The organism is Zongyangia sp. (assembly GCF_965361945.1).
In genome coordinates this window covers 1-49713 of sequence record NZ_CBDTOK010000062.1, presented here as the reverse complement: position 1 = coordinate 49713, position 49713 = coordinate 1, and the positions used below count along the sequence as shown (strand labels likewise).

45 protein-coding genes, 1 tRNA gene and 1 pseudogene are annotated in these 49713 nt (G+C 50.4%); 19 read left to right on the top strand and 28 right to left on the bottom strand.

What is annotated here, in order from left to right; translation table 11 throughout:
• The 3 genes and pseudogenes from ACZ25G_RS03995 to ACZ25G_RS03985 form a co-directional block, all read left to right on the top strand.
• Positions 1 to 529 (top strand): HD domain-containing protein (locus tag ACZ25G_RS03995; protein ID WP_463681620.1); only part of this gene is annotated, 529 nt, incomplete at its 5' end.
• A 54-nt stretch (positions 530 to 583) separates the two neighbouring features.
• On the top strand, positions 584 to 1771 hold the full coding sequence (locus ACZ25G_RS03990; protein ID WP_463681619.1) for a hypothetical protein: 1188 nt from the start codon (positions 584 to 586) through the stop codon (positions 1769 to 1771).
• A gap of 149 nt (positions 1772 to 1920) precedes the next feature.
• Positions 1921 to 2091 (top strand): annotated as a pseudogene (locus ACZ25G_RS03985) (helix-turn-helix domain-containing protein); the annotation flags it as partial.
• A 28-nt stretch (positions 2092 to 2119) separates the two neighbouring features.
• On the opposite strand, the gene ACZ25G_RS03980 reads toward ACZ25G_RS03985, so the two are convergent.
• Together ACZ25G_RS03980 and rsmA are read right to left on the bottom strand one after the other, a co-directional pair.
• Positions 2120 to 2536 (bottom strand): nuclear transport factor 2 family protein, encoded by a 417-nt coding sequence (locus tag ACZ25G_RS03980; RefSeq protein WP_191509621.1) that lies wholly within the window; start codon positions 2534 to 2536, stop codon positions 2120 to 2122.
• A 28-nt stretch (positions 2537 to 2564) separates the two neighbouring features.
• The gene (gene rsmA, locus ACZ25G_RS03975; protein WP_463681618.1) at positions 2565 to 3440 is read right to left on the bottom strand and encodes a 16S rRNA (adenine(1518)-N(6)/adenine(1519)-N(6))-dimethyltransferase RsmA; all 876 of its coding nucleotides are present in this window, start codon (positions 3438 to 3440) and stop codon (positions 2565 to 2567) included.
• Between the two features lie 177 nt (positions 3441 to 3617).
• Between rsmA and ACZ25G_RS03970 the strand changes: the two genes are divergently transcribed.
• Positions 3618 to 4109: a deaminase gene (locus ACZ25G_RS03970; protein WP_191482892.1), complete on the top strand. Its 492-nt coding sequence runs from the start codon at positions 3618 to 3620 to the stop codon at positions 4107 to 4109.
• Positions 4110 to 4220: 111 nt separating this feature from the next.
• Here the strand turns inward: ACZ25G_RS03970 and ACZ25G_RS03965 are convergent, their stop codons facing one another.
• Both ACZ25G_RS03965 and ACZ25G_RS03960 read right to left on the bottom strand, forming a co-directional pair.
• Positions 4221 to 5138, bottom strand: coding sequence for a polysaccharide deacetylase family protein (locus tag ACZ25G_RS03965; protein WP_463681617.1), 918 nt, complete (start codon positions 5136 to 5138; stop codon positions 4221 to 4223).
• A 166-nt stretch (positions 5139 to 5304) separates the two neighbouring features.
• A complete protein-coding gene (locus tag ACZ25G_RS03960; protein WP_191482894.1) occupies positions 5305 to 5517 on the bottom strand; it encodes a helix-turn-helix domain-containing protein in 213 nt (70 codons plus the stop codon).
• Between the two features lie 233 nt (positions 5518 to 5750).
• Here ACZ25G_RS03960 and ACZ25G_RS03955 point away from each other — a divergent pair, with 233 nt between their 5' ends.
• The 4 genes from ACZ25G_RS03955 (at position 5751) to ACZ25G_RS03940 (ending at position 8373) form a co-directional block, all read left to right on the top strand.
• A complete protein-coding gene (locus tag ACZ25G_RS03955) occupies positions 5751 to 6110 on the top strand; it encodes a hypothetical protein (RefSeq protein WP_463681616.1) in 360 nt (119 codons plus the stop codon).
• A gap of 34 nt (positions 6111 to 6144) precedes the next feature.
• Positions 6145 to 7125: a lipid II:glycine glycyltransferase FemX gene (locus ACZ25G_RS03950; RefSeq protein ID WP_463681615.1), complete on the top strand. Its 981-nt coding sequence runs from the start codon at positions 6145 to 6147 to the stop codon at positions 7123 to 7125.
• Positions 7126 to 7222: 97 nt separating this feature from the next.
• Positions 7223 to 7313, top strand: a tRNA-Ser gene (locus tag ACZ25G_RS03945).
• 424 nt (positions 7314 to 7737) lie between these two features.
• Positions 7738 to 8373 carry a GNAT family N-acetyltransferase gene (locus ACZ25G_RS03940; protein ID WP_463681614.1) on the top strand — a complete coding sequence of 212 codons (636 nt, stop codon included), beginning with the start codon at positions 7738 to 7740 and terminating at the stop codon, positions 8371 to 8373.
• A gap of 83 nt (positions 8374 to 8456) precedes the next feature.
• On the opposite strand, the gene ACZ25G_RS03935 is transcribed toward ACZ25G_RS03940, so the two are convergent.
• From ACZ25G_RS03935 to ACZ25G_RS03920, 4 genes are all read right to left on the bottom strand, one after another.
• Complete coding sequence (locus tag ACZ25G_RS03935; protein WP_463681613.1) at positions 8457 to 9020, bottom strand: DUF1349 domain-containing protein; 564 nt, start codon at positions 9018 to 9020, stop codon at positions 8457 to 8459.
• 109 nt (positions 9021 to 9129) lie between these two features.
• Positions 9130 to 9585, bottom strand: coding sequence for an RpiB/LacA/LacB family sugar-phosphate isomerase (locus ACZ25G_RS03930; RefSeq protein ID WP_191482898.1), 456 nt, complete (start codon positions 9583 to 9585; stop codon positions 9130 to 9132).
• A 12-nt stretch (positions 9586 to 9597) separates the two neighbouring features.
• Positions 9598 to 10242 carry a dihydroxyacetone kinase subunit DhaL gene (gene dhaL, locus ACZ25G_RS03925; RefSeq protein WP_191482899.1) on the bottom strand — a complete coding sequence of 215 codons (645 nt, stop codon included), beginning with the start codon at positions 10240 to 10242 and terminating at the stop codon, positions 9598 to 9600.
• A gap of 81 nt (positions 10243 to 10323) precedes the next feature.
• A complete protein-coding gene (locus ACZ25G_RS03920) occupies positions 10324 to 11328 on the bottom strand; it encodes a dihydroxyacetone kinase subunit DhaK (protein ID WP_463681612.1) in 1005 nt (334 codons plus the stop codon).
• Positions 11329 to 11693: 365 nt separating this feature from the next.
• Here ACZ25G_RS03920 and ACZ25G_RS03915 point away from each other — a divergent pair, with 365 nt between their 5' ends.
• Positions 11694 to 13106, top strand: a complete 1413-nt coding sequence (locus ACZ25G_RS03915) for an L-fucose/L-arabinose isomerase family protein (protein ID WP_342681091.1) — start codon at positions 11694 to 11696, stop codon at positions 13104 to 13106.
• A gap of 53 nt (positions 13107 to 13159) precedes the next feature.
• Here the strand turns inward: ACZ25G_RS03915 and ACZ25G_RS03910 are convergent, their stop codons facing one another.
• Positions 13160 to 14167 (bottom strand): Yip1 family protein, encoded by a 1008-nt coding sequence (locus tag ACZ25G_RS03910; protein WP_463681611.1) that lies wholly within the window; start codon positions 14165 to 14167, stop codon positions 13160 to 13162.
• A gap of 278 nt (positions 14168 to 14445) precedes the next feature.
• Between ACZ25G_RS03910 and ACZ25G_RS03905 the strand changes: the two genes are divergently transcribed.
• Entirely contained in the window at positions 14446 to 15672 is a 1227-nt protein-coding gene (locus tag ACZ25G_RS03905; protein ID WP_342681092.1) for an ROK family protein, read from the top strand.
• A 102-nt stretch (positions 15673 to 15774) separates the two neighbouring features.
• The gene (locus tag ACZ25G_RS03900; RefSeq protein ID WP_191482828.1) at positions 15775 to 17205 is read left to right on the top strand and encodes a tetratricopeptide repeat protein; all 1431 of its coding nucleotides are present in this window, start codon (positions 15775 to 15777) and stop codon (positions 17203 to 17205) included.
• Positions 17206 to 17265: 60 nt separating this feature from the next.
• On the opposite strand, the gene ACZ25G_RS03895 is transcribed toward ACZ25G_RS03900, so the two are convergent.
• The 5 genes from ACZ25G_RS03895 to ACZ25G_RS03875 all read right to left on the bottom strand — a co-directional run bounded on the left by ACZ25G_RS03895 (position 17266) and on the right by ACZ25G_RS03875 (position 24409).
• On the bottom strand, positions 17266 to 18009 hold the full coding sequence (locus ACZ25G_RS03895) for a putative ABC transporter permease (RefSeq protein WP_463681610.1): 744 nt from the start codon (positions 18007 to 18009) through the stop codon (positions 17266 to 17268).
• Positions 18010 to 18245: 236 nt separating this feature from the next.
• A complete protein-coding gene (locus ACZ25G_RS03890; protein WP_463681609.1) occupies positions 18246 to 20318 on the bottom strand; it encodes an elongation factor G in 2073 nt (690 codons plus the stop codon).
• Positions 20319 to 20658: 340 nt separating this feature from the next.
• On the bottom strand, positions 20659 to 23103 hold the full coding sequence (locus tag ACZ25G_RS03885) for a hypothetical protein (RefSeq protein ID WP_463681608.1): 2445 nt from the start codon (positions 23101 to 23103) through the stop codon (positions 20659 to 20661).
• Between the two features lie 39 nt (positions 23104 to 23142).
• Positions 23143 to 23916, bottom strand: coding sequence for a 23S rRNA (guanosine(2251)-2'-O)-methyltransferase RlmB (rlmB, locus tag ACZ25G_RS03880; RefSeq protein ID WP_463681607.1), 774 nt, complete (start codon positions 23914 to 23916; stop codon positions 23143 to 23145).
• A 193-nt stretch (positions 23917 to 24109) separates the two neighbouring features.
• The gene (locus ACZ25G_RS03875) at positions 24110 to 24409 is read right to left on the bottom strand and encodes a hypothetical protein (protein WP_191482833.1); all 300 of its coding nucleotides are present in this window, start codon (positions 24407 to 24409) and stop codon (positions 24110 to 24112) included.
• A gap of 404 nt (positions 24410 to 24813) precedes the next feature.
• Between ACZ25G_RS03875 and ACZ25G_RS03870 the strand changes: the two genes are divergently transcribed.
• The gene (locus ACZ25G_RS03870; RefSeq protein ID WP_463681606.1) at positions 24814 to 25647 is read left to right on the top strand and encodes a DNA-3-methyladenine glycosylase family protein; all 834 of its coding nucleotides are present in this window, start codon (positions 24814 to 24816) and stop codon (positions 25645 to 25647) included.
• Positions 25648 to 25781: 134 nt separating this feature from the next.
• Positions 25782 to 26720 carry a class II fructose-1,6-bisphosphate aldolase gene (fba, locus tag ACZ25G_RS03865; protein ID WP_191482835.1) on the top strand — a complete coding sequence of 313 codons (939 nt, stop codon included), beginning with the start codon at positions 25782 to 25784 and terminating at the stop codon, positions 26718 to 26720.
• Positions 26721 to 26905: 185 nt separating this feature from the next.
• On the opposite strand, the gene ACZ25G_RS03860 is transcribed toward fba, so the two are convergent.
• Positions 26906 to 29233, bottom strand: a complete 2328-nt coding sequence (locus ACZ25G_RS03860; protein WP_463681605.1) for a SpoIIE family protein phosphatase — start codon at positions 29231 to 29233, stop codon at positions 26906 to 26908.
• Positions 29234 to 29530: 297 nt separating this feature from the next.
• Here ACZ25G_RS03860 and ACZ25G_RS03855 point away from each other — a divergent pair, with 297 nt between their 5' ends.
• Both ACZ25G_RS03855 and trpS read left to right on the top strand, forming a co-directional pair.
• The gene (locus ACZ25G_RS03855) at positions 29531 to 30718 is read left to right on the top strand and encodes an aminotransferase-like domain-containing protein (protein ID WP_463681604.1); all 1188 of its coding nucleotides are present in this window, start codon (positions 29531 to 29533) and stop codon (positions 30716 to 30718) included.
• Between the two features lie 14 nt (positions 30719 to 30732).
• On the top strand, positions 30733 to 31761 hold the full coding sequence (gene trpS / locus ACZ25G_RS03850; protein WP_463681603.1) for a tryptophan--tRNA ligase: 1029 nt from the start codon (positions 30733 to 30735) through the stop codon (positions 31759 to 31761).
• A gap of 44 nt (positions 31762 to 31805) precedes the next feature.
• On the opposite strand, the gene ACZ25G_RS03845 is transcribed toward trpS, so the two are convergent.
• Together ACZ25G_RS03845 and ACZ25G_RS03840 are read right to left on the bottom strand one after the other, a co-directional pair.
• Positions 31806 to 32318, bottom strand: a complete 513-nt coding sequence (locus tag ACZ25G_RS03845; protein ID WP_463681602.1) for a spore maturation protein — start codon at positions 32316 to 32318, stop codon at positions 31806 to 31808.
• A gap of 11 nt (positions 32319 to 32329) precedes the next feature.
• Complete coding sequence (locus ACZ25G_RS03840) at positions 32330 to 32959, bottom strand: nucleoside recognition domain-containing protein (protein WP_463681601.1); 630 nt, start codon at positions 32957 to 32959, stop codon at positions 32330 to 32332.
• A gap of 228 nt (positions 32960 to 33187) precedes the next feature.
• Here ACZ25G_RS03840 and ACZ25G_RS03835 point away from each other — a divergent pair, with 228 nt between their 5' ends.
• Positions 33188 to 33427, top strand: a complete 240-nt coding sequence (locus tag ACZ25G_RS03835) for an AbrB/MazE/SpoVT family DNA-binding domain-containing protein (RefSeq protein ID WP_191482841.1) — start codon at positions 33188 to 33190, stop codon at positions 33425 to 33427.
• A gap of 96 nt (positions 33428 to 33523) precedes the next feature.
• Here ACZ25G_RS03835 and ACZ25G_RS03830 read toward each other — a convergent pair whose 3' ends face one another.
• The 3 genes from ACZ25G_RS03830 to ACZ25G_RS03820 form a co-directional block, all read right to left on the bottom strand.
• Positions 33524 to 34423 (bottom strand): DUF975 family protein, encoded by a 900-nt coding sequence (locus tag ACZ25G_RS03830; protein ID WP_342681102.1) that lies wholly within the window; start codon positions 34421 to 34423, stop codon positions 33524 to 33526.
• 61 nt (positions 34424 to 34484) lie between these two features.
• Positions 34485 to 35030: a cob(I)yrinic acid a,c-diamide adenosyltransferase gene (locus tag ACZ25G_RS03825; RefSeq protein WP_463681600.1), complete on the bottom strand. Its 546-nt coding sequence runs from the start codon at positions 35028 to 35030 to the stop codon at positions 34485 to 34487.
• Positions 35031 to 35033: 3 nt separating this feature from the next.
• The gene (locus ACZ25G_RS03820) at positions 35034 to 35705 is read right to left on the bottom strand and encodes a histidine phosphatase family protein (protein WP_463681599.1); all 672 of its coding nucleotides are present in this window, start codon (positions 35703 to 35705) and stop codon (positions 35034 to 35036) included.
• Positions 35706 to 35831: 126 nt separating this feature from the next.
• Here ACZ25G_RS03820 and ACZ25G_RS03815 point away from each other — a divergent pair, with 126 nt between their 5' ends.
• A complete protein-coding gene (locus ACZ25G_RS03815; protein ID WP_463681598.1) occupies positions 35832 to 36530 on the top strand; it encodes a helix-turn-helix domain-containing protein in 699 nt (232 codons plus the stop codon).
• A gap of 128 nt (positions 36531 to 36658) precedes the next feature.
• On the opposite strand, the gene ACZ25G_RS03810 is transcribed toward ACZ25G_RS03815, so the two are convergent.
• The 6 genes from ACZ25G_RS03810 to gap form a co-directional block, all read right to left on the bottom strand.
• Complete coding sequence (locus ACZ25G_RS03810) at positions 36659 to 37060, bottom strand: hypothetical protein (protein WP_463681597.1); 402 nt, start codon at positions 37058 to 37060, stop codon at positions 36659 to 36661.
• Positions 37061 to 37121: 61 nt separating this feature from the next.
• A complete protein-coding gene (gene glgA / locus ACZ25G_RS03805) occupies positions 37122 to 38549 on the bottom strand; it encodes a glycogen synthase GlgA (protein WP_342681106.1) in 1428 nt (475 codons plus the stop codon).
• A gap of 73 nt (positions 38550 to 38622) precedes the next feature.
• Positions 38623 to 39744, bottom strand: a complete 1122-nt coding sequence (gene glgD / locus ACZ25G_RS03800; protein ID WP_342681107.1) for a glucose-1-phosphate adenylyltransferase subunit GlgD — start codon at positions 39742 to 39744, stop codon at positions 38623 to 38625.
• A 3-nt stretch (positions 39745 to 39747) separates the two neighbouring features.
• On the bottom strand, positions 39748 to 40959 hold the full coding sequence (locus ACZ25G_RS03795; RefSeq protein WP_191482848.1) for a glucose-1-phosphate adenylyltransferase: 1212 nt from the start codon (positions 40957 to 40959) through the stop codon (positions 39748 to 39750).
• Between the two features lie 27 nt (positions 40960 to 40986).
• A complete protein-coding gene (gene glgB, locus ACZ25G_RS03790) occupies positions 40987 to 42990 on the bottom strand; it encodes a 1,4-alpha-glucan branching protein GlgB (protein WP_191482849.1) in 2004 nt (667 codons plus the stop codon).
• 334 nt (positions 42991 to 43324) lie between these two features.
• The gene (gene gap, locus ACZ25G_RS03785) at positions 43325 to 44344 is read right to left on the bottom strand and encodes a type I glyceraldehyde-3-phosphate dehydrogenase (protein WP_191482850.1); all 1020 of its coding nucleotides are present in this window, start codon (positions 44342 to 44344) and stop codon (positions 43325 to 43327) included.
• A gap of 427 nt (positions 44345 to 44771) precedes the next feature.
• Here gap and ACZ25G_RS03780 point away from each other — a divergent pair, with 427 nt between their 5' ends.
• Positions 44772 to 45953: a sensor histidine kinase gene (locus ACZ25G_RS03780; protein ID WP_463681596.1), complete on the top strand. Its 1182-nt coding sequence runs from the start codon at positions 44772 to 44774 to the stop codon at positions 45951 to 45953.
• A gap of 125 nt (positions 45954 to 46078) precedes the next feature.
• On the opposite strand, the gene ACZ25G_RS03775 is transcribed toward ACZ25G_RS03780, so the two are convergent.
• Together ACZ25G_RS03775 and ACZ25G_RS03770 are read right to left on the bottom strand one after the other, a co-directional pair.
• The gene (locus ACZ25G_RS03775) at positions 46079 to 46969 is read right to left on the bottom strand and encodes a hypothetical protein (RefSeq protein ID WP_463681595.1); all 891 of its coding nucleotides are present in this window, start codon (positions 46967 to 46969) and stop codon (positions 46079 to 46081) included.
• Positions 46970 to 46988: 19 nt separating this feature from the next.
• Positions 46989 to 48371: a citrate/2-methylcitrate synthase gene (locus ACZ25G_RS03770; RefSeq protein ID WP_224771829.1), complete on the bottom strand. Its 1383-nt coding sequence runs from the start codon at positions 48369 to 48371 to the stop codon at positions 46989 to 46991.
• A 323-nt stretch (positions 48372 to 48694) separates the two neighbouring features.
• Here ACZ25G_RS03770 and spoIID point away from each other — a divergent pair.
• On the top strand, positions 48695 to 49713 hold a 1019-nt coding region (spoIID, locus tag ACZ25G_RS03765), incomplete at its 3' end, for a stage II sporulation protein D (protein WP_463681594.1).

Genomic DNA, 49713 nt, shown 5'->3' with positions numbered 1-49713 from the left:
CAGGGATATCCTTCTGGCTCTGGGTGACGAAAAACGCATGGCAGAGCTTGCGGAAATCGCCGGCTATATGCACGATATTGGGAATCTCATCAATCGGGTGGATCATGCCCAGAGCGGCGCCGTTATGGCCTTCCGGATCCTGGATCACATGGAGATGCCCCCGGAAGAAATCGCCACCATCATCACCGCCATCGGCAACCATGACGAGGGAACGGCGGTTCCAGTGAACGCCGTAGCCGCGGCGCTGATCCTAGCCGATAAGACCGATGTGCGCCGCTCTCGGGTCCGCAACCGGGATATGCTGACCTTCGATATCCACGACAGGGTCAACTACGCCGTAGAGGATTCCAGCTTTACCATTGACGGCGCCCGAAAGACCGTCAGCCTGGATATTAGCATTGACACCTCTATCTGCGCGGTGATGGACTATTTTGAGATTTTCCTGAACCGGATGCTTTTATGCAAAAAGGCGGCGGAATTTCTGAAGGTAACCTTTGAGCTTTCCATCAACGGTGTGCGGCTGCTCTGACCGAAATGAAAAAAGCGGGAATTCCCCGCGCAAGACAACATGGATGGATGACAGATGAAGAAAAGATTGGGAACACTCGCCGCCGCGGCGTTGCTCGCCCTGGCGACGAGTCTTTTTGCAGCGGCATCTTCGACATTTTTCGACGATTGTGTAAGCGCCGAAAACACAGAATTTATCACCTACCAAAATTGGAGCATTACAAATCCCGACTTTGGGGAGGAAGTTGGATGGCCTGATGCGCCGGACAAAACTGTGCTCACTGCCGATTTTACCGGTGGCGCGCCCAGCGCAGTCTATCACATTTCCGGCGTGGACCGGCTGACCGTCTCTTTTTATACCCCTACCTGTCCGCTGGCTGTAAAGAATGAAGACGGCAATTATGTGCTGGCCTCCTCCGCTTCTGATGAGGAGGGACATATCGACTTGGACGGTACCCTCCCCGTTTCCTACAGCCCTGTGGATGGGAACCTCTACCTCAACACGCCGGATCAAGGATATCTGCTCTACATGGCGGTGGATGGAGCCGGGGTATTTTGTCCTCTGCCCGATGAGGACGCCTTTCTCTCCCAGATCAAAGACACCTTGACCAACAGCTTTCTGGAGGTTTTAGTCTCTGATGACGACGAGAGCTACCATCCCATCGATTACGACTTTACCTTCTGCCAGATGTCCCTAAAAGCTGAATCTGCCCTGACCTATTATTACTGCACCCTTTATCTTCCCATCCCCAGCGGTACCCGGTACATCGGGCTGCAGATGAACTACGCCGAGGAAATCCCTACCGGTGACGGCGGCAGCATTGCCAACCGGCACAGAAATCGGCTGCGGCTGGCCCGGGTAGATTTCGAAGGGGAATACCTCAACTGGGGCGATCCCCTCCCTGAAGAGGAAAAGGAAAAGGATCCCATCTACAATGTGGAAGGCATTTATCTGACCAATCAGTCCTCCGCCTCCAGCCGGACCACCTCCGGCGACAGGGTAACCCAGTATTTCACCATCACCAACAATTACTATAATGGCAACGGCTCCCAAAGTTCTTCCTCTCAGGTTCTGACCAGCGGCAGCGGTGAAAACCAGATGAAGCTCATCCTCTCCGACGAGGCGGCTCTGCCTGCGGCCCAGGCGGAGGGAGAACAAAAGTCCAACAACTTCCTGTTCATCCTGTGCAGCGTCATCTATATCGTCCTTGCCTCGGCGGCTGTGGTGGTGCTGATTTTCAAATACCGCTCCTCTGCGTCATAACACATAAAATTCGATAAGTGTGAGGGCGCAGATCATCTCCGTTATCAAATCACTTCCTATACATATTAAACTATTAAATATGGGGGGAGACTAGCATGGAAATCGAAGAGATGATCCGGCAAATCGGATGAAATGTTGCGTATTATCGTAAATTGAAGGGGCTTTCTCAAGAAAAATTAGCGGAAAAGGTTCCCATAAGCAGGACCCATTTAATCCATATCGAAGCTTATGACATGGGGATAAAATTTTCTCTGCACACCCTGCCGGCCATTGCCAAAGCGTTGGAAATTGACCCCAAACTTTTATTGAAATTTCATTAAAAAAGCCACCGTTTAAGCGGTGGCTTTTTTAAGTCCACATATCCTCATTTTGCAGCTGGGCCTTTTCTCCCGTTTCATAGGGGTCATAGTGTGGGAGTTTACAGCCAAATTCCTTCAACGCCCCGATCTTCCCGTCCTTCTCCCATCGGATCAGGGAGACTCCGTCAAAATTCTCGGCCCGTCCGTCCTCCATCTGGTCCTGAAAGTACCATTCCACCACCGTCTGATCCCCTTGGTGGAAAAACTGCCGGATCTCCCAGGTCACAACCTTGCCCCGGGTATTCCACTCGGAAAACCAGTGCTCCACCGCCTGCACACCGTGGTAGATAGGGCCCCAGCTCTCCACATAGACGCAGTCCTCCGCGAAAATCTCCCGAATTCCCTGATCTTTTCCCTCCAGCCACATGGCAAACCAGCGCCGGATGATCTCTTCCCGTCCTTCCATCTGTTTTCTCCTTTGCCGGATTAAAGTATTATAACTCCTTTTCGGAAAGCTCAGCCCGCAGGCAGTCCGCCAGCCGGCCAAACTCCTCCAGGGTCAGCTTTTCCGCCCGGGCCTGGGGGCTGACTTTGGCTTCTTCCAAGGCCTGAGCCGCTTTCTCCTTGGATATCCCCAGCCCCGAAGCCAAGCAGTTGCAGATGGTTTTTCTCCGCTGGGAAAACCCGGCCCGGATGACCCGGAACAGAACATCCTCACTCTTCACCTGGATGGGAGGCTCCTTCCGCACATCCAGCCGGATGACAGCGGAGTCCACTTCCGGGGCGGGCATAAAGCTGCCTCGGGAGACAGAAAACAGCTGCTTCGGCTCACTGTAATAGGACACCGCCAGGCTCAGCGCCCCACATTCCCGGCTGCCGGGTTTGGCGCAGATGCGCACCGCCGCCTCCTTCTGTACCATAACGGTGATCGAGGAGATGGGAAGGCGCTGCTCCAGCAGGGACATGATGATGGGGGAGGTGATGTAATAGGGGAGGTTGGCGCAGACAGCCACCTCCATACCGGCAAATTCGTCGGCGATGAGCTTTCGGAGATCCACCTTGAGGACGTCCTCATTGATGATCTTGATGTTGCGATACCCGGCCAGGGTCTCATCCAGCACCGGCATCAACCGGCTATCCAGCTCGATGCAGACCACCTTATCCGCCCGCTGTGCCAACTCTTCGGTGAGCACCCCAATGCCGGAGCCAATCTCAATGACGCCGGCGCCTGGCCTAGCTCCCCCCAGCTCGGCAATCCTAGGGCAGACAGAGGGATTGATGAGGAAGTTCTGCCCCAGGGCCTTGGAAAAGGTAAAACCATAACGGTTGAGAATGTCCTTGATGGTGCCGATATTGGAAAGCTTGCTCATAAAGTGCGGTCCCCCATAGTCGCCGGGCTGATGCCCTGATTTCATAGAGCTATTATAGCATAGTTTCGTAGATTATGACAAAACTCTCCCGGATTTCATGAAATTCTGGAAAATCCATTGCAACGCCCCGGCAAATCAACTACAATAAAAGAAAAAGCCCAGGGGAGGCGCAAACCTATGAATCGACGCGATAAAATCAACTATTATCTGGACATTGCCCAAACGGTGCTGGAACGGGGTACCTGCCTCAGAAGGAATTTCGGCGCCATCATTGTAAAAAACGACGAGATTATCTCCACCGGCTATGTGGGAGCCCCTCGGGGCCGGAAAAACTGTTGTGACCTGGGCTATTGTACCCGAGAAAAGCTAGGAATCCCCCGGGGGGAGCGGTATGAGCTATGTCGGTCGGTCCACGCAGAGGCAAACGCCATTATCTCCGCCTCCCGGGCGGATATGATCGGCAGCACCCTCTATCTGGTGGGCCGGGACTACGCCACCAAGGAGCTGGTCAAGGAGGCCAATCCCTGTGCCATGTGCAAGCGGATGATTATCAATGCCGGTATCAGCACCGTGGTGGTCCGGGATACTCCGGAGGATTTCCGGGTCACATATGTTTATGACGAGTGGGTCATGAACGACGAATCCCTAGAAGGAAAACGCGGCTATTAATTCTGAGAGACGTCTCTTTTGGGGCGTCTCTTTTTTGCGCAAAAATCCTAATTGTCCTTTGTCTGCACAATATTGTATAGGAGCCACCGGCAAAATGCCGGCGGCTCCTTTTTAGGCGGATTTGGAATCCTTTTTCCGGTGTTTCCCCACCCTTTCGAAAAAATCCTCGCTGGTCAGGTCGTGGGGACGGTTGTTGCGCTTAAGGTGAAACAGCTGGTCTGGTTCCCGTGTCAGATAATTGATCCCCTCCTCGGAAGAAAAGGTGCCAAGAAAGCCCATCTCCTTGAGAACCTCATCTGTTTCTTCACAATAGAAGCCGAAGGGATAGGCAAAAAAGGTGGCCTCTTTGCCCAGCATCTCCCGAATCCGGTCGGACAGCTTTCCCACATCCGCCCGGAGCATGGCCTTATATTCCTCAGCCCCTTCCCCCCAGTTTTTCTTGCACCCCTTGCGGCCCTGGTCGGTAGTGTGCAGATCATAGGTGTGGTTTTGGATATCGGCCGTTCCCGTGTTCTCCATAGAGAGCAGCTGATCCCAGTTGAGATGGGAATAGTTGACATGCAGGTCTCCCCTCTCGCTGTAAAGATCGGTGTATTTACCGATAATGGAGATCACCGCCTTCATATTGTATTTCTTGAGCAGCGGATAGGCATAAAAATAGTTGGAGTAGTAGCCGTCGTCAAAGGTAATCATAATGGGCTTTTCCGGAAGGGATTTCCCATGATAGACATATCCGATGAGGTCATCGGTGTCAATGGTGGTATAACCATGGCTTTGGATATACTGCAGGTCCTTTTCAAACTCCGTCGGGGTAATGGTGTAAGCGCCCAACTGCTGGCCGTATTTCAGGACATGATGGTACATCAAAATGGGCAGCTCCACCGGAGCTTCTCCCCCCTCCGCCGAAGAGGATACTGCCGCCGGAGTATGCAGCAGCGCCGCAACTCCCGCCAAAAAAATGCCGCCCATGACCACCAGAACCGCTACCAGCGCCCGGCGTCGGAGCCGGATGACTTTGGGGAAGATCATCTTGCCCGCCTCCCTTTTCGTCTGCTCCGCGAAGGATATCCAGATGCAGACGGGTCTGCTTCTAATATATTGCAGGGAAGCTGCAATCATTACTGCCGGACAAGGCAAAAAGAGCCTTCCCCTTAAGAAACAACGGCATCCCCCGAGATCAATCGGTGAATGCCGTTTATTTTTTATCAATGTCAGGCTGATAGAGGAGAATATCCTCCACCCGGCAGTCGAGAATCCTGCATAGGTCGTTAATCAGCTGGGTGGATATTCCCATATTATGTCGCAGACGGTGAACGGTATGGCTGCTCATGCCGAATTTCGAGATCAGGGTATAAGTGGTGACATTTTTCTCCTTCATGGTTTTCCACAACGGTGTATATACAATCATTGCACCACCAGCCTCCCGGTGACAGTCATTATAGTATCAGTATAAAATATGCTCCATCTATTGAATATTATCCAAATATGGACTATAATATCCATGGGGAAAGTATTGACTTTTTAGGACGACAGGTGTAGACTAAACAAGACGACGATCGTAGACCAAATAATTAAAAAATCAACGCAAACGACGTCCTTCCCCTATAATTGACAGTTGATCTACCAAAAGGAGGGGCGAATATGGAAACACAGAAAAACTTGAGAGAAATTCGTCCTTTTCCCTGTAACCCAAAGTCTCTAAACAAACAAATGCTCCGCAGGATATTGGCTGTCTCCTTTACTGTTGTGTCCCTATTCATCGCTCTTTGCTGTCTGGCTGCAGCGAGTATGGCTGCCGTCCGTTTATTTTTTCTAATGTCACAGAACGATCTCAATAGTATTCCATCCTTTTCCCAAAATAGCCAAGGCTTGTCCTTTCCCCAGCAGAACATTAGTTTTGGGATAGATCGGATGAACATACCTACTTCTTTCCATTTACATCAACCGAAAGGGGATGCACACCTTGGAATTTCTCGATCCCAGAAATCTCATGGAATATGAAGATTTTGTCATACATCATCCTATGGGGACCTTCATGCAATCTTACAAATGGGCTAAAGTCAAGTCCAACTGGGGTTGTTCCATCATTGTGAGCCGTGATCGGGATACCCAGAAGATTGTGGGCTCTGTCATGCTCTTATCCAAGCGGATTCCACTACTAGGTGCCAGCATTCTCTATGCGCCGAGAGGACCTTTATGTTCCCCTGATGCACCGGAGGTTTTAGAGGATCTCATGACAGGGATCCAGATGGTGGCCAAAAAGCACAATGCCTTTTTGCTGAAAATCGATCCCTATGCAGAAGAGACCGATGAAGCGTTGATTGCCCTTTTTACCAATTTAGGATTTCGCTACCAGCCCGATCAAAAGGATTTGACCACTGTACAGACTAGGATCAACTATGTCTTGGATTTAACTGGAAAAACTGCGGAAGAAATCTTTAGTAGCCTTCACAGTAAATGCCGATATAATATTCGGTTGGCTATGCGTCACGGTGTCCAATGCTTGGTCCAGGACAAATCTCATATTGGGGAGTTTTACCGTCTCTATGAAATTACCGCCCAACGGGATGGCTTTGTCCCTCGGCCTCAGGCGTACTTTGAGCGTATTTTGGATAGCATGCAACTGAATGGACGGCTGTATCTCTGTTACTACGATGGCCAGGCGATCTCGGGAGCCATTGCTATCAATTATGGCGGAAAAACCTGTTATCTCTACGGTGCCTCCTCTAACGAGCATCGCAATGTAATGCCCAATTATTTGATGCAGTGGGAAATGATTCAATGGGCCATAGAAACAAGATGCCATACCTACGATTTCCAGGGGATCCCCTTTCATGATGATCCCCAAAGCAGCTATTACGGCATCTATCAGTTCAAGAAATCTTTTAATGGCCGGATTGAAAAGCTGGTTGGGGATTTTGATTATGTGCTTCGGCCCAGCGTGCATCGAGCCTTTACATTGTTGGGCGGTCTTCATCGGAAGATGGCCAGTCAGCTCCACGCATTACATAAATAATATTAGTGTCGCCCTGCCTTTAAGTTAATAGGCAGGGCGATTTCTGGTTGAATTTTATTCGTACATTTGGTATAATATAAACCACTTCCATTACCATGGAGACGTATCGAAGTGGTCGTAACGAGAACGACTCGAAATCGTTTTGTCTAGAGATAGGCACGTGGGTTCGAATCCCACCGTCTCCGCCATCGAAAAATCCAGTAACCATACGGGTTTCTGGATTTTTCTTTTTTTTGCGCCCGCTCCCTTGCTCCTCCTTTTCCGCAAAAGGGCACGCTTGGCTCACCTGCCCGGCTGTAAGCGCCCTCACGCCGAAAATGTCTTTTTCATGTGGCTCAGGTTTTTTGCCTTTTCGCTCGAGTTTGTAGCGGTTATCGATTTCGTAACAGCCGGACAGACCTGCGGTCAGCAATTCGCGACCGCAGGTCTTTATTTTCACATCTATGAATATTACCCATAGATTTTCTTCTTTACTTTCCCCCTTTTTTATGATATAGATTAAGAAAATAATAAAGATACTCCATGCAAATTCAATGTCTCAGGCCCTGCCCCCAAGACGAACGATCTGAAGAAAAACGGAGATGCTCACATACAGGAGGTATTAGCCAAAATATGATTACCATAAGAAATGAAACACAGGCAGACTATAAACAGGTGGAAGACATGACACGAAAAGCATTCTGGAACCTTTATGTTCCAGGATGTATGGAGCACTATTTGGTGCACATCATGCGAGACCACCAAGATTTTCTTCCAGAATTAGATCTGGTCATGGAATTAGACCAGCAGATCATTGGCAATATGATGTATACCAAAGCAAAACTCATCGATGAAGACGGGAACGAAAAGAGTATCCTTACCTTTGGGCCTATCAGCATCCTGCCGGAATATCAGCGAAAGGGCTACGGAAAAAAACTGATGGAATATTCCTTCGAGAAAGCGTCTGCTCTCGGATACGACGCCATCGTCATCTTTGGGAATCCAGCCAATTATGTAAACCGAGGCTTTAAAAGCTGTAAAAAGTATAATATTTGCCTTGAGGACGGAACCTTCCCGGCATCTATGTTGGTAAAAGAACTCCGTCCAGGGGCTTTGGATGGGAGGAAATGGGTCTATCATCAAAGCCCTGTTTTTGATATCGATGAGAAAGAAGCCCAGCGCTATGATGAAGGACTAGAACAACTCGAAAAAAAATATCAGCCCAGCCAGGAAGAATTTTATATCCATAGCCACTCTCTAATCTTCTAGTTCTCAATCAAGTATAGAAAAAGAGGCCGTTTTTTTAACGGCCTCTGTTTCTACCTATCTACGGGATCTTTTCCCCGGGTGGCTTATTCCCCTGTCCGCAGATTTTCTACGGTACGCTCCTCCACCTGTATCTCCGAAAAGTCCCGGTTGCCTCCTTCTCCCAGCGGGGCCTGAGCGACCAGACCCGCTTTGATCTTCTGCCCCATTGGGACATGGCAAAAGCGGATGAGGTCAAAGCTTTTCCCATCCAGAGAGAAAAACGTCGCAAAATCATTCCCTTTTCGGGCTATTTTCAACCAAATGGATTCTCTATCTACATAAGGGCCGATGGCATCATCCGAAACGCCATTGGTCACTACACTGATGGCTGCTGTCCTGCCATTGTCCACCACTTCCAGGCAGCCTTTGACCCAATGGCGCTCATCCCCATACAAGATAAGCCCCGCACCGTCGTATTTATTATGAGGCGACATGGCTGCCTTCGCCTGAATGACGCAATCACCCTCTACCTCCTGGTAATAGATAGAAGCACTGTGTACCACCTCTCCGCCATCCAGCGGTGCAAAAAGATCTGTCTTTTCCCGCGCTGTGATAGAGACGCCCCCTTGGACAGCCTCTGCCCTGCTTTCGTTGATCCACTGATCCATTTGATCTCTCCTTCTTTCTCAGCAACACGGATATTCTCACATATAGAGTCAAAAACATCCGGCGGAAGTAAACCCACCGGATGTTTTCATCTCTGATCCGCCGTGATTTTTATTTTTTCCCGAAGCTTTCCGCTTCCAACTCACGCATGCGGTCTACCTTGCGCTGACTCTTTGTCTGGAACTCTTTGGCGTCCAGGAAAGCCTCCAGCACCTTCTTGGCATGCTCTACACCAATGACTCTCTCGCCCATGGTGATGATGTTGGCATCGTTGCTCTTTTTCAGTCTTTCCGCAGAAAACACATCGTGGCAGGTCCCTGCATAGGCGCCCTGGACCTTGTTGGCGCACATGGCCACTCCCAAGCCGGTACCGCAGACCAGAATTCCCCGGTCATACTCTCCAGCTGCCACCTTCCGGGCCAGATTAAAGGCCACATCGGGATAGTCGCAGTCATGGGTCTTCTGGTAGGCCAAATCATCGATTTCGTAACCTAATGCTTTGGCGTGCTCATACAGTGCCTGTTTCAGGTTTTCAGCCGCATCGTCGCAATCTATGACCAGTCTCATGCTCGTTACCTCCTATTGCAACAGGGAAATGATGGAATCTGCAATGGTGCACAGTAGCAGGCAGCAGGATGTAGCGCCTGCGTCCAGCACCCCGCGGGAACGCTCGCCCAGACGGCTGGCCCGGCCCTTCTTGGCCACCAAATCCTTGGTGGAATCCCGGCCTGCTTCTGCCGCCGCCTTCATCTTGGTCAGCGCTGTGGCAAAATCGTCGCCGCCGTCCACCGCCGCGCAGTAAGCAGCCGCAGCCGGAGCCACAGTATCCAGCAGGGTCTTGTCCCCCACCTCGGCACCGCCGATATTGCGGATTCCTTCTTCCGCTTTTGTAATCATCTCTTTGAAAACATCTTTGTCAATGTCTTCCTTGCCCTTGCTGGCACGGAACATGGCACGGAAAATACAGCCATACAGAGGGCCCATAGAACCGCCGATATCCTCCATCAACACATTGGAAAGGGTTTTCAGGCTGGCGGACATATTGCCCGGCTCCTGATCCAGGGCCTCTTTGCACATGGTGAAACCCTTGTTCATGTTAATACCGTGGTCTCCATCGCCAATAAGGCCGTCAATATCGCTAAGGTATTGTTTATTGTCCTGAATCGCCTGGATCATGTCGTAGACGATCTTTGCGCCGTCTTCGTTTTTAAAACTGCTTGCCATGGTAGCATTCCTCCTTGATCGGTTGTGACATAAGTCTTACCCATGTGGGATCACATGGGTAAGACTTCAACATATATTCCTTTATTTGGGAAGCTGGGTCAGTCCCATGCAGCTGCATTCCATATCGATGCACTCTTTCAGCTCATCGTCCAATTTCATCAGGGAAAGGGTAATGCCATTCATCTCCAGGGAGGTGAAGTAATTTCCTACATAGGATTTATAGATCTTGATTCCCCGGGCGGTAAGCTCTTCCTCCATATTGTTAAAGAAAATATACTGCTCCAACAACGGTGTAGAACCCAAACCGGAAACCAGCACTACCACCTCATCGCCGCTGGCAAAGGGAAGATCAGGAACGATGGTATCCACCATCTCCTTGGCCATTTCTTTGGCGGTGGCCAGAGGCTTCACCGCGATGCCCGGCTCACCGTGATGGCCGATGCCCACTTCCATGGTGCCTGGCTCGATGGTGAAGTTGGGATGTCCCACCTCTGGAATGGTACAGGGAGCAAGGCCAATGCCCATGCTGCGGGTGTTATCAATAGCCTTCTGGGCGGCCGCGATAACACCGTCCAGGTCGGCTCCCATAGCAGCTTTGGCTCCGCCTACCTTCCACATGAGGATTTCACCGGCAACTCCGCGGCGGGTTTCTCTCCTGTCCTTGGGCGCGGAGGGGACGTCGTCGTTGGCAACCACGGTCTTAACCACAATGTCATCGTCCTCCGCCATCTCAATGGCCATCTTGACATTCATGTTGTCGCCGGCATAGTTGCCATATAAACAGGCAACGCCAGCGCCGCCGTCAGCTGCCACAAAGGCGTCGTAGAACATCTTTGCGGGCGGGGAGGAAAAAAGCTCACCCATAGCCACAGCATCCACCATATTTTTGCCCACATAGCCCACAAAGGCGGGTTTATGTCCGCTACCGCCGCCGGTCACGATACCGACGCGGCCCTTTTGGGGCGCATTTTTATATTTGAGAACCCTCTTGTTTTTGGTGGTGGCAAGGGTGTCCGGCATCGCCTTGGCAACGCCCTCGATCATTTCATCCACCACGGTCTGCGGATTGTTGATGATCTTTTGCACGATGAAAAACCTCCATTCGATTTTAATTCCAAGGGGCGGGAAGCTTCAAACAGCTCCGTTTTTTCATATTTCCGCAGTCTGGTCAAGCTGTCCGCTATTTCTGGACAATTCGCCAAATAGTGCGGATTTTTTTCAGATATTCCATGAAATTATTATAGTTTATCAGATAACAATTGTCAATTTCGATTTAATGTTTTATAATAAGTTTTGGGAGTAGACAGTGTATGTAAGTACAAGTTTACAAATTCTTGACAATCTTTTTTAGCGGGAAGCACCAAATCCACTTTGTTCTTTCCGTGAAATTGCCAAGGCCCATTCCCTCGATTATAGGCAACCAAAACCAAATTACATAAGGAGGTAACACAATGATTTCCAAACCCAAAATTGGTGTTCTCGCGTTTTCCGACGGTGATCCCGATGCCTTTGAGCTGCTCAAGCCCATTGTAGAACGGGAGTACAACTATGTGGTAGATGCCCTGCGGGATTCCGGAGAGGTAGAGCTTGTCCTGGGCGAGCGGATTGTCAATTCCGTAGAGGTGGCCAAGGAAGAGGCACAGAAGATGGTCGCCCAGAATGTGGATGGCATGATCTTTTCCTATGGCGTTTTCGCCTTCCCCAATTTCTCCGCGATTGCCGCCAAATTTGGCAAGGGCCCTTATATGCTGGTGGCCGGCTTTAAACCCGACTGGCCGGGCATGGTTGCCATGCTGGCTGCGGGAGGCGCCCTCCATCACCTGGGTATTGAGCACTTCCGTACTGCTGGGGACGTCAAAGATCCTGCCATCCTCCAAAAGCTCATCACCTTTGCCAAGTGCGCCCGGGTGGTTAACCGCTTGAAGGGTTCCACCTACGGCCTGATCGGCGGACGGAGCCTGGGGATGTATTCCGCCACCGTCAGCATGCAGCAGTGGCAGGATAAGTTCGGCATCGACATCGAGCACGTGGATCAGTCCGAAATCATCCGGCTGGCCGAGGAGGTCCCTGAGGAGACAGTGGAAAAGGCCTTCCAGTGGCTCACCGACAATGTGGCAGAGATCAAATATGACGGCAATCGTCTGACCCCTGAAAAACTCAAGACGCAGATCCGCCATTATGAAGCCACCAAGATGATCCGCGACCACTATAACTTTGATTTTATCGGTGTGAAATGTCATTATGAAATGAGCAAGCATGTCTGCACCCAATGTCTCACCGCCGCTTTCATGAACGACCCCTATGACTGGAATGGACCCAAAGAGCCCACCGTTATGGCCTGTGAGGCCGATTCCGATGCGGCGCTGACCATGCAGATTCTCAAACTGCTCACCGAGGATCCCGTCCTCTTTATGGATGTCCGTCATTACGACGCAGATTATGACGTCATGGTCTTCTGCAACTGCGGTTCCGAGTCCACCTACTATGCAGGACGTTCCGATGACTACAAGGAAAATCTGAAAAACGTCACCCTGTATCCATGCCTGGATCTGTATCCCGGCGGCGGTTGCCATGTCAACTGCATGACCGCTCCTGGACAGGCCACCATTGCCCGCCTCAACCGGTATAAGGACCGCTATCGCATGACCATCATTCCCGCAGAGTTTGTCACCCTGCCCCGGGAAAAGATGAAGGAGACCACCGAAGAGTGGCCCCATGTCTTTGCGAAGCTGCCTTTCGACCATGAAATCTTTATTCAGAAGTTCGACGCCAACCACTGCCATGCCGTTTATGGCGACCATGTGGAAGAGCTGAAAACCATCTGCAAGATGCTGGACATCGACGTCGAAGTCCTGGGAGAATAACTGTTATCATATAAAAAACCCGGCAACTGTAGTTGCCGGGTTTTTTGTTTTGATTACCAAAGACCAGAACTTGTAAAGGAAATTTGCAGAATCGCCCAACCTAACAGTTTGAAGGTGATGTAGGAGGTAATAATAAACATAATGATGAACGCCAACGGGTAGAGGAAATAGGTCTTATTGTCATCCGCCTGGATGGCAATCCGGGCTGCGTGGTAGGAGTTCATCATCCAAAATGCCAGCGCCGCAATGGAGATATACAGGGACCAATCAGGGATGAGCAGCGCCAGAATGGTGGCCAGCAGGATACAGATGGTAGCCGGGAAGGTGGACACGCCCATGGCTGCCAGGACACCTTTAAAGTTAACCTGTGATTTGCAAATTTTCCCCATAAGGAAGGTCAAACCGCATAGCAGGAAATAACCGATCACTGCCATCACCAGCCCACACAGGAAGAAGGGGAAGAAAGGCAGGCTCATACCAATCCCCATAAAGGAGCCCAGACCAGCTCCCATGAGATCCGCTATGATCGCTCCCAATCGGCTGACAAATACCCCCAAAAACAGGGCGACAAACAGGGCGTTGACACCAGCAAAGAAAAAGCCCATCCCCACGTCCTGATGCTCAGTGGCAGCCTTAACCATATCACTGGGTTTTTTAAAGAATGCGCTAATCAGGTTACCCACATTGCGGAAGAAAATTCCCGCCTTTCCCGGTTGACGGGGTTGATAGGTTTGTTGGGGCGGCATCTGTCCAGGATACAACGGCTGCCCAGCAGGCTGGCCATTGCCGCCGCTATAGCCATATCCTTCTCCCTGCGGTCCGCCATAGGAAGGCCCTTGCTGAGACTGTTGGCCGTCTGAAGGTGTTCCATAGTATTCCTCATAAGGCGTTTGCTCAGGTGCATCATATTGGTTCTGGGGGGCTTGCCCCATTTCATCTGCCGACGGAGAAGAAACCGGTTCTTCCTTTTGGGCTGTCATCACCGGCGGCTGTGCTGGCTGCTGGCAGCTACAGATCTCTCCCTCCATCAGAGGTTTCCCACAATTCGTACAATAGGGCATCTGTCGTCTCCTCCTCACAAACCGGGTACAGAACCCGGTGTTCTCTTTGTCTTTACTTTACCATAATCGCCTCCATCTTTCAAGAATCGGCAGATATATTTCTCTTGGAAAAAGTGACTGATTTTGCTTTTTATCTTTATAACATGATACAAATATCGTCAGAAATAGATATAAACTTAAAATTTACATCAAAAATATTGTATTTTATGCCGGTATATGCTATGATTTTAACGGTAACTCTGTTCTAACTTATTGCTATAGAGAAAAGAGAGAGGGAAATGACAAAGGTTGTAAAACACAACTCCATGCGCAGCACCAATACACTGGCGTTATTCGAATGTATCCGAAAACATGGGCCCATTACAAAAAAGGAAATCCAGCAGCACACAGGGCTGAGTTGGGGCAGTATTTCCACCATCGCCCTGGAGCTGATTTCTAAAAAGCTGATTGTGGAAATCAAGAGCAATGAATCGATGGTAGGCCGTACGCCCTGCCTGTTGGATATCAGTAACACCGACAATTTTATCATCGGTGTAGATGTCAACCTTTCCGGACTGACCGCCGCTCTCATCGATTTGAAATGCCGGGTCATCAAACAGGTGCGGGAGGAAATGTTTTCCCCCAATAGAACCAATATCCTTACCAAAATCAAACTGATGATCTCACAGCTTATCGCATCGGTAGACGACAAAAAGAAAATCAAGGGTATTGGGCTGGCTATGCCGGGGGATATTGATATTCAAAATGGTATTTCTGTCTTTGTCCCTCACTTTGAAGACTTCTCTCAAGTTCCTGTCAAGCAGATTTTGGAGGAGGAATTCGGTATTGAGGTCATGATTGAACACGACCCCAACTGCATGGCCTTGACAGAGCGCTACATGGGCCTTGCCCAGAACGTAAACAACTTTATGTTTATCCGTCTCTCTATGGGAATTGGTATGAGCATTATTTTTGATGGAAAAATTTATCGTGGACTCAACGGGAGTGCCGGTCAATTCGGGCATATTACCATGAACCCCGATGGTCCCCGTTGTTCCTGCGGCAACTACGGCTGTTTAGAGACCTATGCTTCCTGTGAGACAATCCTGCGCAAATCCCGGGAAGGGCTGAAGATGGGCCGCGCCCCTGTGCTGGAAACGCTCCTTGCTCAGGGAGACCGTCTCAATCTCGCCACCATTGCCAAAGCTGCCCGGGGAGCCGACGAATTCATCCTAGGTATTTTTGACGATGCCGCCACCTATTTGGGGATCGCCATCGCCAATGTGGTCAATATCTTCAATCCCGAACTCATTATCCTCGGCGGCGATCTGATGAATTATCAGGATGTTTTTTTATCCAAGATGAAGCGCTTTGTGGACTTCAAATGCTGGAAAAACGCTAAACATCCCATTGAGGTTTCCACCTTTGGCTCAGAAGCTGCCGCTATCGGTGCCGCTCTTCTGTTCAGCGATAAAATCTATCAAAACGCTGTGGAAAGCGAATCATCTCTCCCTATTCGGCAGTGACACCAAGATAAGACGAACGATCCACGTTGTTATCGGGAACGGGAAGCTATGTCCCGTTTCCCCTTTGAATATAATTGATATGATTGAAATGGAGGAATCCACATGCCATATTGCAGTAACTGCGGCGCCAAGCTTCCTGATTCGGCGTCATTTTGCAGTGAATGCGGCGCCAAGGTTGTCCGTGCATCCCGGGAAGGAGCTGCTCCCGCTGGGAATACAGCTTCCCGCCCTGATCCCAGTACTACATCCCGAAAGCCGGTGGACGGCTTCTCTTTTGATCCTGGCAACCGCCAGACCAATGCCCAGGACGGCTTTCATTTTCAGCCGGAGGAACCATCAGAGCCGGCGTCTGATGGCGAAACATTCTCTTTCCATTCCAACGCCAGTTCCCGGCAAGGCCCTGACTTTGGGGATTTCCCGCAGGCGTCTTCCAAACCATACCAATCTTTTTTAGACGATGAAGACGATTTTTCTTTTCAGCCTCCCAGATCTTCTTCCTCAAGCCAAGGGTTTTCTTCCTTTGACGAGGCGGATGACTTCAGCGGCTTTCAAAAGCCATATGTCAGCTATGACTCCGACGGAATAGGGGGCACCTCCAATCGGTCCCGGAGTTCTTCATCCGGCAGTGCCCGCCGGTCTACTCCCCCAAAAGCTTCTCAAGCCAGAGGCAAAGGGACTTCCAAAAAAGGCGGAAAGAAAAAACGGGGCTGGATTGCCCTGCTATGTATCATTCTGGTGGCCGCTGTTGGACTGGGCATCTTTTTCTGGACCCGGTCCAATGTGGATACGTCGGAACTCTATACCCAGGCGATCCTTTTGATGGACCAAGGGGAATACGAAGGAGCCTCCGAGCTGCTCCTCGATATCCTAGACGCGGAACCGGACAATGTGGACGCCATGTTAAGGCTGGCTGACTGCTATGTCAATATGGGCGATTCGGCGAGAGCGGCAGAACTCCTCCAGGCAGGTTATGAGCAAACCCAGGATGAGCGGTTGCAGACTGCCTTAGCAGAGTTGGATACTACTGGGGAGGCTGATGCCACTACGCCGGCGGAAACCACAACAACCCCGCCTCCTGAGACCACGACCACCCCTCCCCCTGTTTCAGAGCCTCCCTTTGATCTGTCCGACGCTTTTCTCGGGAATTATGACGACTACAGCGAGCAATTTGGCCAGCTTTATAACCAGGAGAATACCTCTGACACCTATACGGATGCCGATGGCAACGAGGTTGAGCTGCAAAGCGCTACCTATACCTACAACGGCCTGATCGTCTCCACCCAAAACGGAAGGATCACCAACATGACCGTCTATTTCGATCAGGATGTCAACTATACTGTGCTGGGGATTGGAAAAGAGGCCACCTATAACGAGACCTTAAACGCTCTTGGCGCTCCTGAAACAGCCGCCGCAGAAAATGAATACGATACCCTGGTTTATCTCCCAGAAAACGGTGAAGCCGTCAAGTATTACTTCCTAGACGATGAGCTTTCCTTTGCCACCATCTTTTTGGGATACTCCCAAAATGGCTAAGGATAAAAACAGAAACCAACGAATAAAAAAACCGGCAGGATTTAAATCCTGCCGGTTTTTTTATTCGTTTTCTGTGGTTTCGTGGGAGTTCTCCTGCCGGTGCTCTTCCGGCAGTTTCATGTTGGGATAAATCTCCTCCATCCGCTCATCGGGGAAATGGGTGTTGAGAAAGGTGGTCACCACGTTACTTTGGGATTCCACCCCCAGCTGCCGGTTCGACCACTGCTTGACCGCCGCCGCAGAGATGATAATATCCACCGCCATAAGCACAATGAGTACGTTGGTCAGCGGCACGCCAACCTTCTTCGGTATTTTTTCAATGAGGCGGCTAATCCAGGGAAGGGTATGCCGGATAAAGACAAATCCCAAAATGCCCCAGTAAACCGCATACTTTAAATTGGTCCTTCCCGCTAGGTTAAAGGGGGAATTGCTGTATTCCCAGGAAAGGGTGCCAAAAACATTCTCCTGAAAAAAAGAACAGAAAAACTCAAAAAACGCCCCGCTGATCGCGCTGATGGTAAAAATCAGAATGCCACTGGCCTTGCGCAGCCAGCACATCAACAAGGTGAAAAGCACGGCGCCAAAGCCATATACAGGGCTAAAGGGTCCGTAAACCAAGCCCTGACGGCTTTCAAAATACCCCATTTTGATATAGCACCAAAACATTTCCACCACATAGCCGACAACACAGCCAATGAGGAAAATCCAAAACAATTTATAGAAGTGAAGGCCCGCGGCAAAAGGCCTATCCTCTTGCAAGAGGGCCCTTTCCGCCGGTTCCTGTTTTTTCTCTTGTTTTTCCATAATCCCCTCTACAACTCCCCATCCATCTAGTTTCTATTCGAAGTTCTTCTGGAACGTGCCTCATTATATCATACTCCCAGCCGAAAAAAAATTAAGTTTTTTCTACGATTTTCGAATGTATTCGAAAAACTTTGAAAATATGAATAGAAAACTAGCCTCGGCATACCTCTTTGGCCATAATAAAAGGGCGGGGTGTTGAATCGTCCCCGCCCTTTTATGTAAAGGATTACTAAAGACTATTCTTCTTCCTCGTTGGCCTTTGCTTCCTCGATAACCGCAGCTTCCAGCTGATTTGGCAGCTGCTCATACCGGGCAAAGGTCAGGCTAAAGCTTCCTCTTCCCTGTGTCATGGAGCGAAGCACTGTGGTGAAATCGAACATCTCGGACATGGGGACCTCTGCCTCCACTTCCTGCATGCCGTCGCCCAGCGGGTTCATGCCCAGTACACGGCCCCGGCGCTTATTGAGTTCGCCGATGATATCGCCGGTATTGGTGTCCGGCACCTGAGCCTTCAGTGTGCCGATAGGCTCCAGAATGACAGGGCTTGCCTGAGGAATACCTGCTTTATAGGCCAGGGTAGCCGCCATCTTAAAGGCCATTTCGGAGGAATCTACCGGGTGATAGGAACCGTCTAACAAGGTAGCTTTCAGCCCTACCATGGGATATCCAGCCAAAGTACCCTTCTTGATGCAGTCCCGCAGCCCCTTTTCTACTGCCGGGAAGAAGCCCTTAGGTACAGATCCACCAAATACCTTTTCTTCAAAGAGAAGATCATCGCCATCATACGGCTCAAATCCGATCCAGACATGGCCGTACTGTCCATGACCACCGGTCTGTTTCTTGTGTTTGCCTTCCACCTTGACCTTCTTGCGGATGGTCTCCCGGTAAGCAACCCGAGGACGTGTCAAGCTGGCATCCACGCCAAACTTGGCTTTCAGCTTGGAAATGATAACATCCAGATGCTGCTCTCCTAAGCCGGTGAGCACCTGCTGATGGGTTTCGTTGTTCTGCTCAAAGGCAATGGTCATATCTTCCTCCATCAGCCTTGCAATGCCTTGGGCAATCTTGCCCTCATCTCCCTTAGCCTTTGCTTTGATGGCCATGGATAAGGTAGGCGCCGGGAAATTGGTTTTTTCAAAGGAAACCACCTGTTTGGGATCACAGAGGGTATCCCCTGTCTTGGTCTCGCTCAGTTTGGTCACTGCGCCGATGTCGCCGGCGCCGATATACTTGACTTCCTCCTGTTTTTTGCCGCGGACGCAGAGCATCTTGCCCAGGCGTTCCGGTTGTCCGGTACGGGCATTGACAGGAGCCACCTCGGGAGATAGTTTGCCCGAAACAACTTTAAAATAAGACAGTTTGCCCACGAAGGGGTCTGCCACTGTTTTAAACACATAGGCCGCCAAAGGCGCGTTTTCGTCGCATTCAATTTCCACAGGCTCCTCGTTTGCATCCACTGCGATTTCTCCGGCCTTGTCTTTGGCGGAGGGCAGCAGTTTCGCCATGCCGTCAAGCATTAAATCGATGCCCTCCAGGGTCAGGCTGGAACCGCAGTAAACCGGCGCGATGGTGCCAGATTTGATACCGTTGGCAATGCCCCGATGCATCTCCTCTGGGGTAAATTGTTCGCCGGAAAAATATTTATCGAAAAGGGCCTCATCCGTCTCGGCAACCGCCTCAGAAATAGCCGCAACCAAGCCTTCCAGCCGATGTCCAATTTCCGGCATGGGGATTTCCTTTGCCTTTCCGTTTTCATATTCATATGCCTTCATGTCCACCAGGTCCACATAGCACAGAACCTTTTGGTTGCGCACATAGGGAACTACCAGCGGGCAAACGGCAGGTCCAAAACTCGCCTTGAGCTCCTCCAGCACCTTATAGAAATCGGCGCTTTCCCGATCCAGTTTCCCCACAAAGAACATGGCGGATTTGCCCTGTTCCACAGCCAGCTTGTAAGCTTTTTCAGAGCCAACCGCCACGCCGGATTTTCCGGAAATGGCGATGACTACGCTTTCAGCCGCCCGTACGCCTTCATAGAAACCGCCGGCAAAATCAAACAGTCCCGGAGTATCGATGATATTGATTTTATATCCATCGTGCTCAATGGGCAGAATGGAGGTGGATACGGAAGCTTTTCTTTTGATCTCCTCAGGATCAAAGTCGGAAACAGTGTTTCCATCCTCGATCTTGCCCAAGCGGTCTGTTGCACCTGCCTGATACAGCAGTGCCTCTGCCAGCGAAGTTTTTCCTGCGCTACCATGGCCTGCCAAGGCTATGTTTTTGATCCTGTCAGCAGTATACTGTTTCAATATAAGTCTCTCCTTTCCACTTTTGCTCTGTTTTACCGGCAAAGCTCTCCGAAAAAAAGCTATACGTACAAGAGCGGCGAAGATTTATTGTCTAAATTCGATAAAATTACTCCGCATAATTCAGACTTATCGTGTATATTATACACAAGGTTGACCGATTAATCAATCGAAATTTTGCAAAAAAGCTGTTCTGTCCTGCCAAAAACGTTTCCACACCCTTGTGCATAATGTAGAAATTCCCGCTGTTGAGATTACTAAAACCAATTTTATGAGAATAAGGGTGTCTCAGCCCACGTATTAAAGAGGCCTCCGCAAGCGTCTTTGCGGAGGCCTCTGCACCTTATACTTTTTTGACAATGTTGAGGATGAATACAGCAATAAGCCAGAACACCTGATAAACTAGGACGGACAGTACGCTGAGTTGGGCCATGCCGCCAAAGTAGGCGAAGAATACCGAAAGGCCATAGCCGATAACCACCGCCACTGTTTGGATAATGAGCCCCATATTGATGGAACTGCGGATGGCAAACAGAGATGACAGCGTATCGGTCAACACAGAAAACTTGCCGGCAAAAGCAATGGAGGCCGGCGTCTTTGCCTTCACCTTCTGCATATCCCGTAAATCCTCCCGCAGGCGGGTGGAAAGAATGCTCACATATTCGATGCCAACACCAAAAAGGGAGGATATCTTTTGAGCCGTTATGTTCGGATCATTGGTGGTCACCAAAAGCACCATATTGCTTTCTACCAGCTCATCCACCGCATCCCGGATATGCTCTAAAGGATTATAGCTGAGGATAAACATGGCCGTCAGCTCCCCGGAATTGGAGAGATACAGGATTTCTCGGCCGTCCTTGGCATAGCGCTCCTCATAATCTTTGGAAGGGATATCCACACCGTGGTTGAGCATCAACTCCCGGTTGCCGATGAGCACCCGTTTGGAATCCACCCAGGCAGAAAGTCCCATCCCATCCTCATAGACCACAGAGTCCACCGGCTTAAGGATATCCTGTTTTCCCTCAATGACCTGCAAAAAGATGTCCGCCAATGTAGTCTCACAGGAGCACACCACGCTGGCCGCGTCCAGAATAGCTTCGTCAATGCGGCGCTGGCCAAAGGTCTTGATCCCATGGAGCATGACAGAGCCTTTGGGGAATAGGTCGCTGGCGGAAACCACTACAGCGTTGATATCAGAAAACTCCTCGATGGCCCGGTACCCCGAGACCATACCACCCTCTTTTGAGAGCCGTTTCGCCGCTTTATAAAGAGGCAGATTCGCAATAAGCATGGCGGTAAATGGGGCACAGATGCAAAGGATAGAGCTAAAGATGGTGATGCACTCAAACACGCTCTTATCCAAGAAATAGCAGGAGATGGAAACCACCAGGGCGCCGATCAGGCTGATGGGTGCCAAAATGCGGCTGACATTGTCGGTGACATCCTCACAATAGGAATACTCCAGGAAGTTGGAGAGGAAATGGGTTTTCACCGAAACAGCGGCATCGGGCTTGGTAATCCCCATACCCCGGGTCAGCTCAAAGGCGACGTTTTCATCCTCCACCCGGGAAAGGGTGAACTTTTCCCCGTCGGCAGAGACAATATGGAAGTTGACCGCCACCCTTCGGACAATCATCAGCTTGCCCAAGGTGTTAAAGAATAGTCCCAACAGGGCGACGATGGGATAAAGGTGTACCGTGGACGAGCCGAAACTTTCAGGGGCAATGACGGTGGCCACGCATCCGATAATCACCGACAGGGTGGCTAGGGCCGTCAAACTGTCACTGTCCGCCCGCAGTTTCAGCAGGGAGATCATACCTCCCCCTACCGTTTGGTGACAGATCACAGCGCCGATCAGCACCAGGGCCAGTTGGCAGATTACGTAAATCTGCGGCGCGGTAGCCGGACTGATGGCCGCCGGTATGGGCAGGGACAAAGACTCTGCCGCTGTGAGATAGCCGCTGAAAAGGCACATCAGCCCTACCACACAGATGCGGATGAAAAGTGAGGTGTGCAGATTGCTCAGATCATGGATGATCGACGGCTTGTCCTCTTTGGAATAATAGTCGTCAATTTCCTCCTGTGGTTCCGGATCCCGGTATTCCTCCTCCGGGTCGTTCTCCGGCTCCTCATCGGAAAACAAGACGAAATCCTGGATTTTTTTCTCCCGGCTTTTCTGCACCGCCTGATGCTGCTCAATGACCTTTTCATCAATAGTGTGGACCTTTTCTCCATCCACCACCCGGGTAAAGCCAATCTGGGCCTGTTGGTTCTGAGCCTCATCCTCTGTAAAGAAAGAGGTAAATGCCGGTTTCTCCGGGGTCTCAAAGTGAAATCCGTCCGCAGTCTCCGCCGATGATTCCCGCTTCCCTTCTGGCGACGAAACCTCCTTTTTCTCTTCCCCGGCGGTATGTATCGCTGGGGGAGCCGGCTCCTGAGGGGCAGCTGGTTCCGTGTTTTCTACCTTCACATGGGCCTGTGGTTTTGGTGGCACAAACTCCTGGGAAAAACGGGAGGTAAAATCCTCCATAGCAGCTTGTCGAGGGGATTTCTCCCTCACCGGCGTTTTTTTTACATCTTCTGGTTCTTTGGGAGGCTGATGTAAAGGCTCCGGCCCTTCTTGAGGAACGGGTTCCTCTTTGGCGGACTCGAAAGCCTCCCCGTCAAAATGAAACGCCTCTTTCTCCGCCATCTTTTCTGCTGGCCTTGTGGGCGTCGCCACCGCTTCCCGCTCTCGTTTTCTTTTGACCTCATTGAGGATATCGTCTACGCTGTATTTTTTGTCCATTTTATTCCCTTTCACTTCCCATCACAACTTCATCGCCGCTTATTTCGCCGGAATATGCCGGCGCTGCCGCGTCACCTCGTACATCAAAATTCCTGCCGCCACCGATGCGTTGAGGGAAGAAATCTTCCCACACATAGGAAGGCTGACAATAAAATCACATTTTTCCTTGATCAAGCGGCTGATGCCGAAACCTTCCGCACCGATGACCAATCCCACACCGCCGGTATAGTCCTGGCTGCACCAGTTCTCGCCGTCCATATCGGCGCCATAAATCCACAGGCCCCGCTGCTTCATCTCGTCGATGGCAGAGGCCAGGTTGGATACCCGGGCCACCGGCAGATACTCACAGGCGCCGGCCGCCGTTTTGTACACCGTGGAGGTCAGCCCCACGCTGCGCCGTTTCGGGATCACGATTCCGTGGGCACCGCAGGCCTCCGCCGTCCGGATGATGGCGCCCAAGTTATGGGGATCCTCCAGCTCGTCGGCAATGAGGAGGAAAGGCGCTTCCCCTTTGTCCTGAGCCCTTGCAAAAATATCGTCCAAGGTGGCATAATCATGGGCAGCCACAAAGGCTACCACCCCTTGGTGGTTGACCCCGGGACAGAGCTTATCCAGCTTCTGGGCGCTGGTCTCCCGAATCGGGATGCCTGCCTGTCTTGCCATAGCAGCAATCTTTCCGATACTGCCTTTGCCCTCGCCTGCCAATATATCTATTTTGTCAATCGTCCTCCCTGACCGAAGGGCCTCCAAAACTGCGTTCCTTCCGGCCACTATGTCAGGATGCTGTCTCTGTTTTTTCTCTGCTGTTTCCATTATGTCCTCCCACCGCCTGCATACCGCCGAAAACGGCGGGACAGTTTCATTTTCCGCCCCTACAGGCCGGGTTCAGGCCAGCCTCTGCCCTGCTTGGGTAAAACTGTCCATATGGGGATATTATACCATAGGTTGCCTCAAATAAAAACCGAAAATTCCCCATATTCTCCCCTTTGTTGCAAAAAATACATGTCTACAGCAGAAGCAGGGTCAATAGAATTCCGGCTATAACCAGAATCATCGCGGCGAGGAGGAGCAGTTTTTTCCTGGAAAACCGGCGCGCCTTTGGAAGGACCGGCAATGTACAGGCCATGGCTGCTGGCGCCTCTTTTTTCACCAAATCGATGTATTTTGCCGCTTTTTGGGCTAAATGGGCTTCACTTTCCCGAGACGCGCTGTCCTTTAAGATAAAAATCACCCGCTCAAAACATTCATTTTCTGGATTGACCACCTCAACCACCTTTTTGTTGACTCCTTTGAGCATTTCTACCACCCTCTCCCCGGACCTACCGGATAAAATCTACCTCTATTTTGCTCCAGTTCTTTCCTGCCTATGCAGTTTCCCATTCAGGATTTTATCATCCTCTGTGCCCCTCTTTTTATCCTTCTTCCCACAATCCACAAAAAACAGTGGAAAACCATGTGGAAAATGTGGAAAAGCTAGGTAAGCGACTGAAAAGATGCTGGTATTTTCAAAAAAATCCCCTTGTGGAACTTGTGGAAAGCGGATGGTGGAAAGAAAATTTACATCGCATTTTCATTCCCAACATCTTCTTTCGACATTCCTGTCATTCCCTATCCAAATGGGGCAATTGCTGGAAGGGACATGGTGATCCTGTCGTTTTCATGCTATAATTGAAAAATCAACATCGAAAGAAAAAGAAAGAGATCGAATTCATGCCCCTATGTTTGGCCGAACCTGTTGTAAAAATCCATTGTCCTGATTTTGACCTCGCTCAAACCCTAGACTGCGGTCAATGCTTCCGTTGGGAGATGCTAGAAGATGGCAGCTTCTCCGGCATTGCCTTCAGAAAATATTGCCGGGTTTCGCAAGAGGGCGACACTATATCCTTTTTTGACATCACACCAGAGGACTTCAATGCCTTATGGCGGTCCTACTTCGACCTAGATCGTGACTATGGCGCTTTAAAGGAGCGGCTCTCCCAGAACCCCATTTTGGCCGAAGCCGCCCGCTTTGCACCCGGTATCCGCATTCTTCACCAGGATCACTGGGAAACCCTGTGCTCCTTTATCCTCAGCCAGAACAACAACATTAAGCGGATCAAAGGATTGGTCCGCCGGCTATGCGAGCAATTTGGAGAACCGGTAGAAGGGGGATACGCCTTTCCCAGCGCCCATCGGCTGGCGGAGCTTTCCCCCGATGACCTTGGGCCGGTGCGATGCGGATTTCGCGCTAAATACCTGGTGGATGCGGCCCGGAAGGTGGCCAGCGGACAGATTAACCTTACCCAGGTGGAAACCATGGATGTGGAAACGGCCCGGGAAACACTGATGCAGATTCATGGTGTGGGGCCCAAAGTGGCTGAATGCGCGCTGCTTTACGGTTTTGGCCGGATGGAGTGCTGCCCCATGGACGTTTGGATGAAAAAATGCGTCACCACCCTGTATCCCCAGGGGCTGCCTGCCTGTACCCAGGGCATCGAGGGCATCGCTCAGCAGTATCTGTTCCACTACAGCCGCTGCCACCCCCAGCTCTTCGGTCAAAAATAAACTTTAAGCAGAAGTGACAGATAAATTCCTGACATTTTTATGTCAAAAGTCTAAATAAAGCTACGATTTTCCTTGGTTCTTTTCCTAAACTATGGTATAATAAAATCACATCAACATGTAGGAGAGTGATTCCAATGGCATTAGTAAATACAAGGGAAATGTTCAAGAAAGCCTACGACGGCGGTTACGCAATCGGCGCATTCAATGTCAACAACATGGAAATCGTCCAGGGCATTACCGAAGCCTGTCAGGAGCTGAACGCTCCGGTTATCCTTCAGGTTTCCGCTGGCGCCCGTAAATATGCCAACCATACCTATCTGGTCAAATTGGTAGAGGCCGCAGTGCAGGAAAACCCCAACATCCCCATCGCCCTGCACCTGGATCATGGCTCTTCCTTTGAGCTGTGCAAAGACTGCATCGACGGCGGTTTTACCTCCGTTATGATCGACGGTTCTCACCTTCCCTTTGAGGAGAACGTTGAGTTGGCACACAAGGTAGCAGAATATGCCCATAAATATAACGTTACTGTAGAGGCGGAGCTCGGCCGTCTGGCTGGCATCGAGGATGCAGTTAACGTTAGCGCAGAAGATGCTTCTTATACAAATCCCGCAGAGGTTCAGGCTTTTGTTGAGCAGACTGGCGTTGATTCCCTGGCTATTGCTATCGGGACAAGCCATGGTGCCTACAAATTTAAACCCGGCCAGAAACCTCAGCTGCGCTTTGATATTCTCGAAGAGGTCGGCAAACGTCTGCCCGGCTTCCCCATTGTTCTGCACGGTGCTTCCTCCGTCATTCCTGAATTTGTCGAAATGATCAACAAATACGGCGGCCAGATGCCCGACGCCATTGGTATCCCCGAGGATATGCTCCGCCAGGCCGCAACCATGGCGGTATGCAAAATCAACGTGGACTCCGACCTGCGCCTAGCAATGACCGGCACCATCCGCAAATACTTCGCTGAGAATCCCAGCCACTTTGACCCGCGTCAGTACCTGGCCCCGGCCCGTACCGCTATCAAAGATATGGTGGCCCACAAGATCAATACTGTTCTGGGCTGCGCTGGCAAAGCGTAAGAATATTTCCTGATCCAATAAAACCGGCGGACAATCGTCCGCCGGTTTTTCTTATTGTCTTTTCCAGATACAGAAAGAAGGCTGTCCGTAGGCAGCCTTCTTTCTGTATAGAGGGGATGGGAAGGGATCATGAACTTGGCGTTCATGGGGAACTATACGATAAATAAGAGGATCGCAAAAATCATCTAGGAAACCCGGGAAATTCTAGCGGCAATGACGGTAATATCGTCATCATGTCCATCAGGCTGCCGCTTTTGGGCCTGGGTAATCAGCCTCTGGGTCAGCTCCTCCGCATCCTTTCTCCCGTAAGTTTCAATTTCCGCCTGAATCCACTCTTCGTCAGGAGCCAGGCATCCGTCGGAGACCATAACCACCAGGTCGTTGTCTCCCAAAGTCATACTCTTCTTCTCAAAACCGACGCCCATAAGAATCCCCGCCGGCAGGGAGGAGCTTTCTATCCTGACCACCTTATTTCCGTGCCGCACAAAGGTGGGGGCGGCCCCTGCCTTCATAAATTGGGCAATGCCGGTAAATAGGTCGATGGAAACAATGTCCAGAGTGGCCAGAGATTCTTCTCCGGATTTGATGAGCAGGGAGGAATTGACCATCTTGAGCGCCGCGTCGTAGTCAACGCCTGCCTTCAGAAGTTCAGAGATCAGCCTTGCCGCCATAGCGCCGTCCACCGCAGCCCGCTTCCCGCTGCCCATGCCGTCGCTGATGATCAGATTGGCCCGGCCCTTGCTGTCCACAAAGCAGTCATAGGCGTCCCCGCAGAGCTTAGCCCCTCCCGCGTTGTGCTGGGCGATGGACCATCTGGCCACAAAGTTGGGGCTTTCCATAAAGGTGAGCTTGATCATGTCATCGGCGTTCTGGATAATCGGATAGTCAAACTCCCGCTCACAGATTTCCGACAGATCCATGGTCAGATTCTTTTTTGAAATCCTATGCCGCTGCCGGTCCCGGATGGTCACCTCCGCCGTCACTCGGGAAAAGCGGTCCTCATAGCAATTGACATAGAGCGGCTCCAGTTCATTTTTCTTCATGACCTCTGTCACATTTTTGACCATCTCCCCATCAATGCTGCGGATATCCGCCATCTCCGCCGACATGGCATCCAGCATCATGGAGATGCCCTCAAACTGGTCGGTGACCACCCCGCGGATCTGGGTCACCTTTCTGCCCATGGCCGCCTCGGTCAGATAGTGGCTGTAGTTATGATTAATTTCCTCCAAAAGCTCCTCCAGCTTACAGCAGCGTTTGACCAGATGCTCTGGCACATCCTCCTTGGAAACACTGCCCTGTTCCTTGAGCCCTGCTACCATGTTGTTAAAGGCATCGATGGTGTTGATATAATTGGTTTCATAGCAGAAAGCGTTCATCCCGCACCGGGCGCAGACCTTATCCGCCGCCCGATTGTAGACGGTGCTGATGTCGCTGGCGCTCAGTTTGGTCAGCTTGTCCGACACCGCCCGGGTCGTCTTGGCAATATCCGTCATGGCAGTGGAAGCAAAGTGCAGCCTGCCTGCCACAATATTTTTGATGTCCAGCAGCCGGTTAGGATCCACATGGGGCTGGGCAAGCTCCCGGACCGAGGTAAAAACAGAAGCCGGAAGGAACATAAAAACAACCGTGGCGCCAAAGACCTCATAAAGGGTGGAATAGACATCCAGGCCTGCGCCGGAGACCAAGGCACTGACCGCGTTGACCACAATGAAGATGCCGCAGGAGGCCACCCTCCCAAAGGAGGAAAAGACCCCCGCCAGAAGGCCGCCTAAACCATAGGACATGACCAGATGTCCGTACTGCTGACTAATGAGCCCCATGGCAACACCGGTTGAGATACCTGTAACCGCTCCGCCCGGTCCACCCAGGGAAAAGGCGGCAATCAAGGTCACCAGGACACATATCATCCGACCGATAGAAAATCCGCCAATCTGCATAGATCCCAGAGCTATGAGCAATATCCCCAGGGAGATCATGAGACAGGGCGCGCTGGCACTGTAAAATTCCCGCAGGCTCTTGGTGGTATCCATCAGCTCCAGGGCCTTGGCGAGGAAATAGGTGCTGCCGGCAGCCAGAGCTCCTTCGGCGAAGGCCATGATGACAGAGAAAATCTCGATCTGGGGCATGGCCAGGATGTTGGTGGCAAACAAGGCGGCAAACGCTACCGCACAGGAAAACGCCATGTTGCGGCGCAAGGGCCGAATCTTGTTGAGGGTCCAGCGGACGCCGATGACAATGAGTACTGCCACCACATATTTCATGCTGGAATCGCTGGTGATTGGTACCAAGTAACCGATGAGGGTCCCCGCAAAAGCTGCGATGGCGTAATCATAGCTCATGGCGGCGGCAAATGCCACCCCAAAAGGAGCGATGGATTCAATCATCACCGCATTGGCAAAAATATATCCCAGCAGCGCCGTCAGCAGAAACAGGAAAACCATCCGATGTTCCCGTAGAAAGTCAGAAATCTTCTCTGAAATTCCCGAAGCGGTAGCTGGCATGTTCTTCATCTGTTCTCCCTCCCTTTCTGGAATAAATGTGAAATCAAAAGCATAGGATGATTATTTGGAAATTATTTCCTTTTGATGTAATTATAGCCTGTCCCAGCGGAAAACCTTGTCACAATCCCACCGATTTTTTTGTCTGTTTGACGGTGATCGCCCTAAAAGGCGGGAAAATTTTGTCTTTTCGATCAAGAAGGGACGCTATGAAAATCAAATTGTGAAAGATTCCCTTTTCACCAGTTCTGGATTGTGATAAAATAAATGTAATAATATTCTGTTAAATTATCAGAAAGGATGACCCCTATGAATTATACATTTTCCGATAAAATGGAGGCGCTGCAGCCTTCTGCCATCCGGGAAATTTTGAAAGCTACGGCTGACCCCAATATCATCTCCTTTGCCGCGGGCAATCCGGCACCTGAGGCCTTCCCCTGTGAGGCGGTAGAAAAAATTACCGCTGAAATTATGGGACAAAATCCCATCGGTGCCCTTCAGTATTCCATCTCCGAGGGGTATCCTCCCCTGCGGGACATGATGAAGGAAATGTGCCGCAGCCGGTATGGCGTCATGGGGGAAGACGACGACCTCATCATCGTTTCCGGCGCCCAACAGGGCATCGATCTGGTCTGCAAATGCCTTTGCAATGAAGGGGATACCATTATTGTGGAAAACCCCAGCTTTGTAGGAGCCCTCAATACCCTTCGCTCCTATAACGCCAACCTGGTGGGCGTTGCGATGGACCAAGACGGCATCAACATCGAAAAACTGGAAGAAGCGCTGAAGGCAAATTCCAATACCAAGCTCATGTACCTCATCCCCAACTTCCAGAATCCCTCCGGCATTACCATGAGCTATGAGAAGAGAAAGGCCGTCTATGCCCTGGCCAAAAAATACGGCGTCATCATCTTAGAAGACAATCCCTATGGCGAACTGCGTTTTCGTGGTGAAGATGTACCCGCCATCAAAACCTTGGATGAGGATGGGCTGGTCGTTTACTGCGGCAGCTTCTCCAAGGTTCTCTCCCCCGGCCTGCGGGTGGGATACTTGGTCGCCAACAAAAATCTTATGGGCAAGATTGTGGTGGCCAAACAGTGCACCGACGTACATACGACCATCCTTAGCCAGATGATCTGTGAGCGGTTCTTGGCGGAGTATGATTTTGATCAGCACATTGCGAATCTGCGGGAGATTTACCGTAAAAAATGCGGACTGATGATCTCTGAAATGGACAAGCATTTCAGCCCCAATGTGGCCCATACCAATCCGGAGGGTGGGCTTTTCCTCTGGTGCACCCTGCCTCAGGGCAGCGATATGCTCGGCTTCTGCCAGAAGGCTGTAGAAAACGGCGTGGCCATGGTGCCGGGTAATGCCTTTATGGCACAGGCCACCGATCCGACCACCTCTTTCCGTATGAATTTCTCCACTCCCACCGATGAGAAGATCATTGAGGGCTGTGAGATTTTAGGCCGGCTGACCAAAGAAATGTTCTAAAGGAGCTTTTTGCTATGAGCGAAACTGTCAAACAACCGGAAGGCGGTACTCCCGCCCGCAAAAAAGTAATCTTTTCCGGCATTCAGCCCACCGGCATCATGACCCTGGGCAATTACCTGGGTGCCATCAAAAACTGGGTTACCCTGCAGGAGGATTACAACTGCATCTATTCCATTGTCAATATGCATGCCATCACCGTCCGCCAGGATCCTCAGAAGCTGCGGCAAAATACCCTGGAGGCCTATGCGCTCATCCTAGCCTGTGGCATCGATCCGGAAAAGTCTATCACCTTTATCCAGAGCCATGTAAAAACCCACGCGGAACTCACCTGGGTTCTTAACTGTTTTACCCAGTTCGGCGAGCTTTCCCGGATGACCCAGTTTAAGGACAAATCCGCCCGGTATGCCGATAACATCAACGCCGGACTCTTTGATTATCCTGTGCTGATGGCCGCCGACATCCTGCTTTACAAGGCGGATTTGGTGCCGGTGGGGATTGATCAAAAACAGCATCTGGAACTTTGCCGGGATGTGGCGCAGCGCTTTAACGGGGTCTATGGCAACGTATTCACCATTCCCGACGCCTATATCCCCAAGGCGGGGGCCAAAATCATGTCCCTGGCCGACCCCACCAAAAAGATGTCCAAATCCGACGCCAATCCCAACGCCTTTATTTCTATTCTGGATCGGCCCGAAACCATTGTGAAAAAGTTCAAACGGGCGGTGACTGACTCCGAAATGGAGGTAGCCTACCGGGAGGGCAAAGACGGCATCAACAATCTGATGACCATTTACAGTGTGGTCACCGGAAAAACGTTGGAAGAAATTCAAAACGAGTTTTCCGGCAAGGGTTATGGGGACTTTAAGGTTGCCGTTGGCGAAGCGGTAGCCGAGCACCTCCGCCCTGTCCGGGAGCGTTTTGACGCGCTGATGAAGGACAAAGCCTATCTAGAAGACTGCTACCAGAAGGGGGCCCAGCAGGCTCTGGCCATCTCCCAGCGGGTGCTGGATAAGGTCTATAAAAAGGTTGGATTCATCAAATAAACAAATAAAAGAGCACTGGGCCATGGCCCGGTGCTCTTTTATCTCTATCGAAGGATCAGCTGGACGGTGAGAGCGCTCATAAAAAATCCGGTCACGTCTCCTACCAAAGAGCTTGCCAGGGTATGGCGGGTGCGCTGTACTTTGGTGACTCCGTAATAGACAGCAATGGTGTAAAAGGTGGTTTCGGTAGAGCCCTGCATGACGCTGGCTACCTGGCCGATGAGGCTGTCCGGCCCATAGCTTTTGAGGATATCCTGAAACACAGCCAGCGCCCCTGATCCAGAAATAGGCCGGACGATGGCCAGCGGCACCACCTCCGGTGGAATGTGGACCATCTGGGCCAAGGGCCTTATAGCGGCGGTCAGCATATCCAGGGCTCCGGAGGCTTTAAACATACCGATGGCAGTCATCAGACCGATCAGCGCCGGCAACACCGATGCTGCCGTTCCAAAGCCTTCCTTTGCCCCTGAAATAAAAACATCAAAAACCGGGACGCCCTTGATGAGGGCGTAAACCACAATGAAAACAATGATGGCCGGTATGATGTAATCCGTCATACTCCTTCCCCCTAAGCCGCTGGTTTCAGCCTGTTTCTTTTTTCCTTTTTTCCCTTTTTACCGCCTCCGGTCAGCATGCCAAAGATCCGGCTTGCAAAAAGGGCTGCCGCAATGGAGCACAAGGAGGTAACCCATACGGCTGGCAGAATATCCAAGGGGGCTTGAGAGCCCATCTCCAGGCGCAGAGCGGCAATGGTGGTGGGAATCAGCTGGAGAGAAGCCGTGTTGAGAACCACAAATGTCACCATATGGTTGCTGGCCACTCCAGACTGGGGAGAAATTTTTTCCAGTTCCCTCATCGCTGTCAGCCCTAAAGGGGTGGCGGCGTTCCCAAGGCCCAGCAGATTGGCTGCCATATTCATGCAGATGGCCTTAGCTGCTTTGGATTTTTGATCCAATCCTTTAAAGATACGCTTGTTGAGGGGAGAAAAGAGCCGTGCCAGTCCGTCGGTAATCCGGCATTGGTCCGCCACCTTCATAAGTCCGCTCCAGAGACACATGGTTCCCAGGAGGGTAATGACCAGCTGTACCGCCTCCGAGCAGGAGCTGATTGCTGCCTGGGATACCTGGGGCATCCGCCCCGTCAAGGCCCCAAATAAAAATGACAGCCCTACCAGGATACAAAAGATCCAGCTCATCATAGTAATCCCCCCAAAATGTGGTTTTTTAGATAATTTCTGTCTATCTTTTACAAAAATAGCCGGTCAATATTTTGCATTCAGACAGGGTTCCATTGATAAAAAATGAATTTTTTCAAAAAAATCGTTGTAATTATTTGACAAATTTACAAAAATCCGCTATATTTAAGGGGCAGGCAAATGCAAAAACATCAGAATCGGTGTAAGAAACGTCAAAAGGAGGAAAAAACTATGAAATCAACCGGAATCGTGCGGAAGGTTGACGAATTAGGTCGTATTGTTCTGCCTATTGAATTGCGCAGAACCCTGGATATTAACGAGAGAGATGCACTTGAAATTTATGTGGATACCAACCAGATTATTCTGAAAAAATACGAACCCGCTTGCATTTTCTGCAACAACGCAAGCGATGTCGTCTCTTTCAAAGGGAAAAATATCTGCAAAAATTGTTTGGAAGAACTGAAAAAATAGGCTTTGCAGGAAAATTCCCCTAGGATGTGAAGTCTATGCTCATCCTCAATGTAAATGCAAAAAGGCAGCCGTTTTCGGCTGCCTTCATTTTTATCCCTATTCATTTTCTTCATCGAAGTCATGGACATCCACTACCGGCGCCTCCGTATAAATCGGCGCCTCATATGCCTTGGTGGCCTCCATCTCTCGGTTGCGCCCCAACTGGATCAGATATCTGGAATAAAGGGCCATAGAACAACTTAGATATGGAACCACATACAGCAGGGGAACAAGAATAATACACAGCAAATACCAGGGCAGGAAAGACACAAAAAATGCAAACAGCTCCAGCCGATGCCCTCGAGTGTAATGGCGGGAGGCACGGATGGCGGCGCTAATTTTTACATCGGGACTTTCCACATAGAGGAACAAGGCCAATAGGTATTTTGTGGATAAAATTAACAGAAAGATGATTCCTAGTACAAGAAGGACAAGACCAGAAAACATGCCCGTGACGGCAAGTGCTTTGCCCATATCGTTTGTAACCCGTCCCAAAGTGCGCAATCCCCACCAGAAGACCAGCGCGCCAGGCCCGGTTAACAATACCGTCCAACATAAGACGCGCACTGTCAAATTCAGATGAAGCCAGAGGGTCTTAAAATATATTTTTGCAGTGGAGAACATGGAGAAAATGGTAGAGATCTCCTCACTTTCTCCCTCTGTCAACCGATAATACCACTGGATCATTCCTGTGGTCAGGGGCGCCAGCACCAAAAAAGAAAGCACCAGCATCGCTACTGATAGAAGCATCTGCGTTGTATTTAAATGCTCCGGCGGGAGCCCCTCTAAAGCAAACATCTGCTGGAAACTCTGCAAGCCCAGTGCAACGGAAATCACCGACTCCAACAGGGCAAACAGCACCCATACCGCCAGAAATACCAGCATGATGCAGATGGCTTTTCCCCAGTTATTGCACAGCGCCGTTTTTGCGTCTGTTTTGATTTTTCTTCTCAGCATAGTCCTCATCATCCCATGGGCTTGGCCTATGGGCCCCCTTTCCTATCGGCATTCCTTTTGCTTAGTATTCCACGCCTTTGCGGGCTGTAATCCCCTTTTGATAGGGGTGGCGGATGCATTTGATCTCAGAAATATAGTCACAGAGTTCTTCCACCTCTTGGGAAGGGTTCCGCCCAGTAAGGGCCACCTCGGTAGCAGGGGCCTTTTCACGTAAAAGGGCTTGGAGCCAATCATCCTCCAGCATGCCACAGCCTACGGCGTCCAAAATCTCATCAAGGACCACCAAGCCGTAAGTGCCATCGCAGGCCGCTTCCTTTACGCGGGTGAAGCACACCTGCACCCCCTTTTGACAGTGAGCCAGTTCTTCCGGCGTCATCTGCCAGGTAAACTTTCCCACCTTGGGGGTATGGCCGGTTTCTATGCCCAGCCGGCGCAGAGAAGCTATCTCGCTGCTTTCTCCGCTTTTTAAAAACTGAAAGAACAGGACTTTCTTCCCGGCTCCCGCCATTCGGACCGCAAGGCCTACCGCTGCGGTGGTCTTTCCTTTTCCATCCCCGATATAGAGATGAACCAGACCCTCCGGCGCTTTTTTCTTTAGATCGGGCATCGATCACTTCTCCTCCAATGTGATAAACTGGTCAAAAGCCCCAACATTGGAGCCGATTCTCTCCCCTTTGGGTACTACGTCAAACACCTCAAAGCAACGGTCCCGCATCCACATTTGAGGGGTCATTACAATAGTAAAACCGCGGCCGTTGTCCACTGCGTAGTCCATGGCCTCCCGCTTGGGAACCCCTGCTCCCGCAAGCAGGCTGGAGATCACGCCTCCATGGGTCACCACGGCAACGGAGGTCAGCTTGTTTTTCATCATATCCTCAAACACGCCGCTTAGCCCCAAAACGATCCGGCGAAGGAAATCCTCTCCGTTTTCCCCACCGGGCAATGTGGTCTTTAATCCGCTGGTCAGCCACTTTTTAAAGTTCTCGTCGTCCTTGAGATCCGCCAGTGTTTTTCCCTCAAATTCGCCAAAATCATATTCCATGAACCCTTCTACAACCTGGGTCCAATGATCGGGATAGAGGATCTCCGCCGTCTGACGGCACCGGAGAAGTGGACTTGTATATACCTTCTGCACTTTCGGATACGCATAGGTTTCCTTGAGGGACCGCAGCTCATCCATCCCCTCTGTACAAAGGGGAGTATCGGTCCTGCCGATGTAACGGCCGTCCTTATTGGCCTGGGTAAGACCATGGCGGATAAAATGGATCTTGTAAGTTATCATAATTTTCTCTCCCTGGACTTATTTATTTTTACAAAACGACATTTTCCTTGCAAAAACGTCTTTACAAAAGGTATCTCCTGTAATATAATTTACTACATGTATTGATGGTGTTGAGGGGGGATTTAGGTGAATGCCGACTTTCCGCGAATATTGACGCTTCTTCGCAAAGAACGGGGAATCAGCCAGAAAATGGCCGCTGGTGATCTGGGAATTTCCCAGGCGCTTTTGTCCCACTATGAGAAGGGCATCCGGGAATGCGGACTGGATTTTGTCATCCGGTGCGCTGATTATTATCATGTCTCCTGCGACTATCTGCTGGGCCGCTCCCCTGACCGCAGCGGCGCTACCCTCTCGGTGGAGGATATTCCCGATCCCGACGCGCTGGGGAAGGAAAATCAGATCAAAGGAAGCATTCTACCTACTCTCAATAAAAAACTGCTGTCCAATTCTCTCAACATCCTCTTTGACATGGTATCCCTGACCAAAAATAAAACTGTGGTCAGTGAGGTATCCTCTTATCTCATGCTTGCGGTTTATAAGATGTTCCGCTCTCTTTACAGCGCCAATCCGAGAAACCAGGCAGGGCTTTTTACCGTACCCAAATCTATGGCGCGGGATATTACCGACGCGGCCATGAAATCTTGCGAAGCAAGGCTCCAGGCTAGCATTGACAACGAGAATGTCCCTGATGTGGCGCCGCTGGAAAATATTGAAGCTCTATCCCTCACCACTGAGGAAATTTCACGGCGTTATCCTATGTTTGCGTCATCTCTGCTCAACCTGATTCAAAATTCAGAATCCAAGATTCAGGGCGGAAAGAAATAGCCTCCTGTTTATTCTACCATCTTCTTCCGGGAAAATAAAGTTTTCCCGTCCCATTTAACGTTTTGGTCACAAATCATTGATAAAAAAACCCCCGCTTTCCCAGCGGGGGTTTTGTAATATCATAGTATTTATGCCGGCTTTTGGAAGAAAGTGGCAAAAAACAATAGGACTGAAATCCCGATGCTCACCCAGTTCCCAGTCCCCAAAAGCAACAGGGCAGCTAGAGAAGACCCCAGACCGAGCAGAGTCAACATCCATCCGGCCAGTCTGCGCTTGAGGGACTCCTTCTTTCCCAGCAGATTCCATAGGGTCACCAGGACGGCGGCCGCCGCCAACAGGGCTGTGAGAAAGGGAAAGGGGTTGCCCGACATGCCGAAGACACCAAAATCAAAGTAGGAAAAGGTACGCTCGACCCGCTCGGTGGGACTAGGTGCGAAAGTGAGCACCGCGCCCAAGGGTAGCGCCATCAGCACCACCGATCCAAGAAGCAGTACCAGAGACACAAGACAGCGCTTTTGTTTGATATCCATTCCCTGTCCTCCCCTTTCCACCCCAGCGCCGGGCTGGGGAACTTTTTTCCATCAGAGCAAGCTAGTCGTTGATACCCAGCACCCGTTTATAAACTTTGATATACTCTCCGGCAGAGCGGGCCCAGCTAAAGTCGCACTTCATGGCATTCACCACCGCGTCTTTCCACTTGTCATGGTAGTGGTAAAGGCCGACCGCCCGCTGAATCGCGCCCAGCATATCATGGGCATTATAGGTCTTAAAGGTGTAGCCGTTGCCACCCTCCCCACCTAGGTCTTTGATGGAATCCTTCAGGCCTCCGGTCTCCCGGACAATGGGGATGGTGCCGTAACGAAGGGCGATCATCTGCGCCAGACCGCAGGGCTCGCTCTTAGAGGGCATAAGGAACATATCCGCTCCCGCATAAATCTTTCGGGCCAGAGAAGGAATGAAGCCAACCTTTACTCCTACCTGCTGGGGATGGCGGGCCTGCATTTCATTAAAGAAATTCTCAAAGATATAGTCGCCAGAGCCCAGGATGATAAACTGCACCCCAATACGGAGCATATCTTCAAAGATATATTTGACCAGATCCAGCCCTTTGTGGGCTACCATCCGGCCTACCATGCCGATGACCGGGATCTCTTCCTTGTATTCCAGGCCAAAGCTTTCTACCAAATCCTTTTTGTCCACTTTTTTCTTGCTCACCGTCTTGACGGAGTAGTTTTGGACAATGTTGGGATCCGTCTCAGGATTATAAACATCCCCATCAATGCCATTGAGGATACCGGTCAGCTTGTAGTTGTACCGGCGGAGCAGCTCATCCAGGCCATGGGAAAACCAGGGGTCGGTAATCTCCCAGGCGTAGGTGGGGCTGACGGTGGTGACCATATCGCTTTGCTCAATGGCACCCTTCATCATATTGGAGCAGCCCTCCAACTCCACCATGCTGCCCGCGTATTTGGGAATTCCCATGACGTCCTCCACAATCTCCATGCCATACCGGCCCTGGTACTGGATGTTGTGGATGGTAAAGACGGTACGGATGTTTTGGAATTTGGGATTATGCCGGAAATAAAGGTTGAGATACACCGGTGTCAATGCCGTCTGCCAGTCATTGCAGTGGATAATCTCCGGCGCAAAGTCGATGTAGTTGAGCATCTCCAAAATGGCCTTGGCGAAGAAGGAAAAACGCTCCGCATCGTCATAAAAACCGTAGATTCCCTTTCTCTTAAAGTAGTACTCATTGTCCAGGAAGTAATAGGTGACACCGTCTACCTGGGCCTCAAAGACGCCGCAGTACTGCCGCCTCCAGGCGAGGGGAACTGTGAAGTTGGTAATATACTTCATTTTTTCTTTCAGCTCACTGCGGATATCTCCATACAGCGGCATGACAATCCGGCAGTCCTGGCCGTCCTTATACAGCGCCTTGGGCAAAGAACCCGCTACATCTGCCAGACCTCCCGACGCCATGAATGGGAATGCTTCACTTGCTGCAAACAATATTTTCATTTTCCGCGCCCCTCTCACGATGATACAGCGACGGGTAAACCGCATCATTGCGGTTTACCCTGCTAGCTCTGTCTTATACAATGCTTCCCTTGGAAATAAAGATGGGATAGGTGCTAAAGCCCATGAGCATCCGGCTGTCGCTGACTGTAACGTCCTTGTCGATAATTACATAGTCCAGGTTTGCCTTCTCTCCAATGGTGGTACCCTGCATGACAATGGAGTTTTTCACCTTGGCATCCTTTCCAATCTGGACGCCACGGAAAATAATCGAATTCTCCACCTCTCCATCGATAACGCAACCGTCGGCCACCAAGGAGTTGGAAACTTTGGCGCTAAGGCCATAGGTGGTGGGCACCTCATCCCGGACCTTAGTATAAATGGGGCGGTCTTTGAGGAACAGGGAATTTCTCAGGTCCTCATCGAACATGGCCATATTGGCCTCATAGTAGCTCTTCATGCAGTTGATCTTCCGAGCTTCCTCCTTCACTTCATACCCCTGGAACCAGAGCTTGCCCACACTGGCCTGTAAAAAGTCCTTGCGGAAACTGTAGAGGTTACGGCTGGAAGTCTCTGTAATCACCTTCTCCAAAAGGTCTTTGGAGATGATGTACATATTCAGGTTGATATTGCACTCTCCAGAGGTCTGGGGATTGATAAATACATCGGTTACCCGTCCGGTATCGTCGATTTCAAATACAGTGGACTCCTGTACCGTCTCCGGCATATTCAGCCCCTTCTTATACAGGATTGTCACATCCGCCCCTGTATCCACATGCTGGTCAACAGCCTTTTTCAGATCGATGTTAGCGATGACGTCACAGTCCGCCAGGACAAAATATTTGGCCTGGGAATGACGTATGTAACCGAGAATTCCGTGAAGGGCTTCCAGTTTGCCCCGATAGATACCCGAGCCTGCATGTCCAAAGGGGGGCAGGATACAAAGGCCGCCCTTTTTGCGGGCCAGATCCCATTCTCTGCCGGAGCCCAGATGATCCATGAGGGATTGGTAGTTGCTTTTAGTCACCACGCCGATGTCGGAAATACCGGAATTGACCATGTTGGACAGGATAAAGTCAATCAGCCGGTATCTGCCGCCGATGGGAATAGAACCCATGGTCCTTTTTTCTGTCAGTTCACTGAGGGCGTGATCGTGCATATTGGAAAAGATTATACCGTGTACTCTGTTGTCCCTCATCGCTTACACCTCCAAAATATCCCGTTCAACCATCGCTTTGGGGCCAACCTGCACGCCAGCGCCAATTCTTACTCCAGCGCCGATGACCGCTACACCCCAAGCGTCCTTGTCTTCCGTTTCTTCTGGCCGTCTGCCTACATGGGCGCCTTCGCCGACGACACAGTCTTCCGCTACAATAGCGTATTCCACCACTGCGCCCGCCTTAATCACAGATCCTGGCATGACGATGCTGTCCCGAACGACAGCGCCCTGCTCTACCGTGACACCGGCAAAGAGGACGGAAAAGTCCACCGTTCCCTCAATCTTGCAGCCTTCGGTCACCATGGAATCCTGTACGACCGCGCCTTTGGCTATGTAATGGGGAGGCATGATGGGGTTTCTTGCATAGATTCTCCAGCTGGGATCCCGCAGATCCAGAGGAACATTGGGATCGAGCAGGTCCATATTGGCTTCCCACAGGCTATCAATGGTTCCTACATCCTTCCAGTACCCGTCAAAGGGCCAAGCGAACATCCGTTGGCCATCCGCCAGCATCTTGGGCAGAATGTTTTTCCCGAAGTCCTTGGAGGAATTGGGATCCTGTTCATCCTCCTCCAGATATTTTTTCATCTTGGACCAGGTGAAGATGTAAATACCCATGGACGCCAAATTGCTCTTTGGCACCGGTGGTTTTTCCTCAAATTCGTAGATGCTCATATCCTCATTGCAGTTCATGATGCCGAAGCGGGATGCCTCTTCCATGGGGACCTCCAGTACTGCAATGGTGCAGTCGGCATTGTTTTGCTTGTGGTAAGCGAGCATCTTGGAATAATCCATCTTGTAAATATGGTCGCCGGAGAGAACAACCACATACTCCGGATCATACCGCTCAATAAAGGGAATATTCTGATAGATAGCATTCGCTGTTCCCGTATACCAGTCGGAGCCTTTGCTCTTCTGGTACGGGGGCAGCACATAGACGCCGCCGTTGATCCGGTCCAGGTCCCAGGGCTGTCCATTTCCGATGTACTCATTCAGGACCAAGGGCTGATACTGGGTCAGTACGCCAACTGTATCAATTCCTGAATTGACACAGTTGGACAGCGGGAAATCAATAATCCGATATTTTCCACCGTAAGGTACGGCAGGCTTGGCCAGGTTTCTGGTCAGCGCATAGAGCCGGCTGCCCTGTCCGCCCGCCAAAAGCATTGCGATCATTTCCTTTTTGCGAAACATATGATAGCCTCCAATCTTTCCTAACATCTATTGGGCTTGCGGGTCTTCCTGTTTTGCAGATTCCTTTTTCTTTTTCCTGGCCGGCTTTTTCTCATCCTTCACCTGTACCGCCGACACCTTTACCTTAGACCGTTTTCTCTTGCGCAGGCCTTTAAAGTAAACGGTGGACATCGGGGGAATCGTGATTTCCATTGAGGTTTCATAGCCGTGCAGAGGAATGTCCTCCACCTTGACAGGTTCTTTATTTGAAACTCCGGTACCGCCAAAACGGACATCATCGGAGTTTAACAGCTCCTTAAAGCTGCAGTAATCAGGAACACCAATACGGTAATGCTCCCTCTTGACAGGGGCGAAATTACAGACGACGACAATCTCGTCCCCCTTCTCATCTATGCGCCTGAAGGCAATAATATTCTGGGTGTTGTCATCGTGAGAAATCCAGGTGAAACCATCCCAGCTGTCGTCCACCTGCCACAGTGGTTTTGTTTTCAGATAGAAGTGGTTGAGCTCCTTGACATAATCCCGCAGTTTTTGATGCATGGGATAGTCCAGCAGCATCCAGTCCAAACCCTTCTTGTAATCCCACTCAATAAATTGGCCGAATTCCTGCCCCATAAAGAGGAGCTTCTTTCCCGGATGAGAGTACATATAGCCCAGGAAAGCCCTGACGCCGGCAAACTTCTGCTCATATTCCCCCGGCATCTTATTGATGAGGGAACATTTGCCATGGACCACCTCATCATGGGAGATGGGGAGGATAAAGTTTTCCGCAAAGGCATAGCAGAGGCTGAAGGTGATCTTGTCGTGGTTATAGCAACGGAACAAGGGATCCAAGGACATATAGGCAATCATGTCGTTCATCCAGCCCATGTTCCATTTGAAATTGAATCCCAATCCCCCTACAAAGGTTGGTTTGGTGACCAAAGGCCACGCCGTAGATTCCTCGGCGATCATCATCACTTCCGGATGCTCCGTAAGAACCGCTTTGTTGAGGGTACGCAGAAATTCCACGGCTTCCAGGTTCTCCCGACCGCCGTTGACATTGGGCGTCCACTCCCAGTCCTCCTTGCCATAATCCAGGTAGAGCATGGACGCTACCGCATCTACACGGATGCCGTCAACATGGTACTTTTCTACCCAGAACATAGCGTTGGAAACTAAAAAGCTGATAACCTCATTGCGCCCAAAGTCAAAAATGCGGGTACCCCAATGGCTGTGCTCTCGCTTCTGAATATCGCTGTATTCATAACAGTAACCGCCGTCAAATTCATAGAGGCCGTGCTCGTCCTTGGGGAAGTGGGCCGGGACCCAATCCATAATGACGCCGATTTTGTTTTTATGCAGAGTGTTGATAAAAGACATCAAACCCTTGGGCTCCCCATAACGGGAGGTAGGGGCATAGTATCCTGTCACCTGGTATCCCCAGGAGCCATCAAAGGGATATTCCGCCAAGGGCATCAGTTCCACATGGGTATAGCCCATTTCCTTAAGATAGGGCACCAGCTGCTCCGCCAGCTCATCATAGGCGTATGGATCTCCGTTCTCCTTCTGCCTCCAGGAGCCAAAATGCATCTCATAAATATTGATGGGCTGCTGATAGTGGTTTGCCTCTTTTTGGGCTTGGATCCATTTTTCATCCCCCCATACAAAGCCGGAAATATCATAAAATTTGGAACCGGTGTAGGGGCGGGTTTCGCTGTGGAAGGCGTAAGGATCCGCCTTGAGGATTTGTTTGCCCTGGGGGGTGATAATACAGTATTTATAGGTATCAAACTGTTTGACCCGGGGGACAAAACCCTCCCATGTGCCCGCATCGTTAAGTTTTTTCATCGGGTGCTTCTCAGGATTCCAGTCATTAAAGTCCCCGACAATAGAAACGCTCTGGGCATTGGGGGCCCAGGTGCGGAAAACCGCGCCCTCAGAACGCCCCCGTTTGGCCGGATGGGCACCCAAATACTCGTAGGCTTTGAAGTTGGTGCCCTGATGGAAGAAATAGAGCGGCACATTGTTCTTTTTAGATGTATTGGCCATCGTTCTCTCCCCCTTTGCTATTATCTTTATTCTAACAGCATTCTAAAGTGATTTCAATTGGTCATTGTGTAAAATTTCTTAATAATCTATATGACAAAATAACAAAATTGTTGATTTTCGCCAAATAAGAAAGCCCATTTTCGAGCATCTCACCGGTTTACTTTTCCACTATTGGACCCCCAATTTTATCTAAACACAAAAATTAAAAAAGCCTATTTATTATATAACGATTCCTATGTCGAAATCAGTTGGATATAATTACTTTAAATGTAATTTATTTCCATTTCACTGCATAAAAAAGGAGCGCCGCAGCGCTCCTTTTTAAAAAACGAAGTTATTTTGCGTCAACTTCAGCCATCCGTGCAATCAGCATCAGGACCTTGTTAGAATAACCCCACTCATTGTCATACCAGGAAACCAGCTTGACAAAGTTCGGGTTGAGCATGATACCTGCTTTTGCATCAAAGATGGAGGTGCGGGGATCGGTGAGGAAGTCGGAAGAAACGACATCTTCATCGGTGTAGCCCAGGATACCCTTCATGGAGCCTTCGGAAGCCTCTTTGACAGCAGCGCAGATCTCCTCGTAAGTGGTGGATTTCTCCAGGCGGACAGTCAGGTCAACAACGGAAACGTCCAGAGTGGGAACACGGAAGGACATACCGGTCAGTTTGCCCTTAACTTCGGGGATAACCAGAGCGCAAGCTTTTGCAGCGCCGGTGGAGGAAGGAATGATGTTGCCAGCTGCAGCACGGCCACCGCGCCAATCCTTCTTGGAAGGACCGTCAACAGTCTTCTGGGTAGCAGTGGTGGAGTGAACAGTGGTCATCAGGCCTTCAACAATGCCGAATTTATCGTTGATTACTTTGGCCAGAGGAGCCAGGCAGTTGGTTGTGCAGGAAGCATTGGAGACAACCAGCATATCTTTGGTATATTTGTCATCGTTAACGCCCATAACGAAGGTCGGGGTGTCTTTGTCCTTTGCGGGAGCAGAAATGACAACTTTCTTAGCGCCAGCTTTGATGTGCGCAGAAGCCTTCTCGGTGGTGGTGAACACGCCGGTGGACTCAACAACATACTCTGCGCCTACCTGGCCCCAAGGAATCTCTTCAGGATTCATGCAGCCGAAAACTTCGATTGCTTTGCCGTTGACGGTGAATTTGTCATTCTCAACGCCAACAGTGCCGTCAAATTTGCCGTGCATGGTGTCATATTTGGTCATGTAAACCATGTAATCCTTGTCGATGAAAGGATCGTTGATGCCCACAACCTCAAATTTCTCAGGCTGAGCCATTGCTGCACGGAAAACCAGTCTTCCAATACGGCCAAAACCATTGATACCAATTTTAATTGCCATAGGTAAGTTCCTCCTAAGTATTTTAGTGTCCATGTCATATTTTATACCAAATCAAAAAAAGATACAAGCCTTTCTCCCCGAAAAGATGCAAAAACTTCATACAATTTTTGTCGCTTTTTCCCGGACTTTTCCGGCAGTTTGTGAAAATGACGACAAATTCTCAGGTCAGATATTTCCACCGGTTTTTTCCCTTTTTGGGGAGATACTAAGTTTTGCGGCACTTTAATATACAGCGTAAAAAATGCTAAGAGATGAAACCTGTCGGTTTGGTCGTCTAACCGTTCTTTTTAGCGGGAACTGTCGATTACCTTCCTACATTTACAGTTTTTCCCATTCCTCCGAATTTCGATGTTTTTCTACATAATTCGACAAATCTAGTTTACATCTGATAAGGGACAAGTATATAATAGAAATTGGGTAAAAGGAGGTGATCTTTCTGTATACAACATCCACCGATGTGTCAGATTCCCTGCAAAGAAGTATGGACACAGTGACACGGCTTTATCAGCACTCTACCCTGCCTGCGGTTTTGGTTGACAATGGTCTCAATATCCTATGGACCAACGATGTGGCGGATCAGGTACATCCCTGCCTGAAAGTCCCCGGAGGCCTTCACCAATGGATCCCCAGCGGCAGCGAAGAACTGGCCAAAAATATTTTAGAAGGAAAAGCCGTAGACTTCTCTGTTCCTTCCATTGCTGGCCCTCAAACGGTCCTGCGCTTTCTTCCTTATATGGAAGAGGAACATTTTCTGTTTGCTCTTTGCGTGTTCGACCATCCTCCTACCATCCCAGTCGCTAAAGATACCGTTTTTGCCCAATCGACGACAGATATTCTCATCAACACACTTAACACGCAGATCCGGGATCCTGTCCACATCATTTTTTCTATCGTATCCATGCTTTCCCAGAGTCCTCCCTTTCTGGAAGATCCCAAATCGAGTCAGATGCTGGGCCGCATCCGCAAAATGTGCTACAAATTACTACGGGCTTGTTCTAATATAACAGAACTCACCCGCTATACCAACGGGCTGAGTTCTTTAAGCCTTAAACGGGCCGATCTGGCGGGATTTATCAAAAATATCTGCGAAGCCTGTGCCATGATGATCAAAACTTTGGATATCCCCTTTTTCTTTGAAGTTCCCAAATGTCCGATCATCACCCTGATCGATCCTGAAAAGTTGTCTGTTGCTCTTCTCAATATTTTGCTTAATGCCTGTCGCTTTACCAAAGAAGACAACAAAATTTCCCTCACCTGTACGGTAAGCGGGAAACAAGCCATTATATCTGTGAAAGATCAAGGATATGGAATCCCCGCCGATTATATCCCTCGGGTATTCGATCCTTACTTTTCTTTCGACCCGGCTGGTGAGCTCTATGCCGACGCAGGCATTGGTCTTTCCCTGGTCAGGTTCATCATTACAGAACACGGTGGCACCGTCGCCCTCGATTCCAAGGAGCACGTCGGCACCACCGTAATCTTCACCATTCCCATCCGGGATACCGGTGAATACCCTGAATATGTCCAGGCTTCCTCCCTGGATTATCTTCAGGACAAATTCTCTCCTGTCAATGTGATTTTTTCCGACCTCATTGACTTCAGGAATTAGTAAGGCCCAATTCCCGCATTCTATGATATGCGATATCTTCCGGTCTTTCTGACAAAAAATGTCGCATCTTATCATACTCGATATAAAAAAAGCAGCCGTTTTTAGACGGCTGCTTTTATTTTGCTTTATAAATCGTCCATTTCCTCTACACCGTCCCATTTCTGCAGAGCCTGCGTCCGCTGCTGGCTTCTGGAAAGCGAGCGGTAATATTGCTGCACCGAGTAGAGGGCAAACACCGCTCCATACAGTGCCAAGACAAAAAACAGCAGGTTTTCCATTGAAAACGGATCATAAGCCCCATCTCTGCTTACCAGAGAAGCAATGATTCTAGAAACGGTGTAAATCAGCCCGGTGAGTCCCATACCGAAACCATAGGCCACGGCGCCTTTGAGTCCCCGGCCGCTGCCCACCTTGGTAACCACACGGGCATGACCCAGAAAGAACATCGCAGCAACCGCCAAGAAGACAATGAGGAGAAGTCGGTTGGAGATGGTGACGATGTTGGTGAAGGACAAAAAGTAGTACATCAGCCTGAGCACACACCACACCGCAGGCAGCATCATAAGAGGCGCTACCATCCCGGTCACCGGTCTGTCAAACAGGGTCAGCATCCCATAAAAGACCAAGGCAAGCCCACTAATAAAACCGAGAATACCTGCCGCCGCCGACAGAAGGGCCTGCATATTGCCCGGAGTACCTAGATAGCCTCCCATATCCCCGAAACCACTGGACACATTGTCCACAATCATCAGAAAGCCCAGGAGCAGGCCTAAAGCACCGGTCAGCTTATTGCCTGCCGGCACCGGATGACGGCTCTCCTCTCTGCCTATATGGGGCAGGATGGCCAACGCCAATACCACCGCAATCCATGTGATGTTAAAAATGAGCCCTAGGGGATGTTCCCGCAGATAAAACCCAGTTTCTTGGTCAATGGATGAAAGGCAGAGGTAAATCCGCAGCGGCATCAACATAAGAAAAGAAAGCAAAAAGAACCAAAGGGAAGCCTTAAATTTCAAGACAAATCAGCTCCGAACCTTATTTTCTGTCCCCCAGCGGCACATACTTCTGGGCCGCCGCAATGCTTTTGTATGCCGGCCGCATAATGCGGGAGTTGGTGGTCATCTCCTCCAGCCGGTGGGCGCACCATCCCGGCATTCTGGAAACGGCGAAGAGGGGGGTAAACAAATCTTGGGGGATGCCCAGCGTTTTGTAGACCATACCAGAATATAGATCCACATTGGCGCACAGGGGCTTATTGCTTCCCCGCACCTCGGCAAATACGCCGGGGGCCAGCTTTTCCACCAGCTGCAGCAGATGGAATTCCCTCTCAAAGGGGCCTCCTTCCACCAGCCGCTTGGCATTGCGTTTTAATATTATAGCACGGGGATCGCTTTTTGTATACACCGCGTGGCCGATGCCATAAATCAGGCCGGAGCCGTCCCCCTCTTTCCGCTGGAGGATCCGGCGGAGGAATTCCCGCACCTCCTCTTCATCCTCCCAATTCTCTACGCCTTCCTTGATATATTCCAGCATCTCCATGACCTTTAGGTTGGCGCCGCCGTGGCGGGGGCCCTTGAGGGAGCCGATACCGGCGGCAATGGCCGAATAGGTGTCGGTGCCGGAAGAAGTCAGCACCCGGGTGGTAAAGGTGGAGTTGTTTCCGCCGCCGTGTTCAGCGTGAAGGATCAGGCAAAGGTCCAGAAGCTTTGCCTCCTCGTCGGTAAAGCGCTTATCAGAACGCAAGGTATACAGGATGCTCTCCGCGATACTCTGGCTTTCCTTGGGGATATGAAAGTACATGCTCTTGTGGTCGTAGCTGCGGCGCTTGACCTGGTAGGCGGCCACCATGATGTTGGGGAGCCTGGCAATGAGCTGGACACACTGACGCAGTACGTTTTCTAAGGAATTATCTTCAGGGGTGTCGTCATAAGAATAGAGTGCAAGGACACTTCTCGCCAACTTGTTCATCACGTTGGGGGAGGGCGCCTTGATAATCATATCCTCCACAAAGTCGTCAGGCAGTTCCCGATACTGGGCAATGATCTGGGTAAAGATATGCAGCTCCTCTGGGGTGGGCAAACAGCCAAACAGCAGCAGGTAGATGGTTTCCTCAAAACCAAAACGGTTTTCCCTGGTGCATCCGTCAATCAGGTCACCGATGCTGATGCCCCGGTAGGTCAGCTCCCCGTCGATGGGGGCTTTTTCCCCTTCGTCGATGACGTAGCCGTGTACATTACAGATCTGGGTCAGCCCCGCTACCACGCCGGTTCCATCAGCATTGCGCAGTCCCCGCTTGACATCAATGCGCTCATAATTCTCCGGGGCAATCCGATTGTTCTCCCGATATTCTCCGCAAAGCCGATCCGCATACTGGCTCCATAGAAGGTTTTCATTCTGGCTCTTATCCAATGCACTCACCCACTCCATTCTTCCTTATTTTTATTTTATACAAAGGCCCGCCGTCAGGGCGGGCCTGTCAAACTTTATAAAAATATTTTATCCCCACCCTATAATAAAGTCAACAATTTTCCTGTTTTTCGCTTAAGAATATGCATAATCGTCTATCTAATCATGCAAACTATCCTCGAATTTTAGGCATTCTTCCGAGAAATCGCATTATTTTCTCGCATTTTATGAAGGATTCCTACTCATGTTCTTTCAATAAAAGCCTCATCAAAATGAAAGGCAAGGGATCTTTGATGTTCAAATGGAAGATTTGTTTTGTATGCTTGCTCTCCCTTATGCTTTTTACCATCCCCATGCTGGCGCTGGTTGGGATATCCAGCCCTTCGCCGGATGTGGATCAAGCAGGACTTGCCATTTCCTCCGAAGGGCAGTCCGCCTCCATTGAAACGGATACGCAAGCCCAAGAAGATGATTCCCTGGCTACTCTGGCCGAGGCCGGAGTATGGCACAGCGACGGCTATTTCCAGATTCTGGACGAGAGTACCGGCAAAGTAAACAAGGTCTCGGAACGGGAATATGTCATTGGCGCTGTCTGTGCTGAAATGCCCCCTACCTTTCACACCGAAGCGCTGAAGGCCCAGGCGGTGGCAGCCCACACCTATGCCCTACGGCTGCGGGATCAGCAGAAACAGGCCCCAGACGAATCCCTCAAAGGCGCCGACTTTTCCGCAGATCCCGGCAACTGGCGGGGATATGTGACCAAGCAGCAGGCCAAAGAGCGTTTTGGGGACAACTTTGACCTGTATTATGGAAAGATTGAGGAGGCCGTAGACCAGGTGCTCCACATTGGCTTGGCTTACGACGACTACCCCATTGTGGCAGCCTATCATGCCATTTCTCCCGGTATGACCGAGAACAGTGAGAATATCTGGACCTCCAGCTGCGACTATCTCAAAAGCGTGGAAAGCAGCGGAGACGCCATTGCCCCAGGCTATGAATCTGCCGTTATCCTTTCAAAAGAGGAGGTGCAGCAGATTCTGGCCACCGCCTACCCTGAAATCCAGCTGGATCCCAGTGAAAAAAAGTGGTTTCAGACCGATTCCCTCTCTGACAGCGGCACCGTACTTTCCATTTCCGTAGGAGATCAAACCCTCAACGGCTCCCAGGTGCGGAATTTGTTTGGGCTTCGTTCCCCCAATTTCACCGTATCCTATGAAAATGGAAACTTCACCTTCCTTGTCAAAGGTTATGGCCATGGAGTGGGACTCAGCCAATACGGGGCCGACTATATGGCCCGGCAGGGCAGCGACTATATCGAAATTCTCACCCATTATTACACAGGGGTGGAACTGGT

Excerpts from the sequence above, each read along its gene's own strand:
- ACZ25G_RS03990 (WP_463681619.1), top strand. The coding sequence starts at position 584 with ATGAAGAAAAGATTGGGAACACTCGCCGCCGCGGCGTTGCTCGCCCTG.
- ACZ25G_RS03980 (WP_191509621.1), bottom strand. The coding sequence starts at position 2,536 with ATGGAAGGACGGGAAGAGATCATCCGGCGCTGGTTTGCCATGTGGCTG.
- rsmA (WP_463681618.1), bottom strand. The coding sequence starts at position 3,440 with ATGAGCAAGCTTTCCAATATCGGCACCATCAAGGACATTCTCAACCGT.
- ACZ25G_RS03970 (WP_191482892.1), top strand. The coding sequence starts at position 3,618 with ATGAATCGACGCGATAAAATCAACTATTATCTGGACATTGCCCAAACG.
- ACZ25G_RS03965 (WP_463681617.1), bottom strand. The coding sequence starts at position 5,138 with ATGATCTTCCCCAAAGTCATCCGGCTCCGACGCCGGGCGCTGGTAGCG.
- ACZ25G_RS03960 (WP_191482894.1), bottom strand. The coding sequence starts at position 5,517 with ATGATTGTATATACACCGTTGTGGAAAACCATGAAGGAGAAAAATGTC.
- ACZ25G_RS03955 (WP_463681616.1), top strand. The coding sequence starts at position 5,751 with ATGGAAACACAGAAAAACTTGAGAGAAATTCGTCCTTTTCCCTGTAAC.
- ACZ25G_RS03950 (WP_463681615.1), top strand. The coding sequence starts at position 6,145 with ATGCAATCTTACAAATGGGCTAAAGTCAAGTCCAACTGGGGTTGTTCC.
- ACZ25G_RS03940 (WP_463681614.1), top strand. The coding sequence starts at position 7,738 with ATGATTACCATAAGAAATGAAACACAGGCAGACTATAAACAGGTGGAA.
- ACZ25G_RS03935 (WP_463681613.1), bottom strand. The coding sequence starts at position 9,020 with ATGGATCAGTGGATCAACGAAAGCAGGGCAGAGGCTGTCCAAGGGGGC.
- ACZ25G_RS03930 (WP_191482898.1), bottom strand. The coding sequence starts at position 9,585 with ATGAGACTGGTCATAGATTGCGACGATGCGGCTGAAAACCTGAAACAG.
- dhaL (WP_191482899.1), bottom strand. The coding sequence starts at position 10,242 with ATGGCAAGCAGTTTTAAAAACGAAGACGGCGCAAAGATCGTCTACGAC.
- ACZ25G_RS03915 (WP_342681091.1), top strand. The coding sequence starts at position 11,694 with ATGATTTCCAAACCCAAAATTGGTGTTCTCGCGTTTTCCGACGGTGAT.
- ACZ25G_RS03910 (WP_463681611.1), bottom strand. The coding sequence starts at position 14,167 with ATGCCCTATTGTACGAATTGTGGGAAACCTCTGATGGAGGGAGAGATC.
- ACZ25G_RS03905 (WP_342681092.1), top strand. The coding sequence starts at position 14,446 with ATGACAAAGGTTGTAAAACACAACTCCATGCGCAGCACCAATACACTG.
- ACZ25G_RS03900 (WP_191482828.1), top strand. The coding sequence starts at position 15,775 with ATGCCATATTGCAGTAACTGCGGCGCCAAGCTTCCTGATTCGGCGTCA.
- ACZ25G_RS03895 (WP_463681610.1), bottom strand. The coding sequence starts at position 18,009 with ATGGAAAAACAAGAGAAAAAACAGGAACCGGCGGAAAGGGCCCTCTTG.
- ACZ25G_RS03885 (WP_463681608.1), bottom strand. The coding sequence starts at position 23,103 with ATGGACAAAAAATACAGCGTAGACGATATCCTCAATGAGGTCAAAAGA.
- rlmB (WP_463681607.1), bottom strand. The coding sequence starts at position 23,916 with ATGGAAACAGCAGAGAAAAAACAGAGACAGCATCCTGACATAGTGGCC.
- ACZ25G_RS03870 (WP_463681606.1), top strand. The coding sequence starts at position 24,814 with ATGCCCCTATGTTTGGCCGAACCTGTTGTAAAAATCCATTGTCCTGAT.
- fba (WP_191482835.1), top strand. The coding sequence starts at position 25,782 with ATGGCATTAGTAAATACAAGGGAAATGTTCAAGAAAGCCTACGACGGC.
- ACZ25G_RS03860 (WP_463681605.1), bottom strand. The coding sequence starts at position 29,233 with ATGAAGAACATGCCAGCTACCGCTTCGGGAATTTCAGAGAAGATTTCT.
- ACZ25G_RS03855 (WP_463681604.1), top strand. The coding sequence starts at position 29,531 with ATGAATTATACATTTTCCGATAAAATGGAGGCGCTGCAGCCTTCTGCC.
- trpS (WP_463681603.1), top strand. The coding sequence starts at position 30,733 with ATGAGCGAAACTGTCAAACAACCGGAAGGCGGTACTCCCGCCCGCAAA.
- ACZ25G_RS03845 (WP_463681602.1), bottom strand. The coding sequence starts at position 32,318 with ATGACGGATTACATCATACCGGCCATCATTGTTTTCATTGTGGTTTAC.
- ACZ25G_RS03840 (WP_463681601.1), bottom strand. The coding sequence starts at position 32,959 with ATGATGAGCTGGATCTTTTGTATCCTGGTAGGGCTGTCATTTTTATTT.
- ACZ25G_RS03835 (WP_191482841.1), top strand. The coding sequence starts at position 33,188 with ATGAAATCAACCGGAATCGTGCGGAAGGTTGACGAATTAGGTCGTATT.
- ACZ25G_RS03830 (WP_342681102.1), bottom strand. The coding sequence starts at position 34,423 with ATGCTGAGAAGAAAAATCAAAACAGACGCAAAAACGGCGCTGTGCAAT.
- ACZ25G_RS03825 (WP_463681600.1), bottom strand. The coding sequence starts at position 35,030 with ATGCCCGATCTAAAGAAAAAAGCGCCGGAGGGTCTGGTTCATCTCTAT.
- ACZ25G_RS03820 (WP_463681599.1), bottom strand. The coding sequence starts at position 35,705 with ATGATAACTTACAAGATCCATTTTATCCGCCATGGTCTTACCCAGGCC.
- ACZ25G_RS03810 (WP_463681597.1), bottom strand. The coding sequence starts at position 37,060 with ATGGATATCAAACAAAAGCGCTGTCTTGTGTCTCTGGTACTGCTTCTT.
- glgA (WP_342681106.1), bottom strand. The coding sequence starts at position 38,549 with ATGAAAATATTGTTTGCAGCAAGTGAAGCATTCCCATTCATGGCGTCG.
- glgD (WP_342681107.1), bottom strand. The coding sequence starts at position 39,744 with ATGAGGGACAACAGAGTACACGGTATAATCTTTTCCAATATGCACGAT.
- ACZ25G_RS03795 (WP_191482848.1), bottom strand. The coding sequence starts at position 40,959 with ATGTTTCGCAAAAAGGAAATGATCGCAATGCTTTTGGCGGGCGGACAG.
- glgB (WP_191482849.1), bottom strand. The coding sequence starts at position 42,990 with ATGGCCAATACATCTAAAAAGAACAATGTGCCGCTCTATTTCTTCCAT.
- gap (WP_191482850.1), bottom strand. The coding sequence starts at position 44,344 with ATGGCAATTAAAATTGGTATCAATGGTTTTGGCCGTATTGGAAGACTG.